At 64.3% G+C, this 56,236-nt stretch carries 53 protein-coding genes and 1 tRNA gene (2 of these 54 only partly in view); 22 read left to right on the plus strand and 32 right to left on the minus strand.

Going from position 1 to position 56,236, the window contains the following annotated elements; all coding sequences use genetic code 11:
- The 4 genes from BTHE68_RS08070 to BTHE68_RS08085 form a co-directional block, all read right to left on the minus strand.
- On the minus strand, positions 1–808 hold the 5' portion of the coding sequence (locus BTHE68_RS08070) for an NAD(P)H-quinone oxidoreductase (protein ID WP_162065875.1). It extends 209 nt beyond the left edge of the window; 808 of the gene's 1,017 nt are visible here — the first part of the coding sequence; the start codon lies at positions 806–808; the stop codon falls past the left edge of the window.
- A gap of 187 nt (positions 809–995) precedes the next feature.
- On the minus strand, positions 996–3,119 hold the full coding sequence (pnp, locus tag BTHE68_RS08075; protein WP_162065876.1) for a polyribonucleotide nucleotidyltransferase: 2,124 nt from the start codon (positions 3,117–3,119) through the stop codon (positions 996–998).
- A 350-nt stretch (positions 3,120–3,469) separates the two neighbouring features.
- Positions 3,470–3,739, minus strand: a complete 270-nt coding sequence (gene rpsO, locus BTHE68_RS08080; RefSeq protein ID WP_062257560.1) for a 30S ribosomal protein S15 — start codon at positions 3,737–3,739, stop codon at positions 3,470–3,472.
- A 133-nt stretch (positions 3,740–3,872) separates the two neighbouring features.
- Entirely contained in the window at positions 3,873–5,162 is a 1,290-nt protein-coding gene (locus tag BTHE68_RS08085) for a branched-chain amino acid ABC transporter substrate-binding protein (RefSeq protein ID WP_162065877.1), read from the minus strand.
- 174 nt (positions 5,163–5,336) lie between these two features.
- On the opposite strand from BTHE68_RS08085, the gene BTHE68_RS08090 reads away from it, so the two are divergent.
- Positions 5,337–5,852, plus strand: coding sequence for a hypothetical protein (locus tag BTHE68_RS08090; protein ID WP_162065878.1), 516 nt, complete (start codon positions 5,337–5,339; stop codon positions 5,850–5,852).
- A 76-nt stretch (positions 5,853–5,928) separates the two neighbouring features.
- Here the strand turns inward: BTHE68_RS08090 and BTHE68_RS08095 are convergent, their stop codons facing one another.
- The 6 genes from BTHE68_RS08095 to BTHE68_RS08120 all read right to left on the minus strand — a co-directional run bounded on the left by BTHE68_RS08095 (position 5,929) and on the right by BTHE68_RS08120 (position 14,282).
- On the minus strand, positions 5,929–7,473 hold the full coding sequence (locus tag BTHE68_RS08095; RefSeq protein WP_162065879.1) for a 2-isopropylmalate synthase: 1,545 nt from the start codon (positions 7,471–7,473) through the stop codon (positions 5,929–5,931).
- Positions 7,474–7,834: 361 nt separating this feature from the next.
- A complete protein-coding gene (locus tag BTHE68_RS08100; RefSeq protein WP_061177232.1) occupies positions 7,835–8,494 on the minus strand; it encodes a C40 family peptidase in 660 nt (219 codons plus the stop codon).
- 147 nt (positions 8,495–8,641) lie between these two features.
- The gene (locus tag BTHE68_RS08105; protein ID WP_162065880.1) at positions 8,642–10,240 is read right to left on the minus strand and encodes an ABC transporter ATP-binding protein; all 1,599 of its coding nucleotides are present in this window, start codon (positions 10,238–10,240) and stop codon (positions 8,642–8,644) included.
- Positions 10,237–11,358, minus strand: a complete 1,122-nt coding sequence (locus BTHE68_RS08110) for an ABC transporter permease (protein ID WP_162065881.1) — start codon at positions 11,356–11,358, stop codon at positions 10,237–10,239. Before BTHE68_RS08110 ends, BTHE68_RS08105 begins: the two co-directional genes overlap by 4 nt.
- A 1-nt stretch (position 11,359) precedes the next feature.
- Positions 11,360–12,400, minus strand: a complete 1,041-nt coding sequence (locus BTHE68_RS08115) for a microcin C ABC transporter permease YejB (RefSeq protein ID WP_162065882.1) — start codon at positions 12,398–12,400, stop codon at positions 11,360–11,362.
- Between the two features lie 13 nt (positions 12,401–12,413).
- Positions 12,414–14,282 carry an extracellular solute-binding protein gene (locus BTHE68_RS08120; protein ID WP_162065883.1) on the minus strand — a complete coding sequence of 623 codons (1,869 nt, stop codon included), beginning with the start codon at positions 14,280–14,282 and terminating at the stop codon, positions 12,414–12,416.
- Positions 14,283–14,513: 231 nt separating this feature from the next.
- Between BTHE68_RS08120 and fabI the strand changes: the two genes are divergently transcribed.
- Positions 14,514–15,311, plus strand: a complete 798-nt coding sequence (gene fabI, locus BTHE68_RS08125) for an enoyl-ACP reductase FabI (protein ID WP_162065884.1) — start codon at positions 14,514–14,516, stop codon at positions 15,309–15,311.
- Positions 15,312–15,381: 70 nt separating this feature from the next.
- Here the strand turns inward: fabI and BTHE68_RS08130 are convergent, their stop codons facing one another.
- The 3 genes from BTHE68_RS08130 to BTHE68_RS08140 form a co-directional block, all read right to left on the minus strand.
- Entirely contained in the window at positions 15,382–15,750 is a 369-nt protein-coding gene (locus BTHE68_RS08130) for a hypothetical protein (RefSeq protein ID WP_162065885.1), read from the minus strand.
- A 224-nt stretch (positions 15,751–15,974) separates the two neighbouring features.
- Positions 15,975–16,328 carry a hypothetical protein gene (locus BTHE68_RS08135; protein WP_162065886.1) on the minus strand — a complete coding sequence of 118 codons (354 nt, stop codon included), beginning with the start codon at positions 16,326–16,328 and terminating at the stop codon, positions 15,975–15,977.
- Between the two features lie 186 nt (positions 16,329–16,514).
- On the minus strand, positions 16,515–17,828 hold the full coding sequence (locus BTHE68_RS08140) for an MFS transporter (protein ID WP_162065887.1): 1,314 nt from the start codon (positions 17,826–17,828) through the stop codon (positions 16,515–16,517).
- 144 nt (positions 17,829–17,972) lie between these two features.
- On the opposite strand from BTHE68_RS08140, the gene BTHE68_RS08145 reads away from it, so the two are divergent.
- From BTHE68_RS08145 to loiP, 9 genes are all read left to right on the plus strand, one after another.
- The gene (locus tag BTHE68_RS08145) at positions 17,973–18,746 is read left to right on the plus strand and encodes a GntR family transcriptional regulator (RefSeq protein WP_162065888.1); all 774 of its coding nucleotides are present in this window, start codon (positions 17,973–17,975) and stop codon (positions 18,744–18,746) included.
- Positions 18,743–20,419 carry a malonate decarboxylase subunit alpha gene (gene mdcA / locus BTHE68_RS08150; protein WP_162065889.1) on the plus strand — a complete coding sequence of 559 codons (1,677 nt, stop codon included), beginning with the start codon at positions 18,743–18,745 and terminating at the stop codon, positions 20,417–20,419. The genes BTHE68_RS08145 and mdcA overlap by 4 nt, the downstream gene beginning before the upstream one ends.
- Before the next feature lie 15 nt (positions 20,420–20,434).
- Positions 20,435–21,295 (plus strand): triphosphoribosyl-dephospho-CoA synthase, encoded by an 861-nt coding sequence (locus BTHE68_RS08155; protein WP_232077932.1) that lies wholly within the window; start codon positions 20,435–20,437, stop codon positions 21,293–21,295.
- Positions 21,296–22,010: 715 nt separating this feature from the next.
- Positions 22,011–22,313 (plus strand): malonate decarboxylase subunit delta, encoded by a 303-nt coding sequence (locus tag BTHE68_RS08160; RefSeq protein ID WP_162065891.1) that lies wholly within the window; start codon positions 22,011–22,013, stop codon positions 22,311–22,313.
- Positions 22,310–23,149, plus strand: a complete 840-nt coding sequence (locus BTHE68_RS08165) for a biotin-independent malonate decarboxylase subunit beta (RefSeq protein WP_162065892.1) — start codon at positions 22,310–22,312, stop codon at positions 23,147–23,149. The genes BTHE68_RS08160 and BTHE68_RS08165 overlap by 4 nt, the downstream gene beginning before the upstream one ends.
- Positions 23,146–23,961, plus strand: coding sequence for a biotin-independent malonate decarboxylase subunit gamma (gene mdcE, locus BTHE68_RS08170; RefSeq protein WP_162065893.1), 816 nt, complete (start codon positions 23,146–23,148; stop codon positions 23,959–23,961). Before BTHE68_RS08165 ends, mdcE begins: the two co-directional genes overlap by 4 nt.
- On the plus strand, positions 23,961–24,590 hold the full coding sequence (locus BTHE68_RS08175) for a malonate decarboxylase holo-ACP synthase (RefSeq protein WP_232077865.1): 630 nt from the start codon (positions 23,961–23,963) through the stop codon (positions 24,588–24,590). The genes mdcE and BTHE68_RS08175 overlap by 1 nt, the downstream gene beginning before the upstream one ends.
- A complete protein-coding gene (gene mdcH, locus BTHE68_RS08180) occupies positions 24,587–25,522 on the plus strand; it encodes a malonate decarboxylase subunit epsilon (RefSeq protein WP_232077866.1) in 936 nt (311 codons plus the stop codon). Before BTHE68_RS08175 ends, mdcH begins: the two co-directional genes overlap by 4 nt.
- Before the next feature lie 169 nt (positions 25,523–25,691).
- Positions 25,692–26,450, plus strand: coding sequence for a metalloprotease LoiP (gene loiP, locus BTHE68_RS08185; RefSeq protein ID WP_162065896.1), 759 nt, complete (start codon positions 25,692–25,694; stop codon positions 26,448–26,450).
- A gap of 58 nt (positions 26,451–26,508) precedes the next feature.
- On the opposite strand, the gene BTHE68_RS08190 is transcribed toward loiP, so the two are convergent.
- From BTHE68_RS08190 to cysS, 7 genes are all read right to left on the minus strand, one after another.
- Positions 26,509–27,012, minus strand: a complete 504-nt coding sequence (locus BTHE68_RS08190) for a porin family protein (RefSeq protein WP_162065897.1) — start codon at positions 27,010–27,012, stop codon at positions 26,509–26,511.
- A gap of 303 nt (positions 27,013–27,315) precedes the next feature.
- Positions 27,316–27,408: transfer RNA gene (locus BTHE68_RS08195), tRNA-Ser, on the minus strand.
- Positions 27,409–27,550: 142 nt separating this feature from the next.
- Entirely contained in the window at positions 27,551–28,801 is a 1,251-nt protein-coding gene (locus tag BTHE68_RS08200; protein ID WP_162065898.1) for an aspartate kinase, read from the minus strand.
- A gap of 325 nt (positions 28,802–29,126) precedes the next feature.
- On the minus strand, positions 29,127–30,566 hold the full coding sequence (gene tilS / locus BTHE68_RS08205) for a tRNA lysidine(34) synthetase TilS (protein WP_162065899.1): 1,440 nt from the start codon (positions 30,564–30,566) through the stop codon (positions 29,127–29,129).
- A gap of 38 nt (positions 30,567–30,604) precedes the next feature.
- A complete protein-coding gene (locus BTHE68_RS08210; RefSeq protein WP_162065900.1) occupies positions 30,605–31,576 on the minus strand; it encodes an acetyl-CoA carboxylase carboxyltransferase subunit alpha in 972 nt (323 codons plus the stop codon).
- Between the two features lie 118 nt (positions 31,577–31,694).
- Complete coding sequence (locus BTHE68_RS08215; protein ID WP_162065901.1) at positions 31,695–32,741, minus strand: endonuclease III domain-containing protein; 1,047 nt, start codon at positions 32,739–32,741, stop codon at positions 31,695–31,697.
- 47 nt (positions 32,742–32,788) lie between these two features.
- Entirely contained in the window at positions 32,789–34,186 is a 1,398-nt protein-coding gene (gene cysS, locus BTHE68_RS08220) for a cysteine--tRNA ligase (RefSeq protein ID WP_162065902.1), read from the minus strand.
- Positions 34,187–34,646: 460 nt separating this feature from the next.
- Between cysS and BTHE68_RS08225 the strand changes: the two genes are divergently transcribed.
- The 4 genes from BTHE68_RS08225 to BTHE68_RS08240 all read left to right on the plus strand — a co-directional run bounded on the left by BTHE68_RS08225 (position 34,647) and on the right by BTHE68_RS08240 (position 37,410).
- Positions 34,647–35,414, plus strand: coding sequence for a tetratricopeptide repeat protein (locus BTHE68_RS08225; RefSeq protein ID WP_162065903.1), 768 nt, complete (start codon positions 34,647–34,649; stop codon positions 35,412–35,414).
- A 69-nt stretch (positions 35,415–35,483) separates the two neighbouring features.
- On the plus strand, positions 35,484–36,065 hold the full coding sequence (locus BTHE68_RS08230; protein ID WP_162065904.1) for a peptidylprolyl isomerase: 582 nt from the start codon (positions 35,484–35,486) through the stop codon (positions 36,063–36,065).
- Between the two features lie 38 nt (positions 36,066–36,103).
- Positions 36,104–36,595, plus strand: coding sequence for a peptidylprolyl isomerase (locus tag BTHE68_RS08235; protein ID WP_162065905.1), 492 nt, complete (start codon positions 36,104–36,106; stop codon positions 36,593–36,595).
- Positions 36,596–36,609: 14 nt separating this feature from the next.
- On the plus strand, positions 36,610–37,410 hold the full coding sequence (locus tag BTHE68_RS08240) for a UDP-2,3-diacylglucosamine diphosphatase (protein ID WP_162065906.1): 801 nt from the start codon (positions 36,610–36,612) through the stop codon (positions 37,408–37,410).
- Between the two features lie 14 nt (positions 37,411–37,424).
- On the opposite strand, the gene cysE is transcribed toward BTHE68_RS08240, so the two are convergent.
- The 3 genes from cysE to BTHE68_RS37150 all read right to left on the minus strand — a co-directional run bounded on the left by cysE (position 37,425) and on the right by BTHE68_RS37150 (position 39,430).
- Complete coding sequence (cysE, locus tag BTHE68_RS08245; protein WP_162065907.1) at positions 37,425–38,216, minus strand: serine O-acetyltransferase; 792 nt, start codon at positions 38,214–38,216, stop codon at positions 37,425–37,427.
- A 191-nt stretch (positions 38,217–38,407) separates the two neighbouring features.
- Positions 38,408–39,178, minus strand: a complete 771-nt coding sequence (locus BTHE68_RS08250; RefSeq protein ID WP_162065908.1) for an RNA methyltransferase — start codon at positions 39,176–39,178, stop codon at positions 38,408–38,410.
- 120 nt (positions 39,179–39,298) lie between these two features.
- Positions 39,299–39,430 (minus strand): hypothetical protein, encoded by a 132-nt coding sequence (locus BTHE68_RS37150; RefSeq protein ID WP_286202772.1) that lies wholly within the window; start codon positions 39,428–39,430, stop codon positions 39,299–39,301.
- On the opposite strand from BTHE68_RS37150, the gene BTHE68_RS08255 reads away from it, so the two are divergent.
- The 5 genes from BTHE68_RS08255 (at position 39,429) to BTHE68_RS08275 (ending at position 46,462) form a co-directional block, all read left to right on the plus strand.
- Positions 39,429–40,232: an inositol monophosphatase family protein gene (locus BTHE68_RS08255; RefSeq protein WP_162065909.1), complete on the plus strand. Its 804-nt coding sequence runs from the start codon at positions 39,429–39,431 to the stop codon at positions 40,230–40,232. The genes BTHE68_RS37150 and BTHE68_RS08255 overlap by 2 nt on opposite strands.
- Before the next feature lie 191 nt (positions 40,233–40,423).
- On the plus strand, positions 40,424–41,722 hold the full coding sequence (lplT, locus tag BTHE68_RS08260) for a lysophospholipid transporter LplT (protein WP_162065910.1): 1,299 nt from the start codon (positions 40,424–40,426) through the stop codon (positions 41,720–41,722).
- An 87-nt stretch (positions 41,723–41,809) separates the two neighbouring features.
- Positions 41,810–42,178, plus strand: coding sequence for an ElaB/YgaM/YqjD family protein (locus BTHE68_RS08265; RefSeq protein WP_162065911.1), 369 nt, complete (start codon positions 41,810–41,812; stop codon positions 42,176–42,178).
- A 260-nt stretch (positions 42,179–42,438) separates the two neighbouring features.
- Positions 42,439–45,147, plus strand: a complete 2,709-nt coding sequence (gene mutS, locus BTHE68_RS08270) for a DNA mismatch repair protein MutS (protein WP_162065912.1) — start codon at positions 42,439–42,441, stop codon at positions 45,145–45,147.
- A 64-nt stretch (positions 45,148–45,211) separates the two neighbouring features.
- Positions 45,212–46,462 (plus strand): hypothetical protein, encoded by a 1,251-nt coding sequence (locus BTHE68_RS08275; RefSeq protein WP_232077867.1) that lies wholly within the window; start codon positions 45,212–45,214, stop codon positions 46,460–46,462.
- Between the two features lie 45 nt (positions 46,463–46,507).
- Here the strand turns inward: BTHE68_RS08275 and BTHE68_RS08280 are convergent, their stop codons facing one another.
- A complete protein-coding gene (locus tag BTHE68_RS08280) occupies positions 46,508–47,056 on the minus strand; it encodes an FKBP-type peptidyl-prolyl cis-trans isomerase (RefSeq protein ID WP_162065913.1) in 549 nt (182 codons plus the stop codon).
- A 33-nt stretch (positions 47,057–47,089) separates the two neighbouring features.
- Between BTHE68_RS08280 and BTHE68_RS08285 the strand changes: the two genes are divergently transcribed.
- Both BTHE68_RS08285 and BTHE68_RS36810 read left to right on the plus strand, forming a co-directional pair.
- Positions 47,090–48,328, plus strand: coding sequence for a cupin domain-containing protein (locus BTHE68_RS08285; protein WP_162065914.1), 1,239 nt, complete (start codon positions 47,090–47,092; stop codon positions 48,326–48,328).
- 269 nt (positions 48,329–48,597) lie between these two features.
- Positions 48,598–48,852, plus strand: coding sequence for a hypothetical protein (locus tag BTHE68_RS36810; protein ID WP_074168913.1), 255 nt, complete (start codon positions 48,598–48,600; stop codon positions 48,850–48,852).
- A gap of 126 nt (positions 48,853–48,978) precedes the next feature.
- On the opposite strand, the gene BTHE68_RS08295 is transcribed toward BTHE68_RS36810, so the two are convergent.
- The 8 genes from BTHE68_RS08295 to BTHE68_RS08330 all read right to left on the minus strand — a co-directional run.
- The gene (locus BTHE68_RS08295) at positions 48,979–49,752 is read right to left on the minus strand and encodes an MBL fold metallo-hydrolase (protein ID WP_162065916.1); all 774 of its coding nucleotides are present in this window, start codon (positions 49,750–49,752) and stop codon (positions 48,979–48,981) included.
- A gap of 18 nt (positions 49,753–49,770) precedes the next feature.
- A complete protein-coding gene (bamC, locus tag BTHE68_RS08300) occupies positions 49,771–50,913 on the minus strand; it encodes an NlpB/DapX family lipoprotein (protein WP_162065917.1) in 1,143 nt (380 codons plus the stop codon).
- Positions 50,914–51,097: 184 nt separating this feature from the next.
- The gene (gene dapA, locus BTHE68_RS08305) at positions 51,098–52,003 is read right to left on the minus strand and encodes a 4-hydroxy-tetrahydrodipicolinate synthase (RefSeq protein WP_162065918.1); all 906 of its coding nucleotides are present in this window, start codon (positions 52,001–52,003) and stop codon (positions 51,098–51,100) included.
- A 63-nt stretch (positions 52,004–52,066) separates the two neighbouring features.
- Positions 52,067–52,651, minus strand: coding sequence for a class I SAM-dependent methyltransferase (locus tag BTHE68_RS08310; protein ID WP_162065919.1), 585 nt, complete (start codon positions 52,649–52,651; stop codon positions 52,067–52,069).
- Positions 52,651–53,853 (minus strand): tryptophan--tRNA ligase, encoded by a 1,203-nt coding sequence (locus BTHE68_RS08315; RefSeq protein ID WP_162065920.1) that lies wholly within the window; start codon positions 53,851–53,853, stop codon positions 52,651–52,653. The genes BTHE68_RS08310 and BTHE68_RS08315 overlap by 1 nt, the downstream gene beginning before the upstream one ends.
- A gap of 4 nt (positions 53,854–53,857) precedes the next feature.
- A complete protein-coding gene (locus BTHE68_RS08320; protein ID WP_061177269.1) occupies positions 53,858–54,523 on the minus strand; it encodes a site-2 protease family protein in 666 nt (221 codons plus the stop codon).
- 145 nt (positions 54,524–54,668) lie between these two features.
- The gene (locus tag BTHE68_RS08325; RefSeq protein ID WP_162065921.1) at positions 54,669–55,298 is read right to left on the minus strand and encodes an L-threonylcarbamoyladenylate synthase; all 630 of its coding nucleotides are present in this window, start codon (positions 55,296–55,298) and stop codon (positions 54,669–54,671) included.
- Positions 55,299–55,447: 149 nt separating this feature from the next.
- On the minus strand, positions 55,448–56,236 hold the 3' portion of the coding sequence (locus tag BTHE68_RS08330) for a 3',5'-nucleoside bisphosphate phosphatase (RefSeq protein WP_162066833.1). The gene runs 42 nt beyond the window's last position; 789 of the gene's 831 nt are visible here — the last part of the coding sequence; its start codon lies off the right edge, out of view; the stop codon is at positions 55,448–55,450.

Here is a 56,236-nt window from a genome sequence, read left to right on the forward strand (position 1 = left end):
CGGTGATGACCAGCCGGCGACGCAGCACGTCGTTCAGATTGATTTCCGCCTTGGCGCCGCCGAGCAGCGCGATCACGCAGATGCGCCCGCCGTCCGCCAGCGACTTGAGCTCGCGCTGCAGGTAATCGCCCGCGACCATGTCGAGAATCACGTCGACACCACGGTCGTTCGTCAGCGACTTCACCACTTCGACGAAATCCTCCGTCTTGTAGTTGATCGCGCGCTCCGCGCCGAGCGCTTCGCACGCACGGCACTTTTCATCGGTGCCGGCCGTGGCGAACACGCGGAAACCGAGCGCCCTGGCGATCTGAATCGCCGTCACGCCGATGCCGCTCGATCCGCCCTGCACGAGCAGCGTCTCTTCCGCGCCGTTCTCGCCCGCGCCCAGCTGACCACGTTCGAAGACATTGCTCCAGACGGTGAAGAACGTCTCCGGCAGCGACGCGGCCTCGATATCCGACAACCCCTTCGGCACCGGCAGACATTGCTCGAGCGGCGCCACCGCGTACTCGGCGTAACCACCACCCGCGAGCAGCGCGCACACGCGATCGCCTTTTTTCAGACCGAACGGGTTGTGCCTGGGATCGAAATCGCCATCGACGATTTCGCCTGCGACCTCCAGCCCCGGCAAATCCGACGCGCCCGGCGGCGGCGCATACGCGCCCTTGCGCTGGAACACGTCCGGCCGGTTCACGCCGGAAGCGGCCACCTTGATCAACACCTCGCACTTGCCCGGCGCAGGCGTCGGACGTTCGCCCAGTTTCAGGACTTCGGGTGCGCCAAACTCGGTGATTTCGATGGCCTTCATTTCCTCTCCCTGTGCCGACCGGAGTCGGTGTGCATTCGAACCGGATGGCACTGCGCGCGCTCGGAGTGATCCACGCTCCACACTGCCATCGAGTCCGATGACGCGTCGGACAATGCATAGCGTCCGACGCGTCATACATGAAAACGGCCGGCTCGCATCAGCGGCCGGCCGTCTACACATTACCGCATTACTGCTGCGGGTGCGTGGGTTCCGCCTGTTGCGCGCCTTCGTTCAGAAGCGCCTTCGCCGACAGACGCACACGACCCTTTTCGTCCGTCTGGATGACCTTGACCTTCACGATCTGGCCTTCCTTCAGATAGTCGTTGATGTCCTTCACGCGCTCGTTGACGATCTCGGAGATGTGCAGCAGACCATCCTTGCCCGGCAGGATGTTTACGATCGCGCCGAAGTCGAGCAGCTTGAGCACCGGGCCTTCGTAGACCTGACCCACTTCCACTTCAGCCGTGATGTTCTCGATGCGCTTCTTCGCGTCGGCCATGCCTTCGGCGCTCGTGCTCGCGATCGTCACGACGCCGTCGTCCGAAATGTCGATGGTCGTGCCGGTTTCTTCCGTCAGCGCGCGGATCACCGAACCGCCCTTGCCGATCACGTCGCGGATCTTCTCCGGATTGATCTTGATGGTGATCATGCGCGGCGCGTAGTCCGACAGTTCCGTGTTCGTGGTCGGCACTGCGGCGGTCATCTTGCCGAGGATGTGCATGCGGCCTTCCTTCGCCTGCGCGAGCGCGACCTGCATGATTTCCTTGGTGATGCCCTGAATCTTGATATCCATCTGCAGCGCGGTCACGCCTTGCGCCGTGCCGGCCACCTTGAAGTCCATGTCGCCGAGGTGATCTTCGTCGCCGAGGATGTCGGTCAGAACCGCGAACTTGTTGCCTTCGAGGATCAGGCCCATCGCGATGCCCGCGACGTGCGCCTTCATCGGCACGCCGGCGTCCATCAGCGCGAGGCAGCCGCCGCAGACCGAAGCCATCGACGACGAACCGTTCGATTCCGTGATTTCCGACACGACGCGGATCGAGTAGCCGAATTCGTCGGCGCTCGGCAGGCACGCGACCAGCGCGCGCTTGGCCAGTCGGCCGTGACCGATTTCACGACGCTTCGGCGAGCCGACGCGGCCCGTTTCGCCGGTCGCGAACGGAGGCATGTTGTAGTGGAGCATGAAGCGCTCGCGGTATTCGCCTTCGAGCGCGTCGATGTTCTGCTCATCGCCCTTCGTGCCGAGCGTCGCGACGACCAGCGCCTGCGTTTCGCCGCGCGTGAAGAGCGCCGAGCCGTGCGTACGCGGCAGGACGCCCGTGCGGATTTCGATCGGACGCACCGTGCGCGTGTCGCGGCCGTCGATACGCGGTTCGCCGTTGAGGATCTGCGAGCGGACGATCTTCGCTTCGATGTCGAACAGGACGTTGCCGATGGTTGCCGCATCGGCCACCACTGCTTCCTCGGCGAGCTTCGCCGAAGTCGCCGCGTAGACTTCCTTCAGCTTGGTCGAACGCGCCTGCTTGTTGCGCAGCTGGTAAGCCGCTTCCAGTTCCGACTTGGCGATTTCCGTCACGCGCGAAATGAGCGCTTCGTTCTTCGCGGCAGGCTTCCAGTCCCATTCCGGCTTGCCGCCTTCGCGCACGAGTTCGTGAATCGCGTCGATGGCCGTCTGCATCTGCTCGTGACCGAACACGACGCCGCCGAGCATCACTTCTTCGCTCAGTTGCTGCGCTTCCGATTCCACCATCAGCACGGCGCGCTCGGTGCCGGCGACGATCAGGTCGAGCGCCGATTCCTTCATCTGCGGGCGCGTCGGGTTCAGCACGTACTCGTTGTTGATGTAGGCGACGCGCGCGGCGCCGACCGGACCGTTGAACGGCAGGCCCGACACGGCCAGCGCAGCGGATGCGCCGATCAGCGCGGGAATGTCCGCCGGAACGTCCGGGTTCAGCGACAGGACGTGGATCACGACCTGCACTTCGTTATAGAAGCCTTCCGGGAAGAGCGGACGCAGCGGGCGGTCGATCAGGCGCGAGATCAGCGTCTCGCCTTCCGACGGACGGCCTTCGCGGCGGAAAAAGCCGCCCGGAATCTTGCCGGCGGCGTAGGTCTTTTCGAGGTAATCGACGGTCAGCGGGAAGAAGTCCTGGCCCGGCTTGGCGGTCTTCGCGCCGACGACGGTCGCGAGCACGACGGTATCTTCGACATCGACGATCACCGCGCCGCTTGCCTGACGAGCGATCTCACCCGTTTCCAGGCGGACATTGTGCTGCCCCCACTTAAATTCTTTGACGATTTTATTGAACATTGTGACTCCTTCTACGTTGCGCCGCGCCGCTTCATCTGGCGCTGGCTGGGGCGGCCGCGAGCCACGCTTGAGAGGTGTGTTATGCCATTCCAGCGCGGGGCCCGCCCAACGTGCGCGGCACGCGCCGCGATGGAATGACACAAAGCTCTGCCGCGAGGCCGGACCGGGTGTCGAACCGGACGATGCATCCGGGTAAAGCCTATGACCTGCCGAAACAACCGACTACGGTGGGCCGACCGCCGGAAATTACGATCGGGCACCACTTCGCGACCGGAACGTACAAAAACAAAATGCCTGTATCAGCGGACTGACACAGGCACTTCGTTGGAACGCTGGCCGCTTGGCGCCAATTACTTGCGCAGACCCAGCTTCTCGATCAGCGAGCGATAACGATCCGCATCCTTGCCCTTCAGGTAGTCGAGCAGCTTGCGACGACGGCTCACCATGCGCAGCAGGCCGCGGCGGCTATGGTGATCCTTCGAGTGCGACTTGAAGTGGACGGTCAGTTCGTTGATGCGGCTCGTGAGCAGTGCGACCTGCACTTCGGGGGAGCCGGTGTCGTTGGCGCCGCGCGCGTATTCAGCGACGATATCGGATTTCTTGACTTCTGCTACGGACATTTGCTTTTCCTTTGATACAGACAGGCGGTCACGGAAGAAAGGCCGTGCCGTGGATTTACAAGTTTCGGTTTTCGCTTCGGCCAAACCAAAGACGAAGCGCGAAGTATAGCACAACACGCATCACCGAAGATGCCTAGCGGGCCGGGCGCGCCATCTTGCAGGTCGTCGGCTGAACGGTCTGGTCTGCGGCGACGGCGAGCAGCGTGCGAAAGCCGTAGCCGGAGCCTTCGTTATCGACACCCACGCCCTTCGTGCCCGCCTTGTCCATCTCCATAACATAAAGGGGCTGGATCACCTGATGATCGTCGGCGCGCATGGTCATCGCGTGGAAACCTTCGCCGTCGAACTTCATGCCTTCCAGCGCGCGCGCCACGGCAAACGGGTCCGCGCTGCCGGCGCGCGTCATCGCGGCAGCGAGCATTTCGATCATCAGCGGCATGCGCGCCACCAGATAGTCGTCCGCGGCGGCCGGATAACGGGCGCGAAAAGCGCGATAGTACGCGTCGGACGCCGCGCCGCCCGCGTTCGGATGCCAGTCGGCCACCGCGATCACGCGCTTCACGCCCGCATCGCCGAGCGCAGCCGGCGCGCCCAGACTATTGCCGTAGAACGTATAGAACTTCGTGTCGAGGCCCTGCTCGCGCGCCGCTTTCACGAGCAGCGTGAGATCGTTGCCCCAGTTGCCGGTGACCACGGCGTCCGCCCCGCTTGCACGGATTTTCGCGATATAGGGCGCGAAATCCTTCACCCGGCCGATCGGATGAAATTCGTCGCCCGCGATCGTGACATCCGGCCGCCGCGCCTTCAGCGCGCGCTGCGCCTCGCGGCTCACGTCGTGGCCGAAGCTGTAATCCTGATTCAGCAGATAGACCTTCTTCACCGCGCGATCGTCCTCGAGCGCATCGGCGAGCGCGTCCATACGCATGCCGGCGTGAGCGTCGAAGCGGAAGTGCCAGAAGCTGCACGCGTCGTTGGTGAGCGCGGGATCGTCGGCGGAATAGTTGAGGAACATCACTCGCCGGTCGGGCTCGCGCGCGTTCTGCCGGTCGACCGCCGCGACGAGCGCCGCCGCCACCGCCGAACTGTTTCCCTGCATGACGAAGCCGATGCGGTCGTCGATCGCCGCGCGCAGTTGCACGAGACTCGCTTCGCTGCTGCCACGGCCGTCGAGCACGACGAGTTGCAGCGGATGCACGCCGTCGGCGAGCTTCACGCCGCCCTTCGCGTTCACGCGCTCCACGCCGAAGCGCAGATTGCGCTCGACCATCGCGCCGGCGTTGGCGAACGGACCAGACATGCCCTCGATCAGCGCCAGCTTGATGGGCGGCAGATCGGCCGCATTCGCCGTCAGGGACAATGCCAGACACGTCGATGCCACAGAGCGCAGCCATCGCGTCGCGCGCACGCTGATTCGTTTCTTCATGGGTTTGCGTCGATCCGCCGAAAGCGCGGATCATAGGCCGCGGTGCGTTCGCCGCGCAAGTCCGGCATTGCCGACACATCCGCTCGAATGCCGCGACGTCATGGCGAATGTTTTGCCGCGCGCGCGTGTCAAAATCACAGGAAACATCGAACGATTCAGCACGCGGAGGCTACCATGCTGCACCCATTCAACCGTCTGCGCGGCGCGCTCGCGGGCGCAGGCGTCGCGCTGCTCCTCACGGCCTGCGCGCAGCCGTGGCAGAACTATCAGACCGGCGCGGATGCATCGGCGATCACGACCCGCCTCGGCCCGCCGCGCGAAGTCTACGATCTGCCCAACGGCGGCAAGCGCCTGATGTGGCCGACGCAGCCGCTCGGCGAATTCACCACCGCCGCCGATATCGACGCGTCCGGCAGGATCGTGAGCGTCAGACAGGTGCTCGACGAAAACGAGTTCTACAAGGCGCAGATCGGTACGTGGACCAGGAAGGACGTGCTCGTAAACTTCGGGCGCCCGGTGGAGACCTCGTACTTTCCGCTGATGAAGCGCGAAGTCTGGACCTATCGCTACATGGAAGCGAACATCTGGTACCTGATGTACAACTTCTACTTCGACGATCAGGGCATTCTGCGCATGACGCAGAAGACACCCGACCCGCTGCACGATCCCGACCGGCGCAATCTGTTCTGACGACATCCGCGCCGCACCATGCAAAAAGCCCTCTCGCGAGGGCTTTTTGCTTTTCAGCCGAAACCGCGTTCGAACATCAAAGCTGCGGATTGAGCTTCTCGACCTTCGAATGCAGCTTGTTCAATGCGGCGATGTAAGCCTTCGCCGACGCCGCGACGATATCCGGATCGGTGCCCACGCCGTTCACGATGCGCCCGCTCTTCGACAGACGCACCGTCACTTCGCCCTGCGCCTGCGTGCCGGTCGTGATCGCGTTCACCGAATACAGCACGAGTTCCGCGCCGCTCGACACCTTCGATTCGATCGCGTGCAGCGTCGCATCGACGGGACCGTTGCCGCCCGCCTCGCCCGTGACTTCGGTGCCCTCCACCGCGAACACGACCTTCGCTTGCGGCTGCTCGCCGGTCTCCGAATGCTGCTTCATCGATACGAAACGGAAGTGCTCCTTCGCCTGCGCCTCGGCGGATTCCTCGGAGACGATCTGCATGATGTCTTCGTCGAAGATTTCGGCCTTGCGGTCGGCGAGATCCTTGAAGCGCGCGAACGCGGCGTTCACGTCGGCTTCGGATTCGAGCGTCACGCCGAGTTCTTCCAGACGCTGCTTGAACGCGTTGCGGCCGGACAATTTGCCGAGCACGATCTTGTTCGCGGCCCAGCCCACGTCTTCCGCGCGCATGATTTCGTAGGTGTCGCGCGCCTTCAGCACGCCGTCCTGATGGATGCCCGATGCGTGCGCGAACGCGTTCGCACCGACCACCGCCTTGTTCGGCTGCACGACGAAGCCGGTGATCTGCGAGACGAGCTTCGACGTGGGCACGATCTGCGTCGTGTCGACGCCGACATCGAGCCCGAAGTAGTCCTTGCGCGTCTTGACGGCCATCACGATTTCTTCGAGCGACGTGTTGCCCGCGCGCTCGCCCAGACCGTTGATCGTGCATTCGACCTGACGCGCGCCGCCGATCTGCACGCCGGCGAGCGAGTTCGCGACCGCGAGGCCGAGGTCGTCGTGACAGTGAACCGACCAGATGGCCTTGTCGGAATTGGGCACGCGCTCGCGCAGCGTCTTGACGAGATTGCCGTAATGCTCCGGAATCCCGTAGCCGACCGTATCCGTGATGTTGATGGTGCGTGCGCCTTCGTCGATCACCGCTTCGAGCACGCGGCAGAGGAAATCGATATCCGAGCGGCTGCCGTCTTCCGGCGAGAACTCGACGTCGTCGGTGAACTTGCGCGCGAAGCGCACCGCGAGGCGCGCCTGCTCGTAGACCTGCTCCGGCGTCATGCGCAGCTTCTTTTCCATGTGCAGCGCCGACGTCGCGATGAACGTGTGGATGCGGAACTGGTTCGCCGGCTTCAAAGCATCGGCGGCGCGCTGGATGTCCTTGTCGTTCGCACGCGCGAGCGAGCAGACCGTGCTGTCCTTCACGAGCGATGCGATCGTGTTGATCGCGTCGAAGTCGCCGTTCGAGCTGGCGGCGAAGCCTGCCTCGATCACGTCGACCTTCATGCGCTCCAGTTGCTTCGCGATGCGGATCTTTTCTTCCTTCGTCATCGACGCGCCGGGGGACTGCTCGCCATCGCGCAAGGTCGTATCGAAGATGATCAACTTGTCTGCTGCCATGCTGGGCTCCTGTGGGGAGATTTATCGATTGTTGGGTGGAAAACGATCAGGCAAAAGGGAATTCGGGTGTTCGCGCCACCGCTGGCGTCGAAAACCTGACTAGACGAGCAGACGGGAGGCGAGACGAATCAGCGCGGTAGGCGCGCTAGCAGCGATAGTGCGCGTAGCGACGCACCTGCCGGGAACAACGAGAAGGGGAACGGGAAAAAGTTCATTCAAAAACTATAACGGCTTTTAGAGGCGCGTGCAATCAGGGCTTTGGTCGAACCAGTCGACGTCGGCATATCCCGCGCGCGGCCCGGAAATGCAAAAAGCCTGCGTCCCGAAGGAGGCAGGCTTTTCCTGATGCCAGTCAGACCGATCAGTAACCGCCGATCGACGCGCTCACGCGCTGACGCAGTTCCGAGCCATCGCCGACCTGCGCGTTCTCGATGCGGCGCGCGCCCTGGAAGCGCTTTTCCCAGTAGCCGTCTTCCATGTCGTCGACACGGATCGTGCTGCCGGTGGACGGCGAATGCACGAACTTGTTGTCGCCGATATAGATGCCGACATGCGAGAACGAACGGCGCATCGTGTTGAAGAACACCAGATCGCCCGGCTTGAGGTCGGAGACGGTAACCTTCTCGCCCACACGGCTCATTTCCTCGGCACGGCGCGGCAAGGTCATGCCGAGAGTGTCCTGAAACACGTATCGCACGAAACCGCTGCAATCCAGACCGGAATCCGGCGTGTTGCCGCCCCAGCGGTAGCGCACGCCAATCATGTTCAGCGCGCCGACGACGACGTCGCCCGCCTTGCTGGCTACGCCCGACAGAAACGACTTCGCGCCGCCCGGAGTGCTGGCGGCGTCTGCGCTGGATCCATCAGTGGATTTGCTGGAGGAGAAAATGCCGTTGTTGGCATTTTGGCTGCTACTGTTGACTTCGTCGGCGAACGCGCCGGAAGTTGTTGTCATCAGAAGGCCGATCAACATGCTCGCGGCGGCGCGGGCGCATGTCTGAGTCAACGTTAGTGGCTGCATCGGTCGGTAGGTTTTACAATTAAAAGCTGCTAAATCAGGGAGATACGTGAAAGTTTGGAAGGATACTAGCCACAAAGTATTTAACTGTCAAAAGAAATAGAAAAATACAATTAAGATGGGCACCCAATTGGTGAAAAAGAAAGATTTTTAGGAATCCAGGGCTGCTTTCAGAAGCTTTCTTGTGTATTCGTCGGACGGGTTCGAAAAAATCTTCTCTACTTCTCCGGACTCGACGATAAAACCATTCCGCATCACCGCGACGCGATGTGCCATTGCCCCGATCACCTGCAGGTCGTGGCTAATGAAAACGTAACCGAGATTGTGCTTCTGCTGAATGCTGGCCAGCAACGCAAGTACTTGAGTTTGAATGGAAACATCGAGCGCGCTGGTCGGTTCGTCGAGAATCAGGATGCTGGGTTCCAGCACGAGCGCGCGCGCGATCGCGATGCGTTGCCGTTGTCCGCCCGAGAACTCGTGCGGGTAGCGTTCGAGCGCCGAGCGCTCCATGCCGACCTCGCGCAGCACCGCGATCACCTTGGCGCGCCGCGCGGCCGCGTCGAGTTCCGGGCGATGCAGCGCAAGCCCTTCCCCGACGATCCGTTCGACCGTCTGCCGCGGCGACAGCGAGCTGAACGGGTCCTGAAACACCACTTGCAGATTCGAGCGCAGCACCGTTTTTTCGCGTCCGCGAAAATCTCCGAGTGCGCGGCCCTGAAACTGCACCGCACCGTTTGAAATGCGCTGCAAGCCGAGGAGCGCCATCGCGAGCGTCGATTTCCCCGATCCCGACTCGCCGACTATGCCGAGCGTCTCGCCCTGGCGCACCGTCAGCGTCACATCGTCGACGGCCTTGAAGCGGCCGCTTCGGAACCAGCCTTTGAGCCCGGGCACGCGCGTAGGGTAATCGACGGACACGTCCTTCGCGTCGAGCAGCACCGGCGCGATCGGCAGCACGGGCAGCACGGTGCGCTTCGGCTTGCTCGCCAAGAGTCGCTGCGTGTACGGATGCTGCGGCGACGTGAAAATATCGTCGGTGGCGCCGGTTTCGACGAGCACGCCGTTCTCCATCACCGCGACGCGTTCGGCGAAGCGCCGCACGAGATTCAGGTCGTGCGTGATGAGCAGCACGGCCATGCCGCGCTTTTCCGCCTCGTCGCGTTGCAACTCCAGCAGCAGATCGACGATCTGCGCGCGGATCGTCACGTCCAGCGCTGTCGTCGGCTCGTCGGCGAGCAGCAGGCGCGGCCGGCACGCGAGCGCCATCGCGATCATCACGCGCTGGCGCTGTCCGCCCGAAAGCTGATGCGGATAGCTGTCGACACGCCTTTCCGGCTCGGTGATGCCGGTGCGCGCGAGCAGCGCGATCGCGCGCTGCCGCGCCTCGCGCGGGCTCGTGCCGTCGTGGAGCTGAATCGTCTCGCCGATCTGGTCGCCGACCGTGTAGAGCGGATTGAGCGCCGTCATCGGCTCCTGGAAGATCATGGCGATATCGGAGCCGCGCAGGCCGCGCATCGCGTGCTCGCTCTTCGACAGCAACTCGTCGCCGGCGAAGCGGATCGAGCCGGTCACTTCGGCATCGCGCACGAGCCGCAGGATCGACAGCGCCGTCACGCTCTTGCCCGAGCCCGATTCGCCGACGAGCGCCACACGCTCGCCCGCGCGGATCTCCAGATTCACGCCGTCGACGGCGAGCGTGTCGCCGAAACGCACGCGCAGATCTTCGATAGCAAGCAAAGGCGCGCTCACTGCCCGCCTCCCGCTTTCACCGCATCGGCGATGCGCGTATCGAGCGCGTTGCGCAAGGCATCGCCCATGAAGGTCAGCAACAGCAGCGTGGCGACCAGCACGCCGAAAGTCGACAGCGAGATCCACCACGCGTCGAGATTGGCCTTGCCCTGCGCGAGCAGTTCGCCGAGCGACGGCGTCGGCGACGGCACGCCCAGGCCGAGAAAATCGAGACTCGTCAGCGCGAGAATTGCGCCGCTCATGCGAAACGGCAGAAAGGTGATGACCGGCGTCAGGCTATTGGGCAGCACGTGCCGCCAGATGATCTGCCAGTTCGACAGGCCCATCGCGCGCGCCGCGCGCACGTAGTCCTGCGTGCGATTGCGCAGAAACTCCGCGCGCACATAGTCCGAGAGACCGATCCAGCCAAACAGCGACAGCAGGATGATCAGCAGGATCAGGCTCGGCTCGAAGATCGACGCGAAAATGATGAGCAGATAAAGCTCCGGCAGCGCGCTCCATATTTCGATCAGCCGCTGCCCGGTGATGTCGATCCTGCCGCCGAAGTAGCCCTGAAACGCGCCCGCGACGACGCCGAGCACCGTGCCGATCGCCGTCAGCACGAGCGCGAACAGCACCGACACGCGAAAGCCGTACAGGAGCCGCGCGAACACGTCGCGGCCGCGGTCGTCGGTGCCGAGCCAGTTCTCGCGCGAAGGCGGCGCCGGGTTCGAGCCTTTCGAGAAGTAGTTGAGCGTGTCGTAGTAATAGTGATTCGGCGGATAGATCGCGAAGTTGCCGGGCGCGCTGAAACGGTCGCGCACGAACGGATCGAGATAATCGGCGGGCGTCGGGAAATCGCCGCCGAAGGTCGTTTCCGCGTAGGTCTTCACGAGCGGGAAATAGAGATGCCCCTGATAGCGCACGACGAGCGGCTTGTCGTTCGACCACAGCGGTCCCGCGAGACTGATGACGAACACCGCGACGAACACGATGAGGCTCCAGTACCCGAGGCGATTGCGCCTGAAGCGCAGCCACACGCGCCGCCCCGGCGAGATCGATGCCTCGCCGCGCAACGGTTGCGCGTCGCTGCCATTGGCCTTGCGCCGTGACGATTCCGGTGAAGCGGCTCGATTCAAATCAGCGCTCCAGTTGTTCGAATTGAATGCGCGGATCGACCCAGACGTAGCAGAGATCCGAGATGAGCTTGGTCGCGAGGCCGATCAGCGTGAAGAGATACAGCGTGCCGAGCACGACCGGATAATCGCGCCGCACGACAGATTCGTACGAAAGCAGGCCGAGGCCGTCGAGCGAAAACAGCGTCTCGATCAGCAGGCTGCCCGTGAAGAACGCGCCGATGAACGCCGCCGGAAAACCCACGATCAGCGGCAGGAGCGCATTGCGGAACACGTGTTTCCACAGCACGCGCCGCTCGCTCAGGCCCTTGGCGCGCGCGGTCAGCACGTATTGCTTGCGAATTTCGTCGAGGAACGCGTTCTTCGTCAGCATCGTGACGATGGCGAAGCTGCCGACCACCGACGCCACCACCGGCAAGGTGATGTGCCACAGATAGTCGAGGATCTTGCCGCCGAGCGAAAGTGTGGCCCAGTTGTCGGAGGTGAGATTGCGCAGCGGGAACAGTTGCCAGAAGCTTCCGCCGCCGAACAGCACGAGCAGCAGCACGCCCAGCACGAAGCCCGGAATCGCGAAGCCGACGAGCACGACGAGACTCGTCGCGACATCGAACCTCGAGCCGTTCCTGACCGCCTTCGCGATGCCGAGCGGCACCGATATCAGATACGTGATGAAGAAGGTCCACAAGCCGATGCTGATCGACACCGGCAGCTTCGACACGATCAGCGACCACACGCTCTGATGCCTGAAGTAGCTTTCGCCGAGATCGAAGCGCGCGAACTTGCCGAGCATCAGGACGTAGCGTTCGAGCGGCGGCTTGTCGAAGCCATAGAGCTTCTTGAGCTGCTCGACCTGTTGCGCGTCGACACCCGTGTGCGTGCGCAGGCCGAACCCGCCGCCGCCTTCCGTCTGGCCGCGCCGCAGATCGTGCACCGCCTGCTCGACCGGACCGCCCGGCACGAACTGGATCACGACGAACGTGAGCGTCAATACGCCGATGAGCGTCGGGATCATCAAGAGAATCCGTTTAAGGATGTAACTCCACATGGCGCACCGTCCTCTATTTCGCCGCGGGCGCGGACTTCGCCCACCACGTCGATATGACCCATTCCTCGGCGCCGTAATACAGCGGCAATGTCGACGGGTACGCGAGCGTATTGCGATACGCCACGCGATGCGTCGCCGAGTACCAGTGCGGCACCACATAGTAGCCGTTCATCAGCACGCGATCGAGCGCGTGCGTCGCGTCGACCAGTTGCTCGCGCGTCTGCGCGGAGATCACTTTCTGCAGGATCGCATCGACGGCCGGCGACTTCACGCCCGCGAGATTGTCCGAGCCTGTCTCGTCGGCGGACTTGCTGCCGAAGCGCGAAACCTGCTCGGTGCCCGGCACCTGCACATCGGGCATTCGCACGCTCGTCATGTCGAAGTCGAACGCGTCGAGACGCTTCTGGATGAGCGCGTAATCGACGGTGCGAAAGTTCATCGTGATGCCGAGCTTCTGCAGATTGCGCCCGAATGCGGCGGCGACCGGCTCCATCGACGCGCCGCCGCCGGTGTCGTCGAGAATCTCGAATGCGAACGGCTGCCCTTTCGCGTTGCGCAGCGCACCGTCGCGATAGGTCCAGCCGGCCTGCGCGAGTAGTTCGCGCGCCTTGATGAGATTGGCGCGCAGCGAGCCGGGCGCGTCGGTATTCGGCTGACGCGGCATCTCGCCGAACACGGCGGGATCGAGTTCCTGCTTCAACGGATTCAGGATTGCCAGTTCGCCATCGCTTGGCTTGCCCTTCGCCTGCAGATCCGTATTGACGAAAAAGCTGTCGATGCGCCGGTACTGATTGAAGAACAACTGCCGGTTGAGCCATTCGAAATCGAGCGCGAGATCGAGCGCCTGACGCACGCGCACGTCCTTGAAAAGCGGCTTGCGCGTGTTCATGAAGAAGCCCTGCATGCCCGTGCCGTTGTGCTGCGGAAACTCGCGCTTGATGAGCTCGCCATTGTCGAAGCGCTTGCCGATATCGCGCCGCACCCAGCTTCGCGCAATGTATTCGACGAGCACGTCGTACTCGCCCGCCTTGAAGGCTTCGAGACGCGCGGTGGAGTCGCCGTAAAGCTTGTAGTCGATGTGCGCGAAGTTGTACATGCCGACCCGCACCGGCAGCGCCGCGCCCCAGTAATCCGGATTGCGCCGGTACGAGATCGTGCGGCCGTTGTCGAACCGGTCGAGCAGATACGGCCCGCTGCCGATGGGCTTCTGAAACGCGATCTGATCGAACGGGACGCGCGTGCCGTCCGGCTTCATGCCCCACTTGCGCGAGAACACCGGAATGCCGCCCGCGAGCAGCGGCATTTCGCGCGTCGCGATCTTGAACTCGAAGCGGATCGTGAGCGGATCGACGACGACCGCGCGCGCGATCTGCCCGAAGTAGACCGCGAACTGCGGCGCGGCCAGCGGACTCTTGAGCGTCTCGAACGAGAACTTCACGTCCTCGGCCGTGACCGGATCGCCATTGGAGAAGCGTGCTTTCGGGTTGAGATGGAAGGTCGTCGACATGCCGTCGGGCGCGACCGAGATATCGTCGGCGAGCAGGCCGTAAGCGGTCGCTACTTCGTCGGAACTGCCGGTCGTCAGGCTTTCGAACATCAGTGAAAGGCCCGGCGCCGGATTGCCGCGCAGCGTGAACGGATTGAACTTGTCGAAGCTCGTCAGCCGGTTCGGATTGGCGAGCACGAGCGTGCCGTCACGCGGCGCATCGGGATTGACGTAGTCGAAGTGCCTGAAATCCGCCGGGTATTTGGGCTCGCCGTATTGCGCGATGGCGTGGACCGCGTAAGCCGGGCTCGCGAGCCACGCGATCGATCCGGCCAGTGCAAGCGCGATGAATCTGCATGAGGCGCCGAATGAGCGGATCGTCGTGCGAGTCGTCATGTGCCTCTTGGCGCGATGTGTGGTGAAGCGTTGAATGAGCGGGCAAGGCCCGAAGCGAGCGCCGCGAGAATCCTGGGCAGGCATTGCATTGTGAGAGAATTCTACCCAAAATCACGCGCCATACGGCTTGCGGCCTAGGGGTTCGCCACCAGGCTCGCATTTGAGCCGATCGCGCCACGCACGATACGCGCGGTATCCGCGCGCGACATTGACATCAAAGAAGGAGCATTCATGGGCTTTCTCGCTGGAAAACGAATTCTGCTGACGGGCCTGCTGTCGAACCGCTCGATCGCTTACGGCATCGCCGCGGCCTGCAAGCGCGAAGGCGCGGAACTGGCGTTCACGTATGTCGGCGAGCGCTTCAAGGAGCGCATCACCGAATTCGCGACCGAGTTCGGCAGCGACATGATCTATCCCTGCGACGTCGCCGACGACGCGCAGATCGACGCCCTCTTCGGCTCGCTCAAGGAACGCTGGGACTCGCTCGACGGCCTCGTGCATTCGATCGGCTTCGCGCCGCGCGAGGCGATCGCGGGCGATTTCCTCGACGGCATGACGCGCGAGAACTTCCGCATCGCGCACGACATCTCCGCGTACAGCTTCCCCGCGCTCGCCAAGGCCGCGCTGCCGTTGCTGAAAGATGGCTCGTCGCTGCTGACGCTCTCCTACCTCGGCGCCGAGCGCGCGCTGCCGAACTACAACACGATGGGTCTCGCGAAAGCATCGCTCGAAGCCAGCGTGCGCTATATGGCGGCGTCGCCGTCGCTCGGCGGCAAGGGCGTGCGCGTCAACGCCATTTCGGCGGGTCCGATCAAGACGCTCGCGGCGAGCGGCATCAAGGGCTTCGGCAAGATCCTGAACTTCGTCGAAGAAAACGCGCCGCTCAAGCGCAACGTGACGATCGAGCAAGTGGGCAATGTGGCCGCGTTCCTGCTCTCGGATCTGTCGGGCGGTGTGAGCGCCGAAGTCGTTCACGTCGATGCCGGCTTCCACGCGGTCGTCGGCGGCATGGGCGGCGAGGCGGAATAAGCCGCGTCTGACGCTGTCGAAAAAAGCGCCGCTCGTGTCATGCGAGCGGCGCTTTTTCTTTTTGTGACCGTCAGTGGCGTCCGTGCGGGCCGCCGTGCCCGTGTCCGTGTCCGTTGCCATGCCCCGGCGGCGGACCATGATGCGGCCCGCGTCCGTATCCGTGATAGCGATTCCAGTCGTTGCGGTTCCAGTAGCGGCGGCCATCCCAATATCGATTGCCGTGCCAGCCGATCACCACCGGCGCCGCGTACACCGGCCCAGGCTGATAGATCACCGGCGGCGGTGGCGGCGCATAGACCGGCGTCGGCGCGACATAGACCGGCGCCGGAATGCCGATATTCACGCCCACATGGACATCGGCGCGCGCGATGCTCGTGACGCCCAGCGCCGCAATCGCGAGCGCGCCCGCCAGAATTCCTGCCGAAAGTTTCCTTGTCATACGCAACCGACCTCGCTCTTCTACTTGTTCGATTGCGACCGAATATAACGGAAAGCTTTCAGCGCAATATTTCAGCTTTGTAAGTTATTGCGCGTCTGCCCATAACGTCTGGAGAAACCTTACCTTTTGTTACATCGCGACTGACGGAATTGTCCGGCGGGGCAAAAAAAAGCCACCCGGACGATGGGTGGCGTTCGGCGCGAGACGCCGGTGCTGCGCGCGGATCAATGCCAGCCGTTGTGATGGCCGTTGTCATGGCCGTCATGGCCATGGCCGTGCCCGTGATCATGGTCGTAATGGCGGTAGTAGTCGTCGCGGTTCCAGTAGCGACGGCCATCCCAATAACGATCGCCGTGCCAGCCGACCACGATGACCGGCTGCGCATACATCGGCGGCGGCGGCGCGTACACGACCGGCGGCGGAGGCGGCGCATAGACCGGCTGGGGCGCGACGTACACGGGCGCGGGCACCCCGATGTTGACGCCCACGGACACGCCCGCACTGGCCGCGCCGGACAACGTCAGACCGCCGATCATCACGGCGCCAGCCAGCACGAAAGCCTTCGATACCTTGTTCATGTGAAGCCCACCTCGATGGGATGTTTGTTGTGTTGAAGGGACTATATCGGACGGATGCCGCGCCAAGTGTTCGACTTCGTAACCTGCTATTACCGAGGAAAAACTTACGAAAAGTAAGCTCACGCGCATAAAAAACGACGGCCTTCGCATCGCGAAGGCCGTCGTCCGCGAGAGCTGTTGTATCGGTCAGTTCGGCAGTTCCTGTCCGCGTGTTTCCGGCGCGAGCGGAATCACCGCGAGACCCACGAGAAACGCAATCGCAGTGAGCGCGATCGGCACGCCGAGCGTCTTCATGTTGAGCACCATCGCGCCGATGCCGAAGTTGACGATCGCGCCGAAAAAACGCCCCACCGACGTGCAGAACGCGAACGCGGTCGCCCGCACGCGCGTTTCGAACTGCTCGGGCAGCCACAGCGAAAAGAGCGCGAAGTTGCCGCCGAAAAAGCCCAGCACGACGAGCAGCGCGATGAACGGCACGAGCCCGTTCGGCAGATAGAACGCCCAGCCAAACGCGAGCGCGATCGACACCGCCATGCCGACGAAATACACCGCGAGCGTCTTTTTGCGGCCGATCTTCTCCGCCATCGGCGGCAGCGCGAGACAGCCGACGATCGTGCCGATCGACAGCAGCCCGGTCGCGATCGACGCCATGCGCGCCGCGTCGTGCTTGTCCATGCCCGCCTTCGTCGCGAGCTGGATCACCGCCGACGGTTCGTACACCGCCCCCGCCCACAAGCCGATGATCGCCACCGTCAGCAGCACCGCCGCGACGATCGTGCGCTTGCGATACTGCGCGTTGAAGATCGCCTTGAGCGAACTCTCGTGTCTGACGTGCGGCTGAACGGCTTCGGCGCGCTCCCATTTGTCGGTTTCCTTCACGCGCAGGAGCACCATGATCGACACGACGACCGGGAACAGGCCGACGAGAAACATCGCGCGCCAGCCGAACGTCGCGCCGATGGTGTAGTTCAGTGCGGCAGCGAGGAAGAAGCCCGCGTAATAGCCGGTTTGCAGATAGCCCGCGCCCATCTTCCGACGATCTTCCGGCCACGCTTCGGCGACATAGGTTCCGGCAAGCGCCCATTCACCGCCGATCCCCACGCCCGCGAGGAAGCGATAGATGCCGAGTTCCCACACCGTATGCGCGGTGGCGGCGAGGCCCGTGAAAATCGCGAACGTGAAGATGGTCGCGGCGAGCACCTTGGTGCGCCCGAAGCGATCCGCGAGCGGCCCCCATATGAACGACAGTCCCCACCCCACCAGAAAGAGCGCGAACAGGATCGACCCTGCCAGGCCGACGTTGGCCGGCGTCGCCGCGTAGCCGGAGCGCGGCAGCAGTTCCGTGAGCGCCGGCGCGAGCACGAGCGCATAAATGAAAGAATCCATTCCATCGAGCGTCCAGCCGGCCCACGCGCCCCAGAAACCGGTGATTTGCGACCGGTTGAGCGGCGTCTTCGCGGCGCGCGTGGCGCTGATGCGTCGATCCAGGATTGTCGGCATGGCCATGTCTCTCCAAGTGAATTATCGACGCGCGCGTTGAAAGTGTTTGTTATGGCGTCTAGGGAAAGCACCGGATTTGCGTGTGCAATTTTATATATAATATTTGAACATCAACTCGCGACAAGTCCGCGTTTTCACCTAGCCATGTCGACAGATCTCTCAGCCCGATCGCAGCATCCGGCATCATTTCGCGACGCACAGTTCGAGCCGCGCCAGAGCACGTCGCGCTTCATCGCGGACGCGCTGCGCAACGCGATCGTCGAAGGCTCGCTGCTGCCGGGCGAGCCATTGCGGCAGGACGCCATCGCGCGACAGTTTTCCGTAAGCGCGATCCCGGTGCGCGAGGCGTTTCGCCAGCTCGACAGCGAAGGCTGGGTGACGATCGAGCCGAATCGCGGCGCGGCCGTCAGCTTGCAATCCGCCGACGAGGCGCGCGAGATCTACGAGATTCGCGCATCGCTGGAAAGCCTGGCGATCGGCATCGCGATCGACCATCACACGCCCGCCACGCTCGCCGAAGTGAAGCGCCTGCTCGAAGCCGCACAAAACGAGCCTGATCCCGCGCTCTATGTGGTGCGCAACGAGCAGTTCCATATGAGTCTGTATGCGCCCGCGGACCGTCCGCGCCTGATGGAACTGATCGGCCAGATGCATCGGCGCGGCGAGCGCTATCTGCGTCTGAAGCTCGGGCTGCCGATCCACAAGGATGCGTCCGATGCCGAGCATCGCGCGATCTTCGATGCCCTCGTCGCGCGCGATATCGAACAGGCCCAAACACTCGTCGCGCGTCATCTGCTCGCGACGGGCGAACTGATTCACCGCTTTCTCGCCGATGCCCAGTCGCTCGCTCAAATGAGCCACGTCAAGAAGAAGCGCCGCGCATCGTCCCGAACGACTTCCCCAAAGGCTAACCGATGAACTCGTCCACACCTCCTGACGCGCTCCGCGCGACCCGCAACTGGAACACCCGGGCGCAGGAAAAAGCGCGGCGACTGAAGCTGATCGAACCGTGGCTGAACGGCTCGGTGCTCGACTCCGCGCGTATCGTCGATGCGTTGAGCGCGTTGATCGTCAGCGGCGACCGGGTTGCGCTCGAAGGCAACAACCAGAAGCAGGCCGACTTTCTCTCGCGCGCGTTCGCCAAGCTCGATCCAGAGCGCGTGCACGACATCCATCTGCTCATCTCGAGCATCAGTCGTCCGGAGCATCTCGCGCTGTTCGAGCAAGGCATCGCGCACAAGGTGGATTTCGCTTTCGCGGGGCCGCAGAGCCTGCGCGTCGCGCAACTGCTCGAAGACGGCATGCTGGAGATCGGCGCGATCTATACGTACATCGAACTGTATGCGCGCATGTTCATCGATCTCACGCCGCAGGTCGCGCTCGTGTGCGCGGTGCAGGCGGACCGGCACGGCAACCTGTACACCGGCGCGAACACCGAGGACACGCCGACCATCGTCGAAGCCACCGCGTTCCGTCATGGCATCGTGGTCGCGCAGGTGAACGAGGTCGTCGATGAACTGCCGCGCGTCGATATTCCCGGTTCGTGGGTCGATGTCGTCGTTCAGGCGGATCGCCCGTTCGCGGTCGAACCGCTCTTCACGCGCGATCCGCGTCACATCGGCGAGCTGCAGATTCTCATGGCGATGATGACGATCCGCGGCATTTATGACCGCTACGGCGTCACGTCGCTCAATCACGGCATCGGCTTCGACACGGCCGCGATCGAACTGCTGTTGCCAACGTATGGCGAATCGCTCGGGCTGAAGGGCAAGATCTGCACGAACTGGGCGCTCAATCCGCATCCGACGCTCATACCCGCGATCGAATCCGGCTGGGTGCAGAGCGTGCATTGCTTCGGCAGCGAAGTCGGCATGGAGGACTACATCGCGGCGCGCTCCGACGTGTTCTTCACCGGCCGCGACGGCAGCCTGCGCTCGAACCGCGTGTTCTGTCAGCTCGCGGGGCAATATGGCGTCGACCTGTTCATCGGCTCGACCTTGCAGATGGATGCCGACGCGAACTCGTCGACTGTCACGCTCGGGCGGCTCGCGGGCTTCGGCGGCGCGCCCAACATGGGACACGATCCGCGCGGGCGCCGGCATTCGAGCGAAGCATGGCTCAAGTTGCTCAAAGACGACGGCCCGAACCCGAAGATCGCGCGCGGCCACAAGCTCGTCGTGCAGACCGCCGAGACGTACAAGAAAGGCGGCGAACCGACCATCGTCGATGCGCTGGATGCGATCGCCGTCGGCGAGAAGAGCGGCATGCCGATCGCGCCAGTGATGATCTACGGCGACGACGTCACGCACGTCGTGACCGAGGAAGGCATCGCGTATCTGCATGCGGCCGAAGGCGTCGATGAGCGGCGCGCCGCGCTCGCGGCGGTCGCGGGCGTGACGCCGATCGGCATGCGCGCCAATCCTGCAAAGACGGCGGAACTGAGACGGCGCGGCATCGTCGCGTTTCCGGAAGATCTCGGCGTGCGGCGCGGCGAAGCGAAGCGTTCGTTGCTCGCGGCGCGCAGCATCGACGATCTGGTCGCGTGGTCGGGCGGGCTCTATGCGCCGCCCGCGCGCTTCAGAAGCTGGTGAAGCGCGATGACGAGCATGTCAGCAGCCGCCCTTCCCCTTGCGCGCGACGAAGCGGCTTCGCCGCCGCTCATCGCAACGCTCGCCGTCGATGCGCTGATCGCTGAGGCGCGACTCACGCCGAAGCCCGCGCTCGTCGATGAACGCGGCAGCGGCGCGCATCGCGATCTCGATCTGGACACGATGCTGCGTTCCGCGCGCGCGCTGCAACCGACCTTTCTCGCGATCGCGCGCGCGGCGTCGGGCGGGCGACCGTCGCAGGCCTTGCGCGAGCGACTGGCGCGCATCGGCCGCGAAGGCGAAGCCGCGATGATGCGCGCGACGAGCGGCAGCAACGCGCATCGCGGTGCGATCTGGATCGTCGGTCTGTTATGCGCGGGCGCGTCGATGCATGCTCCCGACAATGTCGAATCGATCTGCGTATCGGCTGCGGCGATCGCGCGTCACGAGGATCGTTATGCGCCGGCGTCGGCGACGGCGAGTCACGGCGCGCGCGTGAGCGAACGCTATCGCGTGGCGGGCGCGCGCGGCGAAGCACGCGATGGCTTCCCGCATGCGCGCTTCGTCGGCCTGTCCGCACTCGACGATGCACGGGCGCGCGGGCTCGACGAACCGGACGCGCGTCTCGATGCGCTCATCGCGATCATCGCGTCGCTCGACGATACATGCGTGCTGCATCGCGGCGGCTCGAACGCGCTCGAGGCGGCGCAGCGCGGCGCGCGGCTCGTGATGGATTGCGGCGGCGTGGGCAACGACGACGGTCGCGCGGCGCTCGCGCAACTCGAAGCTGATCTGCTGGCGGTGAACGCATCGCCTGGCGGCGCGGCCGACCTGCTCGCGGCGACGCTCTTTCTCGACAGTCTCAGGCGTCTGGCTTAGCGCATGTCAGGGCTTTTGATAAGGAATGCTATTGTGATGTGTCGAGTGCAAGCCGGAGTTTTCGCCGGATCCCGTTTTCGTGTCGGTCTATTGGCGTTGCCCCTGTGCGGGGCGGCAGTCACTTTCTTTGCTGCTGCAAAGAAAGTAACCAAAGAAAGCAGCTCGAGACGCCCGCGGTCACACGCAATTTGGGTGTTCTTCTCGTTGATCGTGGCCTCTGTAGCGAGTGCCCTCGTAGGCCACCTCGGACGTGGACCGCGCACGGTCTGTCACATCGCGCCGCGTAAGCGGCTGGTTCAGCACGAAATGGTTCCGGCCCGCTTCGCGGCCGATGGGCACATCGGGTCTGCCTGTGCTTCCTTAACAAGGTATCCATACCAATGGTTTCCCTTGCATACCCAACGGCAGCGCGCAGCGCTGTGCCGGAACTGTTTCGTGCTGAACCAGCGTCTTTTGGGTACTAGCTCGTCAGACCGTGCGCGGTCCAAGCCCGGTTAGGCCTACGAGGGCACTCGCTACTGACGCCACGATCAACGAGAAGAACACTCAAATTGCGTGTGACCGCGGGCGTCTCGAGCTGCTTTCTTTGGTTACTTTCTTTGCAGCAGCAAAGAAAGTAACTGCCGCCCCGCACAGGGGCAACGCTAATAAACCAACACGAATACGGGATCCGGCGACAAACCAGCCTCAAAGCACCTCGAACAGGAAACGAACGATGGAAAACATGCGATATGAATACCCGGCCAAGCGGCCCGTCACGCGCCGCGCCCACGTAGGCGTGGTCGGCTCCGGCGATCTCGAAGTGCTGCTCTCGCCGTCGCCGGGTGCGAACGCGGAAGTGGTGATCCGCACCAGCGTCGATGGTTACGGCCACGTATGGAAAAGCGTGCTCGACCGCTTCTTCCAGCGCTACGACGGCGCAGCGAAAATCGAACTCAACGATTTCGGCGCGACGCCCGGCATCGTGATGCTGCGCCTGAACGAAGCCGTGGAAGCAAGCGAAGGAGGCACGCCATGAACGCGCACGACACTTTCCTCGCGCGCCAGAGCTTCATCGAACTGACCGCGCGCGAGCGCGCCCGAACGCTGCTCGACCCGGGCACGTTCCGCGAACTGCTGGGCCCGTTCGACCACCTCGAATCGCCGTGGCTCGCGATGCAGGACATCGTCTGTCAGGCCGACGACGGCGCGGTCATCGCGCGCGGCACGCTCGACGGCGAACCTGCGGTGATCGCCGCGATCGAGCCCGCGTTTCAGGGCGGCAGCATCGGCGAAGTATCGGGCGCGAAAATCGCCGCCGCGCTCGAACTGGCCTTGAGCGAATTCGAAGCAGGACGCGCGATCCGTCCCGTCGTGCTGTTCGAAACCGGCGGCGTGCGCTTGCAGGAGGCCAATCTCGGACTCGCCGCGATCGCCGAGATTCAGGCGGCGATCGTCGCGCTCAGGCGGCATGTGCCCGTGGTCGGTGTGATCGGCGGGATGGTCGGCTGCTTCGGCGGCATGTCGCTCGCGGCCGCGCTGTGCACGGATCTCGTGATGACGCGTCAGGCACGCCTCGGCATGAACGGACCCGAAGTGATCGAGCAGGAAGCGGGCATCGAGGAACTCGATTCGGGCGACCGGCGCCTCATCTGGTCGATGATCGGCGGCGACGAACGCGTCGCGGTCGGGCTGGCGGACACGCTCGTCGAAGACGATACGGATCAGGTCCGCGAAGCCGTGCTCGGCGCGTTCCGACGCGGCGTGAAAAAGCATCGCACCGAGGACGTGGACGGCTTCATCGCGCGGCTCGCGCAAGTGAACCCGGATGCCATCGATCCCGACACACTGCGCACCTTGTGGGGCACATCATGACCGACACGCTTTCCCGTGGCGCGCGCTGGCTCGACGCGCTGAGTTCCGCACCGACGCAAACCGAAAGCGGCCCGATCCGCGCCCGCGATGGCCAGCTCGGCGGCGCACGCGCGAGCTTCTTCGCCGTCGTGCCCGATCCGCAGAACCGTTTTCCGCGCGCCACCGATAACGTCGTCGGCCTCGAACAAGGCTGGCTGCTCGCCCGCGCAGTGCGCGCCGTGATCGACGCCGATCGCGCCGCCGACGTGAAGCGCCCGATCGTCGCCGTGGTCGATGTCAAGAGCCAGGCGTACGGCCGCCGCGAAGAACTGCTCGGCGTTCATCTCGCGTGCGCCGCCGCCGTCGATGCCTACGCCAGCGCGCGGCTCGCCGGTCATCCGGTGATCGCGCTGATCGTCGGTCCGGCGATGTCGGGCGCGTACCTCGCGCACGGCTATCAGGCGAACCGCATCGTCGCGCTCGACGCGCCCGGCACCGCCGTGCACGCGATGGGCAAGGAAGCCGCCGCGCGCGTCACGCGCCGCAGCGTCGAGAGCCTCGACGCGCTCGGCGACACCGTTCTGCCGATGTCGTACAAGATGAGCGCCTACGCGAAACTCGGGCTGCTGCACGAGCTGATCGAAGGCGTGGACGCCGACGCACCCTCTTCCGCCGATATCGAGCGCGTGAAGGCGTCGCTCGCCGCCGCGGTGGAGGATGCGCGCAACGGCCCGCGCGATCTGTCGAGCCGGCTCACATCCGCCGACGCGCAACGCACCCGCGCCGCGTCGATCGAAGTGCGCAGGCGCATGCGCGAGCAGTGGAGCGCGTGATGAACCGCGCGCCGCGTCCGCACGATCTGCTGCGGCTCGTGCCCGCCGCGCCGCCGTTCGCGGATGCGCCCGCGTGGGTCGCGCCGGCGCTCGCGCGCGCACCCTTCGTGGTCGTGCGGCGCGCGCCTCGCATCGGCGATGCGATTGCCGTCGGCGTGCGCGGCGCCGCGCGCAACGAACGCTTCGGCACGTGGATCGAGCCGCGCTGGATCGACGCGATCCTCACGCCGGAAGATCTGCGCACGCGCGAACCCGATCCGCTGCGAGCCGCCCTGCCCGCGCTTGCGTTGTTGCGCGCGGTGGCCCCGATCATCGACGCTCACGGCGTCGACTGGGGTCCGACCGGCAGCGCAGGCTTCGAACTCGCCAGCGCGATGCCGACGCTCACGCGCGATAGCGACCTCGATATCGTCGTGCGCGCGCCGACGCCCTTGTCGCGCGACGCCGCCGCGACGCTCTTCGACGCGCTCTCGCACGCCGCGCAGGAAGCCGGCACGCGCATCGACGCGCAGATCGAAACGCCCGACGCGGCCTTTTCGCTGGCCGAATTCGCGCGCCCCAATCTGCGCGTGATGCTGCGGCACGCCGACGGCCCGCGCCTCGTCATCGATCCGTGGGCGGGCGCGTGATCGCCTTTCTGTTTCCCGGCCAAGGTGCGCAGACGCCGGGTTTTCTGCATCGGCTGGGCGGCGACACGCCGCATCCGGCGATCGCGCGCACGTTCGACGAAGCATCGGACGTGCTCGGCGAGAACGTGCTCACGCTCGATACCGCCGATGCGCTCGCGTCGACCGTCGCGGTGCAGGTCACGCTCGTCGTCGCGGGCGTGGCGGCGGTGCGCGCGCTCGCGCAGGAAGGCATCGAGCCGGAGGCGGTCGCGGGTCTGTCGGTCGGCGCGTACGGCGCGGCGGTCGCGAGCGGCGCGATTGCCTTCGCCGATGCGCTGAAGCTCGTGCGCCTGCGCGCGACCTTCATGGAAGAAGCCTGTCCGCGCGGCTACGGCATGCTGGCGGTGCTCGGGCTGAACGAGAGCGAACTCGCCCTCGCGATAGCCGACAGCGGTGCCGACGCCTACATCGGCAATCTGAACGCGCCGCGCCAGATCGTCGTGTCGGGCAGCGATGCCGCGCTCGCGCAGGTCCGCGACATTGCGCTCGCACGCGGCGCGCGCAAGGCCGAACGGCTCGCCGTCAGCGTGCCGTCGCATTGCGTGCTGCTCGAAGGCGCCGCCGCGCGTCTGATCGATGCGGCGCGCGAGGTGCGCCTGGAGACGCCGCGCATCGCGTATGTCGGCAATCGTGGCGCGCGCGTGCTGCGGCGCGCCGACGCGATCCGCGAAGACCTCGCGACCAACCTGCGCTACCCGGTGCGCTGGCACGATTCGACCATCGCGCTGTCCGAGCTCGGCACGAGCGTTTTCGTCGAAATGCCGCCCGGACGCACGCTCACCTCACTGCTCGCCGACGCCCTGCCCGGCACCCCCGCCTACGCGATGGACGCGTCGCCGATCGGCTCGATCGCCGCGCGCGTTCGCATCGCGCGCAACCGCGCGAAGGATTGATTCGCTTCCCGTGCACGACTGATTCGCGCTTCGCGCTGGCGTTTTCATCGATTCTGTCAGCAAAATCGGAATTTTCGGGTGGCTTACGAGTCGACTTTCATTAGCATTTCGCGGCGTCCGCGCATCCTTGCGCGACGACAACCACAACGACATTCCAAAGGTAAAAACTATGACGATCTTCCGCATCGTGGTGGCGGCATCCGCCGTGGTCACGCTCGCGTCGTGCAGCAGCATGGGCAGCATGGATCCGAACCAACTGATGCAATCCGGCCAGTTGGCGACGCAGGCGCTGTCGCTCAGCGATTCCGACGTCCGCAGCCTGTCCGACAAGTCCTGTGCCGAGCTCGACAAGGAAAACCAGATCGCGCCGGCCAACAGTCCGTACACGCAGCGCCTGAACAAGATTTCGAAGCAGCTCGGCGACAACATCAACGGCGTGCCCGTCAACTACAAGGTGTATCTGACGAAGGACGTCAACGCGTGGGCCATGGCCAACGGCTGCGTGCGCGTCTATAGCGGCCTCATGGACCTGATGAACGATGACGAAGTGCGCGGTGTCGTCGGCCACGAAATGGGCCACGTCGCGCTCGGCCACACGAAGAAGGCGATGCAGGTTGCGTACGTGACCACGGCGGCGCGCACGGTGGCGTCATCGGCGGGCGGGATCGTCGGCAATCTGTCGGCGTCGCAGCTCGGCGATCTGTCGGAGAAGTTCGTCAACGCGCAGTTCTCGCAATCGCAGGAAACGGCCGCCGACGATTACTCGTTCGACACGCAGAAAAAGAAGGGCTATGACCCGAAGGGACTCGTGACCGCGTTCCAGAAACTCGCGACCATCGACGGCGGCAAGTCGAGCATGCTGAGTTCGCACCCGGCGTCGCCGGCGCGCGCGAAGCATATCGAAGACCGGATCGCGTCCGGGAAGTGACGCCTGCCCAGGTGTTGCGCACGCGCGTCGGAACGCGCGTGCACCGGAGCGAAGAGAATCAGAAGAAGTAGTAGCGCACGCCCACGGTCAGGCTGTCGTTGCGGCGATGGCCGCCGTCGTAGTGCGCGGTGTCGCCCGTGTATTCAGCCGAGACGCTCCAGTTTTTCTGGAACTTGTATTCGACGCCCGCACCGTAGTGCAGGCGCGTGTCCGGCCAGAAGCCCGTGAAGCCGATGCGGGCATAGGGCATCAGATGGTTGTCGAGCGGCATGCCGAAGCGTGCGTCGAAGCCGCCGTCGTTGCGGGTCGTCGAGCTGTTGTGGAAATCGGCGAATCCTTCGACACCGACCACGAAGCGATCGACATCGAAGTTGTAGCCCGCCATCAGGCCGGGGAAGAACGTGGTGTGAGTGGATTCCTGATAGCTGCGGCCCGTTGCATCGGACCAGTTGACGCCGACCTTCGTGCCGACATAAGGACCCGCGAATTCACTGGCCTGCGCGTGTGCAAGCGCGAACAACGAGACGAGAAGCGGCGCGACGAATTTCTTGAAACCTGCCATGACTGACTGATGAACCGTTAGTGAGGTATTGCCCCGCTGCGCAAGCGCGTCCGGGCGATAACCGTAAATCGGGACAACGAACGCGCGCGTTGCGTTGCACTTTGCTTGCTCAATGACAAGCAACCCGCGAGGTTAGTTACCTACGGTCAGCATCGAAAGCAGAAATGTCCGAAAGAGGATGCTTTTCGGCGTGGCAGATTCGCAGGATGACGAATCAATGCGAGAACGTAAAAGCCGATGATCGCGCCGCAAAAAGAAAAAGCCCCGCAAGTTTTTACGCTTGCGGGGCCTTCCTACTACTACTGGCGGAGACGGAGGGATTCGAACCCTCGATCCAGTTTTTAGCCAGATGCTCCCTTAGCAGGGGAGTGCCTTCGACCTCTCGGCCACGTCTCCCAAACTTTTCGTTGCACCGGGAGTGCAGTGCAACGAGATCGAGATAATAGCGTGTTCGCATGCGCCGGTCAAATTCACATGACGATTTTTTTCAAAACCGTCAATATCGGACCGCCCCGCTCCGCGAACCGCAACGGTGCAATTACGCGCGGTCGAGTTCGAACGCCTTGTGCAGCGCGCGCACGGCGAGTTCGGTGTACTTCTCGTCGATCAGCACCGAAATCTTGATTTCCGACGTGGAGATCATCTGGATGTTGATGCCCTCTTCCGACAGCGTGCGGAACATCGTGCTCGCGATGCCCACGTGCGAGCGCATGCCCACGCCCACCACCGACACCTTCGACACCTTCGGGTCGCCCAGCACGGTTTCCGCCTGCACGTGGCCCTTCACCTGGTTGTTCAGGATTTCGAGCGCGCGCTGGTAGTCGCCGCGGCCGACCGTGAACGTGAAGTCGGTCTTGCCGTTCACGCTCTGGTTCTGAATGATCATGTCGATGTCGATGTTCGCATCGGCGACCGGCCCGAGAATCTGATACGCGACGCCCGGCTTGTCGGGCACGCCCATGACCGCGATGCGCGCTTCGTCGCGCTGGAACGCGATGCCAGAAATCACTGCTTTTTCCATGTTCTCGTCTTCTTCAAAAGTAATCAGGGTGCCGGAGTGCATCTCGTCGGCGAGCGGCATCAGCGGATCGGTCAGGCTGGAGAGCACGCGCGTCTTCACCTGATACTTGCCGGCGAATTCCACCGAGCGGATCTGCAGCACCTTCGAGCCGAGGCTCGCCATTTCCAGCATTTCCTCGAAGGTCACGCGGTCGAGCCGGCGCGCTTCCTCGACGACGCGCGGGTCGGTCGTATAGACGCCGTCGACGTCGGTGTAGATCAGGCACTCGTCGGCCTTCATGGCCGCCGCGATGGCGACGGCCGAAGTGTCCGAGCCGCCGCGGCCGAGCGTGGCGATATGACCTTCGGGATCGACGCCCTGAAACCCGGTGATGACCACGACCTTGCCCGCGTCGAGATCCTTGAGCACGCGCTCGCCGTCGATCTCGCTGATGCGCGCCTTCGTGAACGCGCTGTCCGTCTTGATCGGCACTTGCCAGCCGGCGTAACTCACGGCTTCGAGGCCTTCGGCGTGCAGCGCGATGGCGAGCAGCCCCACGCTCACCTGCTCGCCGGTCGAGGCAATCATGTCGAGTTCGCGCGGGTCCGGGTCGGCCTTGATGTCTCTCGCGAGACCGAGCAGGCGATTGGTTTCGCCGGACATCGCCGAGGGCACGACGACCATCTTGTGGCCGGCCTTGTGCCATTTGGCGACGCGCTTGGCGACGTTCTTGATGCGCTCGACCGAGCCCATCGAAGTGCCGCCGTATTTGTGTACGATGAGTGCCATTGTCGTTCTTGAACTGGAAGGAAAACCGCGCTTCACGCGCGCTGGCGCGAGAGCGCTCGAGACTCGTGCTCGATATTGCTTCAGGGGATATCGAAGCCTACGAACAGCGGGCGCTGCCGCTCGCCCGTCGCGCGCTCGCATGAGAGATGGAACGCTGCGCGCGGATGCGTGGTTGCGGGCGAAATCGAGTCTTTTGAACGCAGATGCCGCGCAAAAACGCGCTTGGGCGAAAACGAGTTACCGTACCCGATCGAGGCCGAAATTACAAGACAGAGCGCCCGAGACGACGATTTTACCGGCTTCGGCGCAACGGTCGCGAAGCGGCTCACGCCAGCAGCAAATCCGGCCGCCACGAGATGCGGCGCAGCGCGCCGTGCGCCGCGTTCGGCGCCGCTTCCCGGTTCACGCCCACATGCGGCACGAACAGCAGCGCCTCGCCGACAAAAAGCAGCGGCACGTCGCGCTTCCAGGCCGGCACGCCGCGCTCCTGAAACAGGTTCTTGAGCGTGCGGCTGGGCGCTTCACCCGCCACGCGCATGCGCTCGCCGCCGGCACGCGAACGCGCGACGAGCGTGGCCGCACGCAGCACGCCTTCGCCGACGGCGTCATCGGCGGCAATATCGACGGCAGCGTCGACCGGTTCGAATACGAACGAGCCGCGCCATTGCGGCAGACGCCAGACTTCCTCGCCCTGCCATCGCAATTCGACGGGGAGCTTAGCCGCGGGCGCGCCTTCGTCGAGATCGGGCGCATCGCCGCTGTCGCCCGGTTCCCAGAACAGCGCATTGCGATACACGCGCAGACAATACCCCGCATGATCGACGCGCAACGCGTGACCATCGCGCGCGGCGGCGGCATCGCGCAACTGGCGCAGCATGTCCGCGATGCGCGCCGTCGATGCCGCCAGCAGGCCGCGCGAGCGAATCCAGAAACGCATCAGATTGATCGCGCGTTCGTCGTCGAGTGCGAGGAACGCGTCGAGCGCGAGCGCGTGTGCCTCGTCTGCGCTTTCCACGCCGTCCAGATCGATGCGCGCGAGCTGATCCAGCAGCCGTTGCGCCGACGCCGCGTGCGAAGCGGTGCGCGCGAGCGCATCGCGAAAACCGGGGAAATGCACCGCGAGCACCGGCAGCACGTCGTGTCGCAGCGCGTTGCGTGAATAGCGCGTGTCGGCGTTGGATTCGTCATCGATCCAGCTCAGATCGCGCTCGTGCGCGTACTGCTCAAGTTGCGCGCGCAGCAGGCGCAGTAACGGACGCAAGCGCGGCGTCGCGCCGTCGAGCCGCTGCGGGGCCATCGCCGCGAGGCCCGCCACGCCCGCGCCACGCAACAATTGCAGCAGCACGGTTTCGGCCTGATCGTCGGCGTGATGCGCGATCAGCAGCGCGCTTGCGCCGTACTCGTCGCAGAGATCGTCGAGCGCGTCGTAACGCGCATCGCGCGCCGCCGCTTCGAGACTCTCACCGCCCGCGCGTGCGACATCGACATGACGCGCCGCGTAGGGCACGTCGAGCGAAGCCGCGAAGCGCTCGCAATGCGCGGCCCACGCGTTGGCGTTCGGGCTCAGGCCATGATGGACATGCAGTGCGACCACGCGCCGCGCGCCGAAGCAGTGCACGGCCGCATCGAGCAACACGGTCGAGTCGAGTCCGCCGCTCAGTGCGACGGCGAGAAGCGCATCGGGGGGAAGTGCCGCATCCGAAACCGGCGTGCGCAGCGCCTCGAACACGAGGCGGCCGGCTGGGGTTTCGGTAGCGGATGTCACGAGAGAAACGTGAAAGAAGGAACGCCGAAGATGCCGGGTTACGCGCCCGGCAGCGTTTCCTTGAACTTGCCGTAGGCCATCAGCTTGTCGAAACGACGCTCGCGCAAGTCGTTGACGCTCATGCCCTGGAACTGACGCAGCGAATCCGCGAGCGCCCGGCGCAGGAGCGCGGCCATGCCCTTCGGATCGCGATGCGCGCCGCCGAGCGGCTCGTTCACGATCTTGTCGATGAGACCGAGCGCCTTCAGCCGATGCGCCGTGAGACCCAACGCCTCGGCCGCTTCCGGCGCCTTCGCCGCGCTCTTCCACAGAATCGACGCGCAGCCTTCCGGCGAGATCACGGAATAGGTGGAGAACTGCAGCATCATCACGGTATCCGCGACGGCGATCGCGAGCGCGCCGCCCGAGCCGCCTTCGCCGATGATGGTCGTGATGATCGGCGTCTTGAGCTCCGCCATGACATACAGGTTGCGGCCGATCGCCTCGGACTGCCCGCGCTCTTCCGCGCCGATGCCCGGATACGCGCCCGGCGTATCGACGAAGGTGAAGATCGGCAGGCTGAACTTCTCGGCCGTACGCATCAGGCGCTCGGCCTTGCGATAGCCTTCCGGACGCGGCATGCCGAAGTTGCGCAGCGCGCGTTCCTTCGTGTCGCGGCCCTTCTGATGGCCGATCACCATGCACGGCTGGCCATTGAAGCGCGCGAAACCGCCGACGATCGCGAGGTCGTCCGCGTAGGAACGATCGCCGTGCAGTTCGTGAAAATCGGTGAAAAGCTCGCTCACGTAGTCGAGCGTGTACGGACGCTGCGGGTGACGCGCGATTTGCGAAACCTGCCAGGGCGACAGGTTCGCGTAGAGATCCTTCGTGAGTTGCTGGCTCTTCTTCGACAGCCGCTCGATTTCTTCCGAAATATCGACAGCGGAATCGTCCTGCACGAAGCGGAGTTCTTCGATCTTCGCTTCGAGTTCAGCGATCGGCTGCTCGAAATCCAGAAACGTGGTCTTCATATGTTCGAGTCCTAGAACCATCGGGCAGCGCGTATTCTAACCGCGTCCGTCCCTGATAAATGCGCGCGGAAGCTATGGATTATAAATCAACGATAGTTCCGCAATTCGCTGGCCAAAGTCAGTGATCTGCCGGGATCGGATTGAGGCTGCGCCACATGTACCAGGTCGCGACCGTGCGCCATGGCTCCCAGTTCGCCGCCACTTCGCGCGCCTCGCTGCGCGTGACCGGCTCGCCGCTGAAGTAGTTGACGCTGATTGCCTGGATCAGGCCGAGATCGTCGAGCGGCAAAACGTCCGGGCGCGACAGATTGAAGATGAGGAACATCTCCGCCGTCCATCGACCGATGCCGCGAATCTGCGTGAGTTCCGCGATCACGGCTTCGTCGTCCATGGAGGTCCATGCGTCGACATGCAGCGCGCCCGATTCGAAATGCTGCGCGAGATCCAGAATGTATTCGGCCTTGCGTTTCGACAAGCCGCACGCCTGCAGCTTCTCGTGCCCAAGCCGGATGAAATGCGCGGGATGCACTTCCGGGCACGCGCTCTTCACGCGTTCCCAGATCGCTTGGGCCGCTTTCACGGAAATCTGCTGGCCCGCCACCGAGCGCGCGAGCGTCGAGAACGGATCGCCCAGATTGACGAGGTGGATCTCGCCAAAAGTAGGGATCAGCTTCTTGAGGATGCGGTCACGCTTCATGAGATCGGCGCACGCACGATCCCAGTAGTCGGGACGAACGACCTCGCGCGTGAGTCCGCCGATCTGCACCGGCACCGCCGCATCAGCCGTGACGACGCGCGATTTGCGCACCACTTCGCCACGTTCCGCGACGAGCGTCTGCGCGTTTGCGCCGTCGCCCGCGACCGCGCGGCCGTTGCCCTTCGCGGGCGACGCTTCCGCTTCTTCCGTGCCCGCCTTCGATGCGCGCGCAGCCCCGTTCAGGCGCGCCGCGGTCTCGGGCTTCGCCGCCTTGAGCGCGGCGCTGCGGGTCGGCTTCGCTCCGACGCCCGCACGCTTGAGCGCGGTCTTGCGGCCGACCGTTGCACTTGCGCCATCGATCTTCTGCGTGTTCGTTTTCGTTTGCGCGCTGCGCGTGCGCTTCGTTGCGCCCGACGCATCGCTGACAGACGCGGGTCGTTTGACCGGCGCCTTCCTGGCCGTTGCCATCTTGCCTCCTGCCTGGTGAGTCGATCAGAGGGTTCGAAGGGCCGCGTTCAAACGCGGCGCCATTCGGTCGACCCACCCGGTTTGTCTTCAAGCGCAATACCGGCTTCGAGCAATTCAGCGCGAATCCGGTCTGCTTCGGCATAGTTCTTCGCCTGCTTCGCGGCGATGCGTGCGGCGATCTTCGCTTCGATCTCCTGCGGCGCGAGGCCCTGCTGCGCGAGCGTGCCGCTCGCCTGCTGCAGGAACACGCGCGGCTCGCGCCCGAGCAGGCCGAGCACGCCCGCGAGTTCCTTGAGCTGGCGCGCGAGCGCGGTATCGCGCGTGCGGTTCACTTCGCCCGCGAGATCGAACAGCACCGATACGGCAACCGGCGTGTTGAAGTCGTCGTTCATCGCTGACTGGAAACGCTGCGCGTTCGCCTCGTTCCAGTCAAGTTGCTGATTGTCCGGCTCGACATCCTTCAACGCCGTATATAGGCGCGTCAATGCGTTCTTCGCGTCGTCGATATGCACGTCGCTGTAATTCAGCGGCGACCGATAGTGTGCCCGCGCAATAAAGAAGCGCACCACTTCGGCATCAAATTTTTCGAGGACTTCGCGGATCGTGAAGAAGTTGCCGAGCGACTTCGACATCTTCTCGTTGTCAATCTGCACGTAGCCGTTGTGCATCCAGTAGTTCACGAACGTCTTGCCGGTCGCGCCTTCGCTCTGCGCGATCTCGTTCTCGTGATGCGGAAACTGCAGATCCTGTCCGCCGCCGTGGATGTCGAAGTGCTCGCCGAGCAAGGTGCAGCCCATCGCGGAACATTCGATGTGCCAGCCCGGACGCCCGCGGCCCCACTTCGAGTCCCAGCCGGAGTCGGCGGGCTCATCAGCTTTCGCCTGCTTCCACAGGACGAAGTCGAGCGGATCTTCCTTCGCGTCATTGGCGGCGACGCGCTCGCCGGCACGCAGGTCTTCGAGCGACTTGCCCGAAAGCTTGCCGTAGTCGGCGAACTTGCGCACCGCATAGTTCACGTCGCCGTCCTTCGCCTGATATGCGTAGCCGTTCGCGTGCAATGCATCGATCATGCCGAGCATCTGCGGGATGAAGTCGGTCGCGCGCGGCTCGATATCCGGGCGCGCGACGCCGAGCGCGGCCGCGTCTTCATGCATCGCCGTGATGAAGCGATGCGTGAGCGACTTGATCGGCTCGTTGTTCTCGACCGCGCGGCGGATGATCTTGTCGTCGATGTCCGTGATGTTCTGCACGTACGTGACCTTGTAGCCGATCGTGCGGAGCCACCGTTGCACGATATCGAACACCACCATCACGCGCGCATGGCCGATGTGACAATAGTCATACACCGTCATTCCGCAGACATACATGCGTACCTCGCCGGCTTTGAGCGGCGTGAAGGGTTGCTTGTCACGGGCGAGCGTGTTGTAGATGCGCAGCGAGTTCATAGAAGGCGAAGCATGGACCGGAATCAACCGTGTGCCGGGCAGCAGTCGGCGTGGACGATACGCGCGGGAGCCGGAGAGACCCACACGCGAGCGCGAACACGACGGTCATGCGACCAGGACGGAGACGGCCACGAGTGGCGAAAGACAGTCTGGCGTCGGCGCGGGATGCGCGCTTGGGGCACCAAGCGCAAGACACGTGCGCGGGACGTGCAGACCTTTTGTTAGAATGGGTCGGAGTATAACACCGGGACTTGAGCCTATGAAATGTCGAAGCGGCCGCGCGGCGGGCTTTGCAAGCCGCGCTCCGGGCCGGGCTGAAAGCCTTGCCGGACCGCGTGCCGCATCGGGCATTTCTGCTCCCGCTCCGGTTCTCGCGATCGTTCACGCCCTGAAGCGCTCGCGGTCTCCTTCGCCGCTTTCGTGGCATCTTTCGCTGCATCATTCATTGACTCGATTCCAAGTGACCCATCGCACAGCGCGCGCGCCTTCGCCACTCTCCCGCCGGTTCGTAACGCAAACGCTCGCCATCGCGGCGTTCGGCTTCGCCGCATGCGTCGGCATGTCGGGCGCGGCGCTCGCGCAAACCTCGCCCGCCACGCGCGACGACACGCCGCAAATCGATTCGGCCATCGCCAGCAAGGACTGGAACGCCGCGCTCACGCAACTCGATGCGCGCATCGCGAGCAATCCGCGCGACGTGCAGGCGAAGTTCAAGCGCGCGACCGTGCTCGCCCGCCTGAATCGCGACGACGACGCCATCGCCGCCTTCACCGAGCTCACGCAGGCCTACCCCGAACTGCCCGAGCCGTACAACAACCTCGCCGCGCTGTATGCGAAGAAAGGCCGCTACGAGGAAGCGCGCGCCGCGCTCGAAACCGCGGTGAAGGCGAACCCCGGCTACGCGCTCGCATACGACAACCTCGGCGATCTTTATCTGCGCCTCGCGAGCGAGTCGTACAAGCGCGCGCAGTCGCTCGGCTCGAAGAGTCCGCTCACGAGCCAGCGCATCGCGGCGATTCAGAACATCTACACGCCGCCGAAGAAGCGCGCGAGCGCGGCGGACGTCGCATCGGGCGCGGCGGCGGTTCCGCGCGCGGCCGACGAGTGGACGCCAGAGGCCGGCGCCGGCACGTCGCCGATGCCCTCGCCCGACGAATACTCGCCGTTCGGCGGCCCGAGCGGCCCGCTGCCGACCACGCCCTACGTCGCGCCGAAAGCGCAACCGTAAGCGCTCGAAACCGCGCGCGCGGCCGACTGTCCGCATTCACCACACGAACCACACGAGGATCGATCCTTCATGAAATTCCTGATGTTGGCGCTTTCGAGCGCCGCCCTGATCGCGAGCGCGCCGGCGTTCGCCCAGCCGAATGCGCAGGCGGCGCGCCCCACCGTGCTCATCAAGACCACGCAAGGCGACATCAAGGTCGAGTTGTATCCCGAGAAAGCGCCGAAGACGGTCGCGAACTTTCTCGACTACGTGAAGTCCGGTCAGTACAGCGGCACGATCTTCCATCGCGTGATTCCGGGTTTCATGATCCAGGGCGGCGGCTATAGCACGAGCTTCGCCGAGAAGCCCACGCGCGCGCCGATCCCGCTCGAAAGCAGGAACGGTCTGAAGAACGCCACGGGCACGCTCGCGATGGCGCGCACGAGCGACCCGAACTCGGCCACCGCCCAGTTCTTCATCAATACGGTCGATAATGCGGGTCTCGACTATCCGAGCCCGGATGGCAACGGCTATGCCGTGTTCGGCAAGGTCGTTTCGGGCATGGATGTCGTGAAGAAGATCGAAGGCAGCCCGACCACCACGCGCGGTCCGATGCAGGACGTGCCGCAGAAGCCGACCGTGATCGAGTCGGCCACCGTGGTCTCGCAGTAACACGAAGCTCAATCAAACACATTGGAGAGAACACCATCATGGTCGAACTGCATACGAACCACGGCGTCATCAAGCTTGAACTGGACGCCGAAAAAGCGCCGAAGACGGTCGAGAACTTCCTCAGCTACGTGAAGAAGGGTCATTACGACAACACCGTGTTCCACCGCGTGATCGACGGCTTCATGATCCAGGGCGGCGGCTTCGAGCCGGGCATGAACCAGAAGCCCACCGATGCGCCGATCAACAACGAAGCCAACAACGGCCTCACGAACGACAACGGCACGGTCGCCATGGCGCGCACGAACGACCCGCATTCGGCGACGGCGCAGTTCTTCATCAACGTGAAGGACAACGACTTCCTGAACCATTCGTCGCCGACGCCGCAAGGCTGGGGCTACACCGTGTTCGGCAAAGTGGTCGAAGGCATGGACGTGGTCGAGAAGATCAAGAAGGTCAAGACCGGCTCGAAGGGTTTCCATCAGGACGTGCCGGTCGACGACGTCGTGATCGAGAAGGCCGTCGTGGTCTGATCTCCGTTCATTGCATGATCGATACGAAGACTTCATTCGATCGCATGGCAGCGGGCGCAGCGAACCACGCGCGCCCGCTGTTTTTCATTGCCGATCTGCACCTCTCTGAAGCGATTCCCAAAACGGTCGAAGCGTTCGAGCATTTCATCGAAGTGACGGCGAACGAGGCGGACTCCGTTTTCATACTCGGCGACCTGTTCGAATTCTGGGTCGGCGACGATATCCTCGATGCGCCCGCGTCGGACGCGCGCGCCAGCTTCGCGCGCCGCATGACGCGACTCATGCACACGCTTTCCGAGCGCGGCATCGGCCTCTACGTGATGCACGGCAACCGCGATTTCCTGCTGGGCAAGCGCTTCATGAAGGATGCGGGCGCGCTGCCCCTGCCCGATCCGTTCGTGATCACCGCGTTCGGCAAGCGCGTCGTGCTCGCTCACGGCGACGGCCTCTGCACGGCCGATCGCGCCTATCAGCGCTTTCGCGCGTTCGCGCGCAACCGCTTCGCGCAGCGGCTCTTTCTGGCGTTGCCGCTCGACACGCGGCTGGGCATCGGGCAGCGCATGCGCACGAAGAGCGAAGGCGCGCGCACGATGGGCGTTCACGCGAAATACGACGTCACGAAGAAAGCCGTCTCGCAGCTATTCATCAACAGCCGCACGCATACGCTGATTCACGGCCACACGCATCGCCCGGCGATGCATCGCGAAGTCGAAGGCGTGCGCTGGGTTCTGCCCGACTGGGAACTGGACATCGGCAAACCGCGCGGCGGCTATCTGCGCCTCGACGATAGCGGCGTGCACCCGCTGCCTCTTTAAAGCCCTCTACCGCTCTACCGCGCAAGCGATTCCGTTCGCTCTTCGGTCTTGCCGTCCATCGACGTGCACAGGCGCTTGAGATCGACGAGCGCGGCGCCATCGACGGCATTGAGCGCTTCCACGCGCGCGCCGAGCCGTTCGAGCGCCGCGACGATCTCGTCGATGCGCTGCGTCTGCGTCGAGGCGTGATCGATCAGGCCGTGGATCGCGAGCGACATGGGATCGTCGGCGTTCGGCGTGATGCCATAGGCGCAGAAACCTTCGTGCTTCGTTTCCTTCGGTCTGGAAACCGCCGGCATCACGATGCGCGCCGGATTGCCCACTGCGGTGCCGCCCGCCGGCACCGGCTTCACGACCACCGCATTCGAGCCGATCTTCGCCTCGGCGCCGATGGTGAAACCGCCGAGCACCTTCGCGCCCGCACCGACGATCACGCCGCGCTCGAGCGTCGGATGACGCTTCGCGCCGCGCGTGAGCGACGTGCCGCCGAGCGTCACGCCCTGATAGATCGTGCAGTCGTCGCCGATTTCAGCGGTTTCGCCGATCACGACGCCCATGCCGTGATCGATGAACACGCGCCGCCCGAGCGTCGCGCCCGGATGGATCTCGATGCCGGTAAGAAAGCGCCCGAGCTGCGACACGAAGCGCGCGAGCCAGCGCCATTGGCGGCGCCAGCACGCGTGCGCGAACCGATGCAGCACGATCGCGTGCAGCCCGGGATAACAGGTGACCACTTCCCAGGCGCTGCGGGCAGCGGGATCGCGCTCGCGGATGGCGGCAATGTCTTCGCGAATTCGGTCGAACATGGCGGTGTCTCGATGGTGGGAGGGGTCGCGCGCCGTTCCACGCCACGAGAAGCGCCTAAAGCAGGGAACGCGCAAAGCTTATATCGGCGGTCGCCGTTTTTCGCCGATTGTAGGGCGAGCGCGCCGCGTTTGCCCGATGCCCCCGATGGCAACGCGGTCGCTGCCATCCGGACAAACGGGCGCACGCGCGTTCAGTCTTTCCTGGCGCGAAGCAGGATGTGCTTGGCGATGCCGCGCAGGATATTCACCTCTTCGCGCTCCAGCCCCGAGCGCGCGAAGAGCCGCCGCACGCGCGACATCAGCTTCTTCGGATTGGCCGGATCGAGAAATTCGAGCGCGACGAGCGCCTCTTCGAGATGCGCGTACATGCCTTCGATTTCATCGCTCGCCGCGCTCTGCGCCGCCGGCTCGACGGCGGCAAGCAAACTCGCGGGCGCCTGGAACGCGAGCCGCAGCTCGTAGGCGAGCACCTGCACGGCTTGCGCGAGATTGAGCGAACTGTAGGCGGGATTGGCCGGAATATGCGCGAGCGCGCTGCAGCGCTCGACATCCGCGTTGGACAGGCCAGTGCGCTCGTTGCCGAACACGAGCGCGATGTCGCCGTGGCGCACGAATTCGTGCGCGCGTTCGGCAAGCGCGCGCGGCGGCATCTGCGGCGGTCCGTATTCGCGCATGCGGGCGGTCAGCGCCACCGACCAGCGCACGCCGACGAGCGCATCGGCGAGCGAGTCGACGACATGGGCGGACGCAAGCACGTCGTCGGCGCCGGAGGCCATCGCGATGGCTTCGGGCTCGTTCTTCACGTCGGCGACGCGCGGCGCGACGAGGACGAGGCGCGCGAAGCCCATCGTCTTGAGCGCGCGCGCGGCCGCGCCGACGTTGCCCGGATGACTCGGCTCGACGAGGATGAAGCGCGTGGACGTGAAGCCGCCGGCAGGCGCAAAGAGATCGTTGGGTTCCAAGGCGCGATGTGTATTGAATGTGCGAACCCGCCATGTTAACGCGCTTTGCCGAACAGCCGGAAACGCGCAGCCACTTTCGGGTAAAATGGCCCCTTCGCGCGCCGCGAACGATTGTCGCAGTCAGTCGAATCTTCGCGCGAACGCCCCGCTCTTATTCAATTCGTCTTTCGTCGACATAGTCGTTGTCGCCAACTTTTCCGCCTGCGCGTGTTCGTCGCTGAACGCGCCCGGCGGCCACAGGATTTCGCTCATGCATCCGATGCTCAATATCGCTGTCAAGGCCGCGCGCCGCGCCGGACAGATCATCAACCGCGCGTCGCTCGATCTGGACCGCGTCCAGGTCAGCAAGAAACAGCACAACGACTTCGTGACGGAAGTCGACAAGGCGTCCGAAGCCGCCATCATCGAGACGCTGCACACCGCCTATCCCGATCACTCGATCCTCGCCGAAGAGTCCGGCGCGACGGATCGCGAGTCGGAGTTCCAGTGGATCATCGATCCGCTCGACGGCACCACCAACTTCATCCACGGCTTCCCGTACTACTGCGTGTCGATCGCGCTCGCGCACAAGGGCGTCGTCCAGCAGGCCGTCATCTACGATCCGACCCGCAACGACCTCTTCACCGCATCGCGCGGCCGCGGCGCGTATCTGAACGAACGGCGCATTCGCGTCGGCAAGCTGGATCGGCTGTCGGATGCGCTGATCGGCACCGGTTTCCCGTTCCGCGACGGCCAGGGCCTGAACGGCTACATGCGCCTCTTCAGCGAAATGACGCTCTCGTGCGCGGGCCTGCGCCGTCCGGGCGCGGCGGCGCTCGATCTCGCCAACGTCGCGGCCGGCCGCCTCGACGGTTTCTTCGAGCAAGGCATCCATCCGTGGGACGTGGCGGCGGGCAGCCTGATGGTGACGGAAGCGGGCGGGCTCGTCGGCAATTACACGGGCGAATCGGATTTCCTGTTCCAGAACGAGATCGTCGCCGCCAATCCGAAGGTGTACGCGCAGATGATCAAGATTCTCGATCCGTACTCGCGCACGCGTCTGACGGGCGAATAAACCGCCTCGAAAGGGCGCGCCCTGCGCCCTTTGGTTTTCCCTCCTCTCGCGTCCCGGGCGCGTCCCCTGCTCTGCAACGAACGCGGGGCTCCGTTACAGTGCAATCTTTTGCCCTCGCCACCCGAAGGTGACGCTTCGTCGCGCCCTTCCCCGTCTGTCCGCCGCGCGCCGCGCCACACGTCACTCCCGCCATGAAGAAAGGCTTCTACACGATCATCGCCGCGCAGTTCGTTTCGTCGCTCGCCGACAATGCGCTCCTGATCGCCGCGATCGCCATGCTCGCCGTCGTGCAATCCGCGCCGTGGGTCACGCCGCTTCTGCAAATCTTTTTCACGATTTCCTATGTCGTGCTCGCGCCATTCGTCGGCGCATTCGCCGATGCGATACAGAAACGCCACGTCATGTTCATCTCGAACGCGCTCAAGGCGGGCGGCTGCGCGATGATGATCGCGGGCGTGCATCCGATGATCGCGTATGGCGTCGTCGGTCTCGGCGCGGCGGCGTATTCGCCCGCCAAGTACGGCATTCTCACCGAGCTGCTGCCGCCGCAAAAGCTGATCGCGGCGAACGCGTGGCTCGAATCCGCGACCGTCGGCTCGACGATTCTCGGCACCGTGATCGGCGGCGCGCTCGTGAGTCAGGTCGTCGCGCGCTGGGTCACGCACGCGCATCTGCCGCTCGTGAGCACCGCCGCGCACGCCGCGCTCTTCGCGGTGATGGTGATCTATGCGTCGGCGGCCGTCATCAACGTGTTCATTCCGGACACCGGCGCGCGCTATCCGAACCTCCTCACCGAGCCGACCCGGCTCGTCGGCGATTTCTCCCACAGCTTCAAGGTGTTGTGGAAAGACAAGCTCGCGCAGATCGCGCTGTGGGTCACGACGCTGCTGTGGGGCGCGGCCGTCACGCTGCAACTGCTCGTGCTCAAGTGGGCCGATGCGAACCTCGGCCTGTCGCTGTCGAAGGCCGCCGTGCTGCAGGGCGTGACGGGGCTTGGCATCGCGCTCGGCGCCGCGGCGGCGTCCGCGTGGATCGTGCTGCGGCAATCGCTGCGCGTGCTGCCGGTGGGCGTCCTGATCGGCGCGGTGGCGGTCGCGATGGCCTTCTACAACAAGGATCTCTTTCCTGAGGGCGCGGGCCTGCAGATCGGTCCGTTCTTCGCGCCGGCCTACATCCTGATGGCCTATCCGCTGATGATCGCGCTGGGCGGTCTGTCGGGCTTTTTCATCGTGCCGATGAACGCGATCCTGCAGCATCGCGGCGCGACGCTGCTGTCCGCCGGGCATTCCATTGCGGTGCAGAATTTCAATCAGAATCTCGCCGTGCTCTCGATGCTCGGCGCGTACGCGCTGCTTCTGACCGTCAAGGTGCCGGTGCAGTGGATCATCGTCGTATTCGGCCTGTTCGTCTGCCTGATGATGGCGCTCGCGATGCGCCGCCACAGCCAGAACGAACGCGAAACGGACCTGGGCGCGCTGGTCGAGGAATGAACCTTGCTCAACGGTGTATTCTGGGTCCATACCCCGGCTGCGGGGTACGGCGATATTCCTCGGCAACGTCACTAAAGGAGCAAGGAAATGGGATTGTTCACACGTTCGACGCTCGACAGCAAGATCAATGGCGCAGCCGATCTCGGCCAGCGCGCGGTGCGAGGTGCGAGCGACGCGGTCGATTCGGCCAGCGGCCAGTTGCGCAGTCTGCTGGATGATCTGGAAAGCTCGATACTGAACGCAAAGGATATCGATGCGGACAAGCTGCGCAAGGAATTGCAATCGAAGCTCAAAACTGCCCGCTCGCAGATGAACGGCGCGAGCGGCGCGATTTCGGGCAAGCTCGGCGATGCAGCCGGATACGCCGACGATTTCGTGCATGACCGGCCGTGGCATACGCTCGGCGCGGTGGCGGGGCTCGCATTGCTCGTCGGTTATCTCGCTGGGCGCGCGTGACGCGCACCAGTCCTCTCGGACTGCCGCCGCAACGGTGAAGCATTCGTTCCGGCGGCGGGCATTACCCTCGCCACACGCGAGCGGGCACGCCTTGCCCGCTCACATCTGCTGAATTACCCTTCGCCAGCAGCGCGCTGCTAGCCGTTCGGCCGACTCGCGCTCATCCGGCGACAGGTTAAACTCTTGCCCTATCGGCTCATTCGCGCCGGCGCAACCTCGCGCCCGGCCGTCTGGTCATTCCGGCTTCCACAGCACGCAAGATGGGCAATCACACGGCAATTCCCGACACTTCCTTCGATAGCGGCGCGCCACTCGCGGACCTGTCGCAGCACACGCCGATGATGCAGCAGTATCTGCGCATCAAGGCGGAACATCCCGGCACGCTCGTTTTCTACCGGATGGGCGATTTCTACGAGCTTTTCTTCGACGATGCGGAGAAAGCCGCGCGCCTGCTCGATCTCACGCTCACCCAGCGCGGCGCGTCGGGCGGCAATCCGATCAAAATGGCGGGCGTCCCGCACCACGCATGCGAGCAATATCTCGCGAAGCTGGTCAAGCTCGGCGAATCGGTGGCGATCTGCGAACAGATCGGCGATCCGGCGACCTCGAAAGGTCCGGTCGAGCGCAAGGTGGTGCGCGTCGTCACGCCCGGCACGCTGACCGACGCAGCCCTGCTCTCGGACAAGAGCGATGTCTATCTGCTCGCGCTGTGCCCCGCGCACAACCGGCGCGGCGTGGTGACGAGCGTCGGCCTCGCGTGGCTCAATCTCGCGAGCGGCGCGCTGCGTCTCGCGGAGGTCGCGCCGGGGCAAGTAAGTACTGCGCTCGAGCGCATCCGCCCGGCGGAGACGCTCATCGCGGATTCGATCACGGACGCGCAGTCATCGCTCGGCGTGTCGAATCCCGGCGCGACCACGCGCGTACCCGCCTGGCATTTCGATGTCGGCTCGGGTACGCAGCGCTTGCGCGAGCAACTCGATGTCGCGAGTCTCGACGGCTTCGGCGCTCAGACGCTCACCTGCGCGTGCGGCGCGGCCGGCGCGCTCCTGCTTTACGCCGCCGCGACGCAAGGCCAGCAGTTGCGTCACGTGCGCAGCCTGAAGGTCGAATACGAATCGGAATACATCGGGCTCGATCCCGCCACGCGCCGCAACCTCGAACTCACCGAGACGCTGCGCGGGACCGAATCGCCCACGCTGTTCTCGCTGCTCGACACCTGCTGCACGACGATGGGCAGTCGGCTGTTGCGCCACTGGCTGCATCATCCGCCGCGCGATGCATCGATTGCGCAGGCGCGTCAGCAGGCGATCGGCGCATTGCTCGACGCACCCGTGAACGGCGGGCTCGACACCTTGCGCGGCGCGCTGCGCAAGATCTCGGACATCGAGCGCATCACGGGGCGGCTGGCGTTGCTGTCGGCGCGGCCGCGCGATCTGTCGAGCCTGCGCGACACCTTCGCCGCGCTGCCCGATCTGCGCGCGCTCGTAGCGGCCGTGGCGGCGCATGCGTCGGCGCTGGAGCGCATCACTGTCTCGCTCGAACCGCCGCACGAGTGTCTCGATCTCCTGACGAGCGCCATCGCGCCCGAACCTGCCGCGCTGATCCGCGACGGCGGCGTGATCGCGCGCGGCTACGATCCGGATCTCGATGAATTGCGCGATATTTCGGAGAACTGCGATCAGTTCCTGATCGAACTCGAAGCGCGTGAGCGCACGCGCACGGGCATCGCGAATCTGCGCGTCGAGTACAACAAGGTGCATGGCTTCTATATCGAGGTCACGCGCGGCCAGACCGACAAGGTGCCCGACGACTATCGCCGACGTCAGACGCTGAAGAACGCCGAACGCTACATCACGCCCGAGCTGAAAACGTTCGAGGACAAGGCGCTGTCCGCGCAGGAGCGCGCGCTCGCGCGTGAACGCGCACTCTATGACGCGCTGTTGCAGAACCTGCTGCCCTTCATCGCCGATTGCCAGCGTGTGGCGGGCGCGCTCGCGGAACTCGATCTCCTGTGCGCGTTCGCCGAACGCGCCCGCGCGCTCGACTGGGTCGCGCCGCAATTCACCGCCGATGCCGGCATCGATATCGAACAGGGGCGGCATCCGGTCGTCGAGGCGCAGGTCGAGCAGTTCATCGCCAATGATTGCTGTCTCGGCCAGGATCGCAAGCTGCTGCTGATCACCGGCCCGAACATGGGCGGCAAGTCGACCTTCATGCGCCAGACCGCGCTGATCGCGCTGATGGCGTATGTCGGCAGCTATGTGCCTGCGAAGCGCGCGCGTTTCGGCGCGCTCGATCGCATCTTCACGCGCATCGGCGCGGCGGACGATCTCGCGGGCGGGCGCTCGACCTTCATGGTCGAGATGACGGAAGCAGCGGCGATTCTGAACGACGCGAGCGCATCGAGCCTCGTGCTGATGGACGAGATCGGGCGCGGCACGTCCACCTTCGACGGCCTCGCGCTCGCCTGGGCTATCGCACGGCATCTGCTCACGCACAACGGCTGCTACACGCTGTTCGCCACGCACTACTTCGAGCTCACGCAATTGCCCGCGGAATTCGCGCAGGCGGCGAACGTACATCTGTCGGCGGTCGAGCACGATCACGGCATCGTATTCCTGCACGCGGTGAGCGAGGGTCCGGCGAATCAGAGCTACGGCTTGCAGGTCGCGCAGCTCGCGGGCGTGCCGGGCGCGGTGATCCGCGCGGCGCGCAAGCATCTCGTGCATCTGGAGCAGCAGTCGATCGGCCAGCCGACGCCGCAATTCGATCTGTTCGCGAGTCAGCCCTACGCGCCGTATGAGGACGAGCCGCGCGACGCTGAACCGGCGCCGGCCGAAGCGCCCGAACATCCGGTGATGGACAGGCTGCGCGCGCTCGACCCGAACGAGCTGCGTCCGCGCGATGCGCTCGATCTGCTCTACGAACTGCATGAACTGGCGAATCGTCCGCCGGATGCCGCGCGTTGAGCGTGGTGTCGCCGCGCGCCTGACGAGCGCAGTATCGATCGCAATCGCGCTCGGGTGCATCGCCATGTCACAGGCGCATGCCGAAGGCAGCGCGCCGCTCGGCTTCGCCGTCATCTCCGACGCCCTCACCCGCCCCGCCGACGAAGCCCCGGTGCGCCGCATGCTCGACGCGATCGGGCGTGACGGCAGCATCGCGTTCATCGTCTACGACGGCAATCTGAAGGGCGGCGCGGAGCCGTGCCGGGACGGCATCTATCAGTCGCGGCATGATCTGCTGGACGCGTCGCGCACGCCGCTCGTGCTGCTGCTCGGTCAGCACGACTGGGCCGATTGCGGCCTCGCGCACGCGGGCGCATACGACCCGGTGGAACGGCTCGATTTCGTCCGCCAGCTCTACTTCGCGGATGCCGGTTCGCTCGGACAAAGCCCGCTCAACCTTGCGCGCGAAAGCGATGTCGCCCGCTTTCGCACGTTCCGGGAAATCGTGCGCTGGCAGGCGCAGGGCATCGCGTTCATCGGTCTGAACGTGCCGAGCCCGAACAATCACTATCTGACGGCCGGTGGGCGCAACGGCGAGTTCGAAGACCGCACCGTCGCGACGACGTTCTGGATCGAGCACGCGGCGGAATCGGCGCGGCGCAGCGAGATGCGCGCGCTCGTCGTCATTCTGCAGGGCGATCCGGATTTTGCGCGCTACGAACGGCGCGAGCGCTTCGGCTGGCTGCGCTTCTCGCGCTCGAACCAGCCGCGCGACGGCTTCCTGGAACTCAAGCGCAGCCTCGCGAAGGCAGCGGAAATCTTTCGCGGGCCGGTCATCGTGATTCACGGCACCGATACGCCCGAGCCCAACGGCTTTCATATCGATCAACCTTTGCGCAATGACAAGGGCTTGATCGTCACCAATCTCACGCGCGTCGCGGTGGCGTTCAGGAAGCCGCAAACGCAATGGCTCGAAGTGCAGAGCGATGCGCAATGGCATCCGCCGTTTCGGCTGCGCGTGCGCGATGTGAAGGAGGGGCGCACGCGCGATTCGGCCGCATCGACGCCCGAAGCGCCCGCGCAATCGAGCACGCCTTATGCGCCTTATCCGGCGCCCTACCCCGCGCCCAATCCCGCGACCCAACCGACGTTGCCCGCGTCGATACCGCCGCCGGAGTCGCTGCCCGCTCCGCCCTCGATGCCGCTGCCCGCCTCCGAGCTTCCGCCGATCCTCACGCCGCCGCCGCAGTCTTCGCCGCAGTCGCAATCGCAATCGCTGCCGCCGATCTATTCCGTGCCCGCATCGGGCGTACGCAACGACACGAGCGGGCAATAAAAAACGCAGCCGAAGCTGCGTTTTTCAGTAAGCCGATGCGCTCGATCAATGCAGCGTCGGACCTGCATCCTTGCGCGGTTCGTCGTCATCATCGTCATCTTCATCGACGACCTGCAGGCCGTCCGCGCCATGCGCGTGCTGATGCTCGATCTCGTCATCGGTCGCAGTACGCACTTCCTGCACCGACAGCGAGAAGCGCAGCGCCATGCCCGCGAGCGGATGATTGCCGTCGAGCACGACTTTGTCTTCGGCGACATCGGTCACGGTGTAGATGAGCGAGTCGATGTCGTCATCGCCGTCTTCCGGCGTGCCTTCGAACTGCATGCCGACTTCCAGCGGCTCCGGAAAGCGGCTGCGCTCCTCGATCTTCACGAGCTCGGGATCGTACTCGCCGAACGCGTCTTGCGGTTCGAGCTGAATGAGCGTTTCATATCCGGCCTCGTGACCGTCGAGCGCTTCCTCGATCTTGGGGAACGTGCCATCATAGCCGCCGTGCAGATAGACCATCGGCTCGTCGCTCTCCTCGATCAGATTGCCTTGCGCATCCGATAGCTTGTAAGCGACCGAAACGACAGTGTCTTTCGCAATTTTCATTGGATCCTCCAAGATACAAGCCTCGATTATACGATGCCCAAGCGGCCCCAAGACGCAACACCAATCCCTGTTTCCGGCCTTCCCGAGCATGCTCGCGCGGCTCTGCCGGATGAACCCACACCCTTGTTGGGCAACCGCACGCCGCGACAGTTCATGCGGCGTTACTGGCAGAAAAAGCCGCTTCTGATCCGGCAGGCCATCCCCGACATCGCGGCGCCGCTCGCGCGCGACGAACTCTTCGAACTCGCCGATCTCGACGACGTCGAGTCCCGTCTCATCACCCATTTTCGCAAGACGTGGAATCTGGAGCACGGCCCGTTCGCGCCCGACGAATTGCCTTCAGTGAAGAAACGCGAATGGACGCTGCTCGTGCAGGGCGCGAACCTGCATGACGATCGCGCGCACGCGCTGATGAACCGCTTTCGCTTCATTCCGGACGCGCGCCTCGACGACCTGATGATCTCGTATGCGACGGACGGCGGCGGTGTCGGACCGCACTTCGACTCTTATGATGTGTTTCTGCTTCAGGTTCATGGCAAGCGCCGCTGGCGTATCGGCGCGCAGCGCGATCTTTCGCTAAAACCCGGACTGCCGTTGAAAGTTTTACAGCACTTCGAGCCCGAGGAAGAGTGGCTGCTGGAGCCCGGCGACATGCTGTATCTGCCGCCGCACATCGCGCATGACGGCATCGCGGAAGGCGAATGCATGACCGCGTCGATTGGCTTTCGCGCGCCCTCCACGCACGAGCTCACGGCGCAGTTCCTCTATCATCTCGCCGAGCGCAGAGACGATGCATCGGAAGCCACCCGTTCCCACACGCGCTATCGCGATCCGGCGCAGGAACCGGTGGCGAATCCGGCGGCGTTGCCCGCCCTGCTCGTCGAGCGGGTTGGCGCGATCCTTGCGAACGTCAACTGGACTGAAAAGGATATCGCGGCGTTTCTGGGCACTTATTTGAGCGAGCCAAAAGCCAACGTCGTATTCGACTCGCCGGAGCGCGCGCTCAATGAGCAAAAATTTGTAGAGCGAGCGAAAAAAACGGGCGTAAGGCTGGATAGAAAGACTGTTTTGCTCTACAACGCAAGGTCATTTTTCATAAATGGCGAAGAGCAGGCGTTGTCTTCGAAGCTCAAAAAGTGGCTCCCTGAATTGGCCGATACTCGGCATCTGGAGGCGAAACGCTTTGTAACACTTACAGACGATTCGTCAATGACAGCGCTGCTACACGAATGGTATCGTGCGGGCTGGCTTCGGATGGGTGCTTTGCCTTGACTGGCTTGACTTCACGAGACTTCCTGACACGCTGCGGAATACTGGTATTTTGCTGTTCCGCAATATGAAAGTTTGTATGAGAAAGACAACGTATCGTCCCCTGATTTATCGACGGTCGTTACGAAAGTGCCTATAATTTCCGGCCAAGCCGTAGGAAGTCTCACACAAAAAAGAATTGTGAGTCTCCACAGCGGCCCAGGTCGGTGTTGGAGCACACATTACCGGTACTTTGCGCTGTTGCTTACCTTTAACCATAAAAGGACGTGATCATGAAGAAATCCCTCCTCGTAGCATCCCTGTTGGCTGCTGTTGCTCTGGCTGCATGCAACAAGTCTAGCGAAACGGCTGCTCCGAGCGCTGCAAGCGATACGTCGGCTGCTTCGGCTCCGGCTGCTGCTGCTTCGGACGCAAACGCTGCTGCATCGAGCGCTTCGGCCGCTGCAAGCGACGCAGCTTCGGCTGCTGGCGCAGCTTCGGACGCTGCCGCTTCGGCTGCTGCTCCGGCATCGGGCGCAAGCCAGTAAGGCTTGTCGGCGCTTCGGCGCCAAGGCATGCGCCGCTCGATGCGGCCTGCCAACGAAAAAACCGGCTCTTGGGCCGGTTTTTTCATATCTGCTTTCTGCGTTTTCTATCGCGCCATGTGCGCGTATTCAGAGCGCCAGCCAGTCGAAGCCTTCCGCTTGCGTCGCGACCACTACGTCGATCGCCGACGCGCCCAGCACCGCCGCAAGCGCCGCCTGCGCCAGATGCGGCAGATTGTTTTGCTGACTGAGATGAGCGGCCACGAGATGACGCAGCCTGGAACGATCGAGCGATGCGAGTATGGCCGCCGCCGCTTCGTTATTCAGGTGTCCATGAGTCCCGCCGATGCGCGCCTTCAGCGAGGGCGGATAGCGGCTCGCGGCAAGCATGCCGACATCGTGATTGGATTCGAGCACGAGCGCGTCACAGCCGCTCAGGACGCTCGTGATATGCGGCGTCGACACACCCACATCAGTCAGCACGCCGAGGCGGCAGGCGCCGTCTGAAAAGACGTATTGCAGCGGCTCGCGGGCATCGTGAGGCACGGTGTACGGCAGCACGCTCAGATCGCCGATGGCCACACTCTCATCGCCCCACAGCACGTGCAGGTCGACATCGGCTTCGTCGGCGCCGATCGCGCGCGCGGTGCCCCAGCTCATGTGCAGTGGAATGGACCATCGGCGCGCGAGCGTCAGCGCACTGCCGATATGGTCCGTGTGCTCGTGCGTGATGACGATGGCGTCGAGATCCTCGGCGCGGCAGTTCAGACGCGCGAGGCGACGCTCGACTTCCTTGCCGGAAAATCCGCAGTCGAGCAGCACGCGCGTCGTCGTCGTGCCGCTCGATGCCTCGACGAGCAATGCATTGCCCTCGCTGCCGCTGCCGAGACTGGCGAATTTCACAATGTCTTCAGAAGTCGTTTAGTTCAACTGCGCGTGCAGCAATGAAACGATGCGCTGCGCATCGGACGAGGTGTCCGGCTGCCCGTTCGCATCGACGACGCCGACCTGCGTGACCGCGTCCGCCTTCGGCCGCACGTTGACGAGGAACTGACGCGTCGGCTTCGGCGTATTGCCCGAGAAGAACTTGCCGAACAGTCCGTCCTTCTTCAGCTCCGCCATGGAGTCCGAATAATGGACGTAGTAAATGCCCTTGTCGCGATCGCGATTGTCGACCGTGAAGTTGGTGCGATCGAGCGCGAGGCCCACGCGCAGCCATGCGCGATCGAACGGCTCGGCGAGATCGAGCGTGGAGCCGCCCGCGCTCTGGTCCACCGCCACCTTCGCGCCCGACGGACGCGCCTGCGCCATCAGCTGCTGCGACTGCTTTTCGGTCAGGCCAAACTTCTGCATCAGCTTCGTGAGCACCGCGGCTTCGAGCTGCGGATTGCGCGGACGCGCTTCCCAGCGCGACGAAGTCTTGTCCTGCCCCGTCAGCACTTCTTCCATCGCGCTGTGCGTGACCGAGATATCCGTCGAGCCGTCCGACGCGCGGTCGACCTGCGTACGGAACATGTCGCGCGTACCCGACGAATACGCGAAGTCGAGCAGCTTGCCCACGCTATTGCGGAACCAGTCGTTCGGAATGTTCGCGCGGTTCTCCGCCCAGTCGGTCGCCATGATGCCGGTCTGCGGCGCGTCGGTCTTGAGTGTGAAGCCGTTCTCTTCCCAGAACTCCTTCAGCGGTCCCCAGATCTGATCGGGCGAACGGCCATCGACGACGAGCCAGCGGCGGTCGCCATCGCTTTCGACGTGCATGCCGAACGGATCCTGCGCGTTCGGCACGCCGAGCGTCGCGTTGCCGGCCGGCGTGACCGCGCGTTCCGCGGCGCCGCCCAGCGCGTTGATCTTCGGCGGCGCGGCATAGCGCTGGCTGATGTCGGCCGTGCTCAGATCCGACGGAACGTTGAGCGACGGTGCGGTTTCAGCAGCCTTGTAGTTGACGCGATCCGGCGCGAGCCAGTCGTTGAGCGTGTCGCAACCTGCGAGCGCGAAGATCGCGCCGGCGCCGAGCGACAGCATGCTCAGGCGTTTGGCGTGAGTAAGAAGAGCGGAACGTTTCATGAGGTCCTTCTTTGCTGCTGATGACGCATTGCCTCGCGCCGATGCCGCTCTAGCCGAGCGGATCATCGACGCAGATGTCGAGGCCAATGAGCGGCGGTTGATGACTGAACGTGAGCTTCATTCCGTTCACTTGCGGCGGCGCGGACTTTCGATTCTTTGTGACTTGCCGTGCCGCCACGGGTGATCAGGCGAGCAGCCCGGACTCGCGCAACGCATCACGCACGACGTCGTGATAGCGCGCGTCGAGCGGCGTGAGCGGCAGGCGGATGCCGCCTTCCATGCGGCCGAGCGCCTGCAGCGCCCATTTGGCCGGAATCGGATTCGATTCGCAGAAGAGTTGCTTGTGCAGCGAAAGAAGCTTCAGATGGATGCGGCGCGCGGTGATCGCATCGCCTTCGATCGCGGCGCGGCAGAGCTGGCTCATTTCCTTCGGCGCGACGTTGGCCGTCACCGAAATGTTGCCGTGGCCGCCCAAAAGCATCAGCGCGATGGCCGTGGGATCGTCGCCGCTGAAGATCGCGAAGTTCGCCGGCGCGTGCTTGATCAGATGCGCCGCGCGATCGATGTTGCCCGTCGCTTCCTTCACGCCGATGATGCCCGGCACGTCCGCGAGACGCAGGATGGTCTCGTTGCTCATGTCGGCGACGGTGCGGCCCGGCACGTTGTACAGGATCACCGGCAGATCGACCGCTTCCGCGATGGTGCGGAAATGGCGGTACATGCCTTCTTGCGTCGGCTTGTTGTAATACGGGACGACTTGCAGCGTGGCGTCGGCGCCGACCTTCTTCGCGTGCTTCGAGAGCTCGATGGCCTCGGCCGTCGAATTGCCGCCCGCGCCCGCGATGATCGGGAAGCGCTTGGCGGCGTGCTCCACCGCCGTCTGGATCATCAGGATATGTTCTTCGACCGACAGAGTGGCCGATTCGCCGCTCGTGCCGACCACGACGAGACCGTTCGACCCTTGCTCGACGTGCCAGTCGATCAGTTTTCGAAACGCCGGCAGATCAAGACTACCGTCCTCGTGCATCGGTGTGACGATGGCAGGGATGCTGCCGCGGATCTGGATGCCGCCGTGTGTTCCGTTTGTCATGAAACTCTATGAATTTAATCGTGAATTTAATCGCAAAAAGCGATATTACGCGATTGTAGCGGATTAGCCGGTCAGCGCGTAACGTGGCGGACGCGGCGGTGTGTTACTAATCGTGAGCGGGTTTTCCGCTGACTGCGGTTCGCGAATCGCGCAAATCCGCTGCACGTAGGCAGGACGCGGGTCGTCGACGAATCCGTCTTCGAAGGCGATCACGCGCAGCCGAGCGCGCACCGCGTCCAGCAGTTCGCCCGGTTCTAGCAGAAACGCCGGATTCGACGGCTTGCCGATACTGCCGTTACCCGCCGCGAACGTCTCGTAGATCAGCACGCCGCCGGGCGCGAGCGCGTCGATCAAGTGCCCGAACAGCGGCCGATGCAGATAGTTGGTCACGACGACCGCATCGAACATTCGGTCGCCCGGAAGCGGCCAGGGCGCGCCTTCGATATCGGCACTGAGCGTATCGATGCCCGCGATCGACGACATCGACGCCAGCGCCTCGGCGTCGCGATCCACGGCCAGCACGGCAAACGCGCGCGCCGCGAGCCAGCGCGCGTGCCGCCCGCGACCCGACGCGACATCGAGCACCGCACCGCCGGGCGCGGCGAGATGCACCCAGCGGGCGACCCACGGGCTCGGCGTGCTTTCCATCAGTTGTAAGACAGGCCCATGGCCTCGCGCACGTCGCGCATGGTCTCGGTGGCGAACTTGCGCGCCTTGTCGCAGCCGTCCGCGACGATCGCGCGCAACAGCGACGGATCGTCCATGTACTTCTGCGCGCGTTCCAGCATGGGCTGCTGCTCGCGCAGGATGCCCTCGATCACCGGCTGCTTGCACTCCAGACAGCCGATGCCCGCGCTGCGGCAGCCCTTCTGCACCCATTCGTGGGTCTTTTCGTCGGTGTAGACCTGATGCAGTTGCCAGACCGGGCACTTGTCCGGATCACCCGGATCGGTGCGGCGCACGCGCGCCGGGTCGGTCGGCATCTTGCGGACCTTCTGCTCGATGGTCGCGGCATCCTCGCGCAGGCCGATGGTGTTGCCGTAGGACTTCGACATCTTCTGCCCGTCGAGGCCCGGCATGCGCGACGCTTCGGTCAGCAGCACCTGCGGCTCGACGAGGATGAGCTTGCGCGCTCCTTCGAGATAGCCGAACAGCCGCTCGCGATCGTTCATCGACAGGCTTTGCGACTCCTGCAACATCGCGCGCGCCTGTTCGAGGGCTTCGTCGTCGCCTTCCTGCTGATAGGCGACGCGCAGCTCGTGATACAGCTTGGCGCGCTTGCCGCCGAGTTTCTTAGCCGCATCGAGCGCCTTTTCCTCGAAATCCGCTTCCTTGCCGTACAGATAGTTGAAGCGGCGCGCGATCTCGCGCGTCATCTCGACGTGCGGCACCTGATCCTCGCCGACCGGCACGAGCGACGCGCGGTACAACAGGATGTCCGCCGCCATCAGCACCGGATAGCCGAGAAAGCCGTAGGTCGACAGATCCTTCTCGCGCAGCTTCTCGATCTGCTCCTTGTAGGTCGGCACGCGTTCGAGCCAGCCGAGCGGCGTGCCCATGCCGAGCAGCAGCGAGAGCTCGGCGTGCTCGGGCACGCGGCTCTGGATGAAGAGCGTCGCCTGCGCCGGATCGATACCCGATGCCAGCCAGTCGATCAGCACTTCCCAGACGTTTTTCTCGATGACCTCGGGCGTCTCGTAGTGCGTCGTGAGCGCGTGCCAGTCCACCACTGCGAAGAAGCACGGATATTCGGACTGCAACCGCACCCAGTTTTTCAGCACGCCGTGGTAGTGGCCGAGGTGCAGCGACCCGGTGGGCCGCATGCCGGAGAAGATACGGTCAGGGAACATGATCTTATGGGAATAGTGAAGCGAGGGGATTCAGAATAGCCGACACCGCCGTATAGCCGACATTCACGAGCGGCCCGAGCCAGAAGCGCGTCAGCACGCCGGTCACGACGAGCGCCATGACGATGAAGAAGCCGTAAGGTTCGAGCTTCGAAAACGCGATCGACGCGCGCACCGGCAACAGCGCCATGACGACGCGGCCGCCGTCGAGCGGCGGCAAGGGAAAGAGATTCAGCACGCCGAGCACCAGATTCACGCCGACGCCCGCCGCCGCCATGCGCGTGAAAAACGGCTCGTCGACATGAAAGGCTGCGAGCAGCACCGCGATCACGCCCCAGACGATCGCCTGCACGAAGTTGCTGCCGGGGCCCGCCGCGGCGACCCAGAGACTGCCCCAGCGCGGATTGCGCAGATTGCCGAAGGCCACCGGCACGGGCTTCGCGTAGCCGAACATGAAGGCGCCGCTCGTCACGAAGTAAAGGACGATCGGAATCACGATCGTGCCGATCGGATCGATGTGGCGCATCGGATTCATGGAAACGCGGCCCAGCACGTAGGCCGTGTTGTCGCCGAGCAGTCGCGCGGCGTAGCCATGCGCGGCCTCGTGCAGCGTGATCGCGAAGATCACCGGGAGCGCGTAGACCGCGATGGTTTGTATCAGGGAGGAGTCCATGGGGCGGTATTGTATCAAGCGGGCAAGTCGAATCAGACGCGCGCGACGGCGCCGGGCGCGCACTATTTCGCCCATCATGTGCGATAACACTTAGTCGGGGCTTACGCCCGTGTGCGTCAGTGCACGGCGCGCGTGTGAACAGACACTACGCCGTGAGCCCGAACGGTTCGAGACTGCCTCTCCCCGCGCGCACGAGCACTGGCTCCCCCGATGAAAGGTCGATCACCGTCGACGGCTCCGCCGGACACGCGCCGGCATCGATCACGAGTTCGACCTGCTTTTCCAGCCGCTCGCGGATTTCCTCGGCGTCGTTGAGCGGCTCGGTGTCGGGCGGCAGGATCAGCGTCGAGGCGAGCAGCGGCTCGCCGAGCGCCTCCAGCAACGCAAGCGTGATCGCGTGATCCGGCACGCGCAGACCGATCGTCTTGCGCGACGGGTGCGAAAGCCGGCGCGGCACTTCCTTGGTCGCCTGCAGCACGAACACGTAAGGCCCCGGCGTCACCGACTTGATCAGCCGGTACTGCTGGTTGTCGACCATCGCGAAATTGGACAGCTCGGAAAGATCGCGCACGAGCAGCGACAGCAGTTGCTTGTCGTCGATACCGCGAACGCGCCGCAATCGCTCGACGGCGTCCTTGTCGTCGAGATGGCAGGCGAGCGCGTAGCTCGAATCCGTCGGCAACGCGACGAGACCGCCGTCCTTGATGATCTGCACGGCTTGATTGATGAGCCGTGGCTGCGGATTGTCGGGGTGAATGCGAAAAAATTGTGACATGGCGACGCCTTATTGTTTCGATCGTTATCGCGAAGGCCGGGCGCGGCGCGGATCACGCGCGAGCGCGCCCGACGCGATGTGCGTGCGGAAAATCACCGGTGATGCAAAGACCGTGCGCGCGAGGAAGAAATACGCGCGCCGAAGGAGCGCTACAGCCAGCGCTCCCAGACGGGCGTGAGATCGTCGGGCAACGGCGGAAGCCGGCCGAGATCGACACGCCCTTCGCCCGCGTCGTGGAAGTCCGAGCCGCGCGACGCCTCGAAGCCGTAACGGCGCGCGACATCCGCATACTCGCGGTATTGATCGGGCGTGTGGCTGCCCGTCACGACTTCGATGGCGCGGCCGCCGAGCTGGATGAACTCGTCGAAGAGCGCGGCGAATTCGACCGGCGTGTAATCGTAGCGACCCGGATGCGCGATGATCGGCTCGCCCCCCGCATCCTTGATCCATTTCACGGCGTCCGCAAGCTTCGCCCAGCGATGCCCGACGAAACCGGGCTTGCCGTCGCCGAGATAGCGCGAGAACACATCCGAGGTGGACTGCGCGTAACCCGCCTCCACCAGATACCGCGCGAAGTGGGTGCGCGAAATCATGTCGGGGTCGTCGGTGAAGCGCAGCGCGTTCTTGTAGCAATCCGGAATGCCGATCGCCGCGAGCGCCTCGCCGATCGCCACGCCGCGCGCCGCGCGCCCGTCGCGGGTGCATTCCAGCCCCTTGAGCAGCGCTTCGTTGTTCGGATCGACGTTCATGCCGACGATATGCACCGTGCGCGACGCCCACGTCACTGAAATCTCGACGCCCGGCAGATAGCGCATGCCGAGCGCCTCGGCGGCCTCACGCGCTTCCTCTTGCCCGCCCAGCTGATCGTGATCCGTGAGCGACCACAGCGTCACGCCGTTCGCGTGCGCGCGCGCCGCGACCTCGGCGGGCGCGAACCG

Source organism: Burkholderia sp. THE68, from assembly GCF_009938265.1.
Classification (GTDB): domain Bacteria; phylum Pseudomonadota; class Gammaproteobacteria; order Burkholderiales; family Burkholderiaceae; genus Caballeronia.

What these genes read in the sequence shown, in the direction of transcription:
- pnp (WP_162065876.1), bottom strand. Translation starts at nt 3,119, where the DNA reads ATGTTCAATAAAATCGTCAAAGAATTTAAGTGGGGGCAGCACAATGTC.
- rpsO (WP_062257560.1), bottom strand. Translation starts at nt 3,739, where the DNA reads ATGTCCGTAGCAGAAGTCAAGAAATCCGATATCGTCGCTGAATACGCG.
- BTHE68_RS08085 (WP_162065877.1), bottom strand. Translation starts at nt 5,162, where the DNA reads ATGAAGAAACGAATCAGCGTGCGCGCGACGCGATGGCTGCGCTCTGTG.
- BTHE68_RS08090 (WP_162065878.1), top strand. Translation starts at nt 5,337, where the DNA reads ATGCTGCACCCATTCAACCGTCTGCGCGGCGCGCTCGCGGGCGCAGGC.
- BTHE68_RS08095 (WP_162065879.1), bottom strand. Translation starts at nt 7,473, where the DNA reads ATGGCAGCAGACAAGTTGATCATCTTCGATACGACCTTGCGCGATGGC.
- BTHE68_RS08100 (WP_061177232.1), bottom strand. Translation starts at nt 8,494, where the DNA reads ATGCAGCCACTAACGTTGACTCAGACATGCGCCCGCGCCGCCGCGAGC.
- BTHE68_RS08115 (WP_162065882.1), bottom strand. Translation starts at nt 12,400, where the DNA reads ATGTGGAGTTACATCCTTAAACGGATTCTCTTGATGATCCCGACGCTC.
- BTHE68_RS08120 (WP_162065883.1), bottom strand. Translation starts at nt 14,282, where the DNA reads ATGACGACTCGCACGACGATCCGCTCATTCGGCGCCTCATGCAGATTC.
- fabI (WP_162065884.1), top strand. Translation starts at nt 14,514, where the DNA reads ATGGGCTTTCTCGCTGGAAAACGAATTCTGCTGACGGGCCTGCTGTCG.
- BTHE68_RS08130 (WP_162065885.1), bottom strand. Translation starts at nt 15,750, where the DNA reads ATGACAAGGAAACTTTCGGCAGGAATTCTGGCGGGCGCGCTCGCGATT.
- BTHE68_RS08135 (WP_162065886.1), bottom strand. Translation starts at nt 16,328, where the DNA reads ATGAACAAGGTATCGAAGGCTTTCGTGCTGGCTGGCGCCGTGATGATC.
- BTHE68_RS08140 (WP_162065887.1), bottom strand. Translation starts at nt 17,828, where the DNA reads ATGCCGACAATCCTGGATCGACGCATCAGCGCCACGCGCGCCGCGAAG.
- BTHE68_RS08145 (WP_162065888.1), top strand. Translation starts at nt 17,973, where the DNA reads ATGTCGACAGATCTCTCAGCCCGATCGCAGCATCCGGCATCATTTCGC.
- mdcA (WP_162065889.1), top strand. Translation starts at nt 18,743, where the DNA reads ATGAACTCGTCCACACCTCCTGACGCGCTCCGCGCGACCCGCAACTGG.
- BTHE68_RS08155 (WP_232077932.1), top strand. Translation starts at nt 20,435, where the DNA reads ATGTCAGCAGCCGCCCTTCCCCTTGCGCGCGACGAAGCGGCTTCGCCG.
- BTHE68_RS08160 (WP_162065891.1), top strand. Translation starts at nt 22,011, where the DNA reads ATGGAAAACATGCGATATGAATACCCGGCCAAGCGGCCCGTCACGCGC.
- BTHE68_RS08165 (WP_162065892.1), top strand. Translation starts at nt 22,310, where the DNA reads ATGAACGCGCACGACACTTTCCTCGCGCGCCAGAGCTTCATCGAACTG.
- mdcE (WP_162065893.1), top strand. Translation starts at nt 23,146, where the DNA reads ATGACCGACACGCTTTCCCGTGGCGCGCGCTGGCTCGACGCGCTGAGT.
- BTHE68_RS08175 (WP_232077865.1), top strand. Translation starts at nt 23,961, where the DNA reads ATGAACCGCGCGCCGCGTCCGCACGATCTGCTGCGGCTCGTGCCCGCC.
- loiP (WP_162065896.1), top strand. Translation starts at nt 25,692, where the DNA reads ATGACGATCTTCCGCATCGTGGTGGCGGCATCCGCCGTGGTCACGCTC.
- BTHE68_RS08190 (WP_162065897.1), bottom strand. Translation starts at nt 27,012, where the DNA reads ATGGCAGGTTTCAAGAAATTCGTCGCGCCGCTTCTCGTCTCGTTGTTC.
- BTHE68_RS08200 (WP_162065898.1), bottom strand. Translation starts at nt 28,801, where the DNA reads ATGGCACTCATCGTACACAAATACGGCGGCACTTCGATGGGCTCGGTC.
- BTHE68_RS08210 (WP_162065900.1), bottom strand. Translation starts at nt 31,576, where the DNA reads ATGAAGACCACGTTTCTGGATTTCGAGCAGCCGATCGCTGAACTCGAA.
- BTHE68_RS08215 (WP_162065901.1), bottom strand. Translation starts at nt 32,741, where the DNA reads ATGGCAACGGCCAGGAAGGCGCCGGTCAAACGACCCGCGTCTGTCAGC.
- cysS (WP_162065902.1), bottom strand. Translation starts at nt 34,186, where the DNA reads ATGAACTCGCTGCGCATCTACAACACGCTCGCCCGTGACAAGCAACCC.
- BTHE68_RS08230 (WP_162065904.1), top strand. Translation starts at nt 35,484, where the DNA reads ATGAAATTCCTGATGTTGGCGCTTTCGAGCGCCGCCCTGATCGCGAGC.
- BTHE68_RS08235 (WP_162065905.1), top strand. Translation starts at nt 36,104, where the DNA reads ATGGTCGAACTGCATACGAACCACGGCGTCATCAAGCTTGAACTGGAC.
- BTHE68_RS08240 (WP_162065906.1), top strand. Translation starts at nt 36,610, where the DNA reads ATGATCGATACGAAGACTTCATTCGATCGCATGGCAGCGGGCGCAGCG.
- cysE (WP_162065907.1), bottom strand. Translation starts at nt 38,216, where the DNA reads ATGTTCGACCGAATTCGCGAAGACATTGCCGCCATCCGCGAGCGCGAT.
- BTHE68_RS08255 (WP_162065909.1), top strand. Translation starts at nt 39,429, where the DNA reads ATGCATCCGATGCTCAATATCGCTGTCAAGGCCGCGCGCCGCGCCGGA.
- BTHE68_RS37150 (WP_286202772.1), bottom strand. Translation starts at nt 39,430, where the DNA reads ATGAGCGAAATCCTGTGGCCGCCGGGCGCGTTCAGCGACGAACACGCG.
- lplT (WP_162065910.1), top strand. Translation starts at nt 40,424, where the DNA reads ATGAAGAAAGGCTTCTACACGATCATCGCCGCGCAGTTCGTTTCGTCG.
- BTHE68_RS08265 (WP_162065911.1), top strand. Translation starts at nt 41,810, where the DNA reads ATGGGATTGTTCACACGTTCGACGCTCGACAGCAAGATCAATGGCGCA.
- mutS (WP_162065912.1), top strand. Translation starts at nt 42,439, where the DNA reads ATGGGCAATCACACGGCAATTCCCGACACTTCCTTCGATAGCGGCGCG.
- BTHE68_RS08275 (WP_232077867.1), top strand. Translation starts at nt 45,212, where the DNA reads ATGTCACAGGCGCATGCCGAAGGCAGCGCGCCGCTCGGCTTCGCCGTC.
- BTHE68_RS08280 (WP_162065913.1), bottom strand. Translation starts at nt 47,056, where the DNA reads ATGAAAATTGCGAAAGACACTGTCGTTTCGGTCGCTTACAAGCTATCG.
- BTHE68_RS08285 (WP_162065914.1), top strand. Translation starts at nt 47,090, where the DNA reads ATGCCCAAGCGGCCCCAAGACGCAACACCAATCCCTGTTTCCGGCCTT.
- BTHE68_RS36810 (WP_074168913.1), top strand. Translation starts at nt 48,598, where the DNA reads ATGAAGAAATCCCTCCTCGTAGCATCCCTGTTGGCTGCTGTTGCTCTG.
- bamC (WP_162065917.1), bottom strand. Translation starts at nt 50,913, where the DNA reads ATGAAACGTTCCGCTCTTCTTACTCACGCCAAACGCCTGAGCATGCTG.
- dapA (WP_162065918.1), bottom strand. Translation starts at nt 52,003, where the DNA reads ATGACAAACGGAACACACGGCGGCATCCAGATCCGCGGCAGCATCCCT.
- BTHE68_RS08310 (WP_162065919.1), bottom strand. Translation starts at nt 52,651, where the DNA reads ATGGAAAGCACGCCGAGCCCGTGGGTCGCCCGCTGGGTGCATCTCGCC.
- BTHE68_RS08315 (WP_162065920.1), bottom strand. Translation starts at nt 53,853, where the DNA reads ATGTTCCCTGACCGTATCTTCTCCGGCATGCGGCCCACCGGGTCGCTG.
- BTHE68_RS08320 (WP_061177269.1), bottom strand. Translation starts at nt 54,523, where the DNA reads ATGGACTCCTCCCTGATACAAACCATCGCGGTCTACGCGCTCCCGGTG.
- BTHE68_RS08325 (WP_162065921.1), bottom strand. Translation starts at nt 55,298, where the DNA reads ATGTCACAATTTTTTCGCATTCACCCCGACAATCCGCAGCCACGGCTC.